Below are 56,926 nucleotides of genomic sequence, written 5' to 3' on the forward strand. Positions count from 1 at the left end.
CCGGCGGCGCGGCCTTCCTGGGCCACCTGTTTCCCGTCTGGCTCAAGTTCAAGGGCGGCAAGGGGGTGGCGACCTTCTATGGTCTGCTGCTGGCCGCCGCCTGGCCCCTGGGCCTGGTGGCCGGCGCCGTCTGGCTGATCAGCGCCTTCGTCTTCCGCTATTCGTCGCTGGCGGCGCTGATCTCCTCGGCGACCGCGCCCCTACTGGCCCTGCTGCCGCTCGCCGCCGTCGGCCTGCCGGTGGAAATGCCGATCCTGTGCCTGACCGTCTTCGCCGCCGTGCTGATCTGGGTGCGTCACCACCAGAACATCGCCCGGCTGCTGAAGGGCGAGGAACCGCGTATCGGGGCCAAGAAGACGTGACCCTGGCGGCGGACGAACGGTTCGCCCGGCTGCGGCTCGCCCGCACCGACCGCATCGGTCCCGTCGCCTTTTCCCAGTTGCTGGGCCGCTATGGTTCAGCCGTCCGCGTGCTGGAGGTTCTGCCCGATCTGGTCCGCAAATCGGGCGCGGCCTCCATTCCCCCGCCCGTCGCAAGCATCGAGCGCGAACTGGCCGATGGCGAGCGGATCGGCGCGCGCCTGCTGGTGCTGGGCGATCCCGACTATCCTGAGATGTTGGCGAACCTGGACCCGCCACCGCCGATTCTGTGGGCGCGGGGTCGGGTCGAACTGCTGAACACGCCCAGCGTCGCCATCGTCGGCGCCCGTATCGCCTCGGCGGGCGGCCAGAGAATCGCGCGCGGCCTGGCGCTGCAACTGGGTCAGGCCGGTCATGTCGTCGTCTCGGGCATGGCGCGCGGCATCGACGCCGCCGCCCATGAAGGCGCCCTGGCGAGCGGGACCGTCGCTGTGCTGGGCGGCGGGGTGGACGACATCTATCCGCCCGAACACGCGGATCTTTACGCGCGACTGATCGACCAGGGCTGCGTCGTGTCGGAAAGCCCCGTCGGCGCCCGCGCCCAGGCCAAGGACTTCCCCCGCCGCAACCGCATCATCTCCGGCCTGTCGCGCGGCGTCGTGGTGGTGGAGGCCGAGATCAAGTCGGGCTCGCTGATCACCGCCCGGCTGGCGGCCGAACAGGGGCGCGACGTCTTCGCCGTGCCAGGCTCGCCGCTGGACCCGCGCGCCAAGGGCCCGAACGAACTGCTGCGCCAGGGCGCCATCCTGTGCGAGGGGATCGAGGATATCGAGCGCGCCTTCCACACCTTGCGCACCCTGCGCGCGCCGCCGTCGGATCCCATGGACTATGGGGAGGTGAACGACGCCTTCCTCGACCGGGTCGCCGCCCTGCTCTCCCCCACCCCGACGCCGCGCGACGAGATCGCCCGCGCCCTGAACGCCCCCATGGGCCAGGTCGCCGCCGCCCTGCTGGAGCTGAGCCTGGCGGGCCGCGCCGAGTTGCTGCCCGGCGGCCTCGCGTCAATATAGTGAAGTCTCTTCCGGATTCGCGCGCAATCCGTGATAGTCAGCGCCTGATCCCACTCCCAGATTACGGGCTAGTTTACGGGCGTCCGGCGGCCGGTGCATTGACACATGGCTCCGCTCCAACCACGTTCGCGCCCCTTCCCGAGACCGAACACGCATGAACCTCGTTATCGTCGAGAGCCCCGCAAAGGCCAAGACCATCAATAAATACCTCGGCTCCGGCTATGAGGTTCTGGCGTCCTACGGCCACGTCCGCGACCTGCCGTCGAAGGACGGCTCGGTCCTGCCCGACGACGACTTCTCCATGCACTGGGAGGCCGACGCCAAGGGCGCCAAGCGGCTGTCCGAAATCGCCGAGGCCGCCAAGCGCGCCGACCGCGTCATCCTCGCGACCGACCCCGACCGCGAAGGAGAGGCCATCAGCTGGCACGTGCTGGAGGTGCTGAACAAGAAGAAGGCGCTGAAGGATACGCACGTCGAGCGCGTGACCTTCAACGCCATCACCAAGTCCGCCGTGCTCGAAGCCATGGCCAATCCGCGCCAGATCGACATGGAGCTGGTCGAGGCCTATCTGGCCCGCCGGGCGCTGGACTATCTGGTCGGTTTCACCCTGTCGCCGGTCCTGTGGCGCAAGCTGCCGGGCGCGCGCTCGGCCGGGCGGGTCCAATCCGTCGCCCTGCGCATCGTCGTCGATCGCGAGATGGAGATCGAGAAGTTCAAGGCGCAGGAATACTGGTCCATCGAGGCCGACCTGAACGCCGACAGCCCGCCCTTCACCGCCCGTCTGGTCAAGCACGCCGGCAAGCGAGTGCAGCGTCTGGACATCAAGGACGAGGCGACCGCCGCCGCTGCGCGTGCGGCCATCGACGCCGGCGACTTCACCATCCACTCGGTAGAGAAGAAGCCCGTCCGCCGCAATCCGGCCCCGCCCTTCACCACCTCGACCCTGCAACAGGAGGCGTCGCGCAAGCTGGGCTTCAGCGCCCAGCGCACCATGCAGGCGGCGCAGAAACTGTATGAAGGCGTCGACGAGACCGGCGGTCTGATCACCTATATGCGGACCGACGGCGTCCAGACCACGCCCGAGGGCATCGCCCAGGCGCGCGAGGTCATCGCCAAGGAGTTCGGCCCGGCCTTCGTTCCGCAAGAGCCGCGCTATTACAAGACCAAGGCCAAGAATGCTCAGGAAGCGCACGAAGCGATCCGGCCGACAAACATCGCACGCCATCCCGACAGCCTGCGCCTCGAATCCGATCTTCAGCGTCTGTACGAGCTGATCTGGAAGCGGATGGTCGCCTCGCAGATGGAGGCGGCCCGCATGGACCGCACCACGGTCGATATCGAAACCCCGGACGGTCTGACCGGCCTGCGCGCCACCGGCCAGGTGGTGACCTTCGACGGCTTCCTGGCCGTCTATGAAGAAGGCCGCGACGAGAAGCAGAAGGGCGCGGAAGACGATGAAGGCGACGACACCAGCCGCCTGCCCGCGCTGAAGGAAGGCGCCAAGGCCAAGGTCGACGCCATCCGGACCGACCAGCATTTCACCGAACCGCCCCCGCGCTATTCGGAAGCCACCCTGGTCAAGAAGCTGGAAGAGCTGGGCATTGGGCGGCCGTCGACCTACGCCTCGACCCTGTCGACCCTGCGCGACCGCGAATATGTGCGGGTGGACAAGAACCGCTTCTATCCCGAGGACAAGGGACGGCTGGTCACGGCCTTCCTGGAACAGTTCTTCGCCAAGTGGGTCGAATACGACTTCACCGCCGCGCTGGAGACCCGTCTGGACGAGGTGTCCGCCGGTCAACTGGACTGGAAGGTGCTGCTGCGCGAGTTCTGGTCGGACTTCCACGCCGCGACCCAGGCCGCCGGCGAACTGCGCACCACGGCCATTCTCGACGCCCTGAACGAGTCGCTGGGGGCCCATATCTTCCCGGCCAAGGAAGACGGGTCCGACCCGCGCGAATGCCCCCTGTGCCACCAGGGCCAGCTCAGCCTGAAGACCAGCCGGTTCGGCGCCTTCATCGGCTGCGAACGCTACCCGGACTGCAAATACACCCGCCCCGTCGCCAGCCCATCGGCTGAAGACGGTTCGGCCGAAAGCGGCGACCGCGAACTGGGCATGGATCCAGAGACCGGCCAGCCGGTGCAGCTGAAGATCGGCCGTTTCGGCCCCTATGTCGAAATCACGCCGCCCGAGGGTGACAAGCCCAAACGCTCGTCCCTGCCCAAGGGCTGGTCGCCGGCGTCCCTGACGCTGGACCAGGCCCTGCGCCTCTTGGCCCTGCCGCGCGAGGTCGGGGTTCACCCCGAGGACGGCAAGATGATCACGGCGGGCCTGGGCCGTTACGGACCCTTCGTCCTGCACGCCGGCACCTATGCCAATGTCTCGGACATCGACGAGGTGTTCGAGGTCGGTCTGAACCGCGCCGTCGCCCTGCTGGCCGAGAAGCGCGCCGGTCGCCCCGGTCGCGGCGCCGCCACCGCTCCGCTGAAGGACCTGGGCGCCCACCCGGAGACGGGCGAGCCGATCCACGTCATGGCCGGCCGCTTCGGTCCCTACGTCAAGTCGGGCAAGATCAACGCCACCCTGCCCAAGGGCACGGCGCCCGAAGACCTGACCCTGGAAGACGCCTTGCCGCTGCTGGCCGCCAAGGCCGGGGCGGCGCCGAAGAAGAAGGCCCCGGCCAAGAAGGCGGCTGCGCCGAAGAAGGCTGCCGCTGCGAAGAAGCCTGCGGCCAAGAAGGCGCCGGCGAAGAAGGCCAAGGCGGAAGACTGACCTCACCTCCCCGTTCGCGAAGGCGAACGGGGAGGACAGATCGCGTAGCGATCAGGAGGGGGCGACTCCGACGTCGGTGATGACCGCGCCAGCTTCTAACACCGTGTCGCCCCCGCCTGGCGTCCGCTGACGCTCCCGCCTGTCCTCCCCGCGCGCCTTCGCGCGCGTGGAGGTGAGATGTCAGCGCATCTCCACCCGCCGCGCGACTGCTGGGATCGCCAGCTCGTCGCCGGACCATTGCGCGGCCCGCCCGTCGATGCGGACCCGCTCAGGCCGCCCCTCCCCTGCCGGCCATTGCAGCACATAGCCGCCCGGCGGCGTCGCGCCGTCGCCCAGGGTCAGCACATAGGCCGCCCCCTGTTTGCGATAGGCGTAGGTCAGCGCCCCATAGGCCGTGCGCAGATCCTTCACCCCGACCCCCTCGGCCGTATCCAGCCAAACCTGAGGCACGCCCGCCGCCAGCACCAGCGCGTGATCGCGGTCCCGTTCGTAGGCGAACAGGTCCAGGGCCGAGCGGATATAGTCGGAGCTGATCCAGGCGTGCGGCATGTCGCCGATAAAGCGGGGCTCGCGCTTGTCGCGCCCCACCACCTCGGCCCAGCCGTTCCAGGCCTCGGGCCGGCGGTCGGCCATCAGGAAGTCCAGCACCGCCAGGGCCCGGTCCTTCTGCCCCAGCCGCACATAGGCGCCGACCAACCGCCATTCGTAGGGGGTATAGTCCTTCCACGCGGTGCGGTTGGTCAGGCGGTTCTGGAAATTTTCCCAATAGCGGTCGAAGGTTCGCCCCATAAGCTCTGGCGGGAGATCATCCTGCTCGCCCGACGGTGACAGGGCGATCGTGGTCGAGGTGGCGTCGAAATCGCCCCGATCGGCGGCGCCGGCGATCCAGTCGATGTCGTGATGTGCGGCCGTCGCGACGATGGAGGCGCGGATGTCGGCGGCGAACTGATCGCGCGCGGCGGCGTAGCGGACGGCGGCCTCGGCGTCGCCCAGGGTCTGGGCGATGAAGACCGCGTCCTTGTAGCCGAGCAGGCCCCAGAAATCGTCCCAGTAGGAATAGGCCGCCTTGTCCGAATAGCCCTCGTGGCTGATCGTCGGCGGCAGCAGGCCGTACAGGTGGCGCTGGTCGGGGGCCTGGAAGGCGGTGGTGCGGGTGGAGGCGCGCAGCTCGTCCATGTAGGCGATCGCCTTCTGTACCTGGGGCCAGACCTGGCGCAGAAGGGCCTCGTCGCCGGTGTAGCGATAGGTCTCGGCGGCGAGGAAGACGAACTCGCCGTGGCTGTCGTTCTCGGGCACCGGATCGGCGCCGCGCGCGTCGACGCAGCATGGAACCTTGCCGTTGTCGAACACATAGGGGGCGTACCAGCGCAGATAGTCGGCGGAGTGCTCGGCCATGCCCAGCCGGTTCAGCCCCTCGGCCATCATGGCCCCGTCGCGGATCCAGGAACGGTTGTAGCTGCGGGTGCCGGGCTGGAGAATCGGCCCCTGACGCGACATCAGCATATGGGCCAGGGACGACTTCAGCGCGTCCTCGATCCGCTGGGCGGCAGGCGGCAGGGTCAGGTCCACCCGGTCCAGCTTCTCGCGCCACTCCGCCGCCAGCGCCTGCTCGGCCTGATCCAGCGCGGCGACGCCCTGCCCCGCCTGCGGCTGCGGCGTCTCGCCCGCCAGCGGCGACAAGAAGCCAAAGGTGCGCGTCTCGCCGGGCTGGAGCGTCGCCTCATACAGCAGGGCCCCGGCCGGCAGGTTTGTGGCGTCGGCGACGGCGACCGGCTCGCCTGCGGGCCGTCGCGACGTCGGCAGAATCAATGATTGAGGATCAGCCCCTGCGTCGAAGCTCGAAACCGCCACGGCGTCCGGCACGGTCAGGGTGTGAACCCGGACATCGTCGTTCAGCGTCAGGCTCGCGCCGTCCCAGGCGATCCGCTCGACCGGCGCCACGCCGCCCGGAATGGCCAGGAACTGCACGGGTCCATTCACCTGGAAGGGTCGCGCCGTCAGGGCCAGGGTCAGGCGACGAGGCCGGTTGGAGGTGTTGGTCAGGTCATAGCGGCCCCACAGACGCGCCTGGTCCGGCGCGCCGTCGGCGAAGCTGGTGATCTTCAGCGTCCAGTCGTCGGCGGTCCAGGTCACGGACGGTATGGGCAGGTCGTCATCCCTCAGCCCCTGTTCGATATTGACGTCGGCCCAGGTGATCAGCCGCCCGTTGTCGACGACGAAAGGTTCGATGCTGGGGCCGGCGCGGCGCAGTTCGATGGCGCCGTCCTCGCCGATCAGGCCGCTCTCGCCGCCGCCGTCCACCCCGACCAGGGTCCAGTAGGGCTGTTCGCCGAAAAAGCCGCGCGGATAGAGGCCGCGCCGGTTCTCCCTGGCCACCGCCTCGACGAAGGCCGTGGCGTCCTTGCCGAAGGCCAGGGGTTCGACCTCGATCTCATTCAGCGCATAGGTCGTCGCCTGCCCCGCGCCCAGCCGCTGGCCCGCGCCGGACGAGCCGACAACGTCCGAGGCGGGAACCGGCTTCAGCGGCTCCAGCCGCAGCCACCGCGCCGTAGCCTCCGGCGTACGCAGCCAGTCGACGCCGCCGTTCCCGCCCTGAACTGTCGCCAGGTCGCGCCAGTCGCGCCCGTCGGTCGAGGCCGAAATCCGATAGTCCGCCGCCGCGCCGCGCTCGCTCCAGCGCAGGGTCAGGCCGCCGAATTCGCGCTCATAGCCCAGGTCCAGCGTCAGCGCCGACGGTTCGCCCACGGGCGTGGTCCAGGCGGTCTTCGGGTCCAGATCGACGGCGTTGGCGGCGGTCGTCTGGGGCCGGCCGTCGGCGGCGACAGGCTGGGGCGGCACAAGGGGCTCGACCGGCAGGGCGCGAAGGCTCAGTTGGTCGATCTCGACGGCGCCCTTGCCGCCCTCGGCCGCCACCACGACGAACTCGACCCGCTCGGCGCGGCGCAGCACCGTCTCGGGACTGGGGCCCCAGGCCTTGGACACCTGGCGACGCTTGATGACGAACTTCGTCCAGCCGTCGGGGAAGTCGTAGCGGGCCGTCTGTTTCCACCAGACGTTCTCGGCCGAGGCGTCGGTCAGCTTGACCTCGAAGGTGTTGACCGGCCCGGCGCCGCGCACCCAGAAGCTGATCTCGTAATTGTCCGGCAGGTCGAACGGCAGCGGACGACTGACCACCGCATAGCCCGCCTTGCCGTCGAAATCGTAGTCGAGCCGCACGGCGCGGCCGTCATGACCTGCGACGGCGGAGACGGCGGCGTGGACGTCGGTGGAGGCGCTGGCCTGCCACCGCGAGACGTCGTCCATGCTGTCGAGGACGCGCGTGTCCTGGGCGACGGCGGGGGCGGCCATGAGGGCGGCGCTGAGGGCGAGGGCGGAGGTCAGGATACGCATCGGATTACTCCAGTTTTCCCTCTCCCCGTCATCCTCGGGCTTGTCCCGAGGATCCATACGCCCGGTGTCGAAGGCGTGGGTCCCGTCCTCGACGGAGTCTATGGATCCTAGGCACAAGGCCTAGGATGACGGCGGTGGAGGGCTACAAGATTCACCCCTTCACGCTGCCCGCGAGCATGCCGCGGATGTAGTAGCGTTGCAGGGCGAGGAAGAGGATCAGGACGGGCGCGACCGTGACGACGGCGCCGGCCATCATCAGTTCGATGTCCTGCACATGTTCGCGCGACAGGGCCGCCAGGGCGACCGGCAGGGTGTAGTTCGACTGGTCCGACAAGACGATCAGCGGCCACAGGAAGTCGTTCCAGCTGCCCAGGAAGACGAACAGGCCCAGGGTGACGATGATCGGCTGCAGCGTCGGCAGGACGATGCGGCGGAAGATCTGGCCCTCGCTAGCGCCGTCGATCCGGGCCGCCTCCAGCATTTCGTCGGGAATGCTCAGCGCATACTGGCGCACCAGGAACAGGCCGAAGATCGAGGCCAGCCAGGGCACCAGGGCGCCGGCGTAGGTGTTCACCAGCCCCATCCCCTTCAGCATCAGGAACAGCGGCAGGGTGCCGATCTGGGCCGGCACCACCAGGGCGGCGACCAGCAGCTGGAACAGTCGCTCGCGCCCGGTGAACTTCAGCTTGGCGAAGGCGTAGCCGGCCGGGACGGTGAAGCTGAGCGCCAGGATCGTCGCCAGGGTCGCCAGGGCGAAACTGTTCCACAGATAGCGGCCCATGCCCTGGTTCAGGAACAGGTCCTGATAATGCTCCAGCGTCCAGCGCGACGGGACCAGGGGCGGCGGGAAGGTCGCGGCTTCGCCGGTGGGCATGAAGCTGACCGACGCCATCCAGACCAGCGGGAACAGGACGATGAGCGCGATCAGGGCGACGGCGAGGTTGAGGAGGATGGCGCGGATTTTCATTGGTACGCCCCCACCCGCTTGGCCACGGCCAACTGGACCAACGTAATCGCCAGGATGCACAGGAACAGCACGAAGGCGACCGCGCTGGCGGAGCCCAGGTTCCACCATTTGAAGCCTTCCTCGTACATGAAGTAGAGTACCGTCACCGTGCTCTGGGCCGGGCCGCCCTGGGTCATCACATAGGGTTCGGCGAACAGCTGGAAGAAGCTGGCGACCGAGATGATCGAGACCAGCAACATGGTCGGGGCGATGGCCGGCAGTGTGACATGGCGGAACTGTTTCCACGGCCCGGCGCCGTCGATGCGGGCGGCCTCGTACAGATCGTCCGGCACGGTCTGGAGCACCGCCAGGAAGATCAGCATATTGTAGCCGAAGATCTTCCAGACCACGAACATCAGGATGGCGGGGATGGAGGTCGAGGGCTGGCCCAGCCAGTCGACGGCCGGCAGGCCGATGCTCTCAAGCCCCCAGTTGATGACGCCGTAACGGGTGTGCAGCAGATAGCGCCACACCACGGCGGTGGCGACCAGGGTGGTGACATAGGGGGCGAAGAACATGACCCGCCAGATCGGCCGCCACTTCACCACCCGCGCATTCAGGATCACCGCCGCCGCCAGGGACGCGGCTATGGACAGGGGCACGCCCAGGACGGCGAAGGTCAGGGTGTTCTTCATCGCTCCCCAGAACAGCGGATTGGTCATCAGCCGCTGGTAGTTCTGCAGGCCGACGAAGCGAAGATTGTCGAGGTTCGCCAGGGCGTAGATGTCGAAGTCGGTCAGGCTGAGCAGCAGGGCCGCGATCACCGGAAGAGCGAAGAACAGGCCGATGGCGATCATCGCTGGGGCGACTAAGGCCCAGGCGGCGCGTTCGCGGGCTGCGGGGCCACGTGAACGTCGGACGGCAGGTATTGCGGGATCGGCGACGGTCATACGGCCCTGCCCTGCTCCATCATCCAGCGGCGCTTCTCCAGCAGCCGGTCGGCGCGGCGGTCGATCTCGGCGGCCGCGGTCTCGGGCCTGTATTCGCCGCGCACCATCCGTTCGGCGACGATCTGCATCTCGGTCACGATCCGCTCCCACTCCGGAACCTTGGGCACGGCCTTGGCGCGTTCCAGCTGGCCGCGGAAAGGCGCCAGCATCGGGTCGCGTTCGACCTGGGCGATGTCCCACGCGCTTTTCCGCGCCGGCAGGTCGCCGACGATGGTGTTGAACCGGGCCTGGACGGCCGGTTCGGACAGATAGCGGACCAGGGCCCAGGCCGCCTCCTGATGCGGCGAGGACTGGAAGACCGCCAGGCTGGAGCCGCCCGGCGCCGAGGCGCCCAGGCCGTTCGGCCCCGGCACCCCGGCCGTGGCCCAGTTCGGCTGGAACGACGCCGGCAGACGGCTGCGGAAATCGCCGACGCTCCACGGGCCGGAGAAGTAGAAGCTGAAATAGCCGCGCGCGAACTCGGTCCAGACATTTGAGATCTGCGCCGCAGAAGCCAGGGGCGCCAGCCCCTCGGCGAACAGGCTGCGATAAAAGGCCAGGGCCGAGATGAAGCCGGGGTTGGAGAAGTTGCCGCGCGTATTCCTGTCCCGCAGCAAGGGCTCCTCGGTCTGAAGGCCGAAGGTCAGAAGCTGCTCGAACTCGTTCAACGGCAGCAGAATGGCGTAGTTGTCTCCGCCCGCCGCCCGCTTGACCCCGTGCATGGCCCGCTTCCATTCGGCCCAGTTCTGGGGCGGCGCGTCGAAGCCGGCGCGCGCCAGCAGGTCCGTGCGGTAGAACAGCAGGCGCGTGTCCACATACCAGGGCGTGGTCATGGCCCGGCCGGCCACCTCGTTGGTCTCCAGCACCGCCTCGAACTGATCGGTCAGCAGGTCGGCGGCGGCCGCCGGGGTCGGCGACAGGGCGCCTATGGCGGTCAGTTCCGACACCCAGGTGTTGCCGATCTGGCTGACGTCCGGCAGCGAGGCGCCGGCGTAGGCGGTCAGCAGCTTCTCGTGCGCCGCCGTCCACGGCAGGGGCTGGACCGCGACGCGGACGCCGGGGTTGCGGCGCTCGAACTCGGGCATCAGCTGGCCCACCGTTCCGCCCTCATTGCCCATGGCCCAGAAGCGCAGCACCGTCTCGCCGTCACGACGCGGCGTGCAGGCCGCCGCCGCCCCGCCCGCCAGCAGCGCCAGGGCGCCCCGCCTGTGCGGGCCAGAGGTCATGCGTTCAGCCAGCCGCCGGTGAAGCCCGCCGTCTCCAGGGCCTTACGGATGTGCGGCTCGCCGCGCATGTAGCGCCAGATGAAGTCGGAGCGATGGTTCTCGGTCATGCCGACGATGGGGCCCTGGTCGATGCCCAGATAGTCGTCGGCGACCCAGCCCACGCCGTCAATGATCTTGCCGTGCTGCAAGGGCCCGTCGCGCTGGGTCAGGGTCGGGTTGAAGCTGTCGAGGAAGCCCCACTCGGTATAGATCCCCGCCCCGAACCGGCTCTTCATCGCCTTGATGCAGGGGATGACGATCTCGGGCGCGAAGGCGATGGAGCTGGCCGCCGCCGTGGGCGCGATGGTGCCGTCGTCGCGGTCGCCGGGGCCGCGCGCCGAATAGCTGAAGAACTCGCGCTCGACCCCGTTGATCGTCTGCTTGAAATCGCCCGGCCCGTCGCAGGCCGTCAGGCCCCAGGTCTCGGACGAATAGCCGACCCACTGCCCCGGATTGTCGTGGCCGTATTTCTGCTGGGCGTAGACGGCGCGACGGCTGTTTTCGAAATAGTCCAGATACTCGCCCAGCTGAGCCGTCTGACCGCGCATCCAGGCGTCCTGAATGCCGCGGAAGTCGACGTACATATGGCTGTACTGGTGGCCGAAGATCGGCGCGAAATTCAGGTGCCAGCTGCCCCAGCGGTCGGTCCAGCTCTCGTCATAGCTGGCGGCCCATTCGTGCCAGACATTGACCGAGACCGGATGGGTCGGGCTGCCGATGGCCAGCAGCAGCACCAGCATGCCCTCGTTATAGACGTGCCAGTCGGAGGGGATGAAGCCGCTCTCCGGATGCCAGCCCATGGTGATCCGGTTGTCGCGCACGACGGCCCAGTCCCATTCGATCCGCTCGTACAGGGCCTGGACCCGGCTGCGGATCTCGACCTCGTCCGGATGATCGCCGTCGAAATAGCGTGCGGCGAACAGCATGCCGGCCATCAACAGGGCCGTGTCCACGGTCGAAAGCTCGTTGGTCCGATAGCGGTGACCGGTCTCCATATCGAGGAAATGATAAAAGAAGCCCTTGTGCCCCGCCGTGCCGGTCGGCTCCGGCCCCTGGGGCAGGCTGTGGAAATAGCGGACGGTGATCAGGGTCCGCTCGCGCGCCTCGTCCCGGCTCATCCAGCGGCGTTCGACGCCGATCGGCCAGCAGGTCAGGGCGAAGCCGACCGCGGCGATGGAGCAGAAGGACGGACTGGGCCAGCGGTCGGGCGTCAGGCCGGTGCGCCGATCCGTGACCTTCTCGAACCAGCGGAAGGTGCGTTCCTGAAGCTCGTTGATTTCGCGGTCCAGCCGCAGGGGCCGCCGCTGCGTGCCGTTGACCGCACTCGCCACCGCCTGCGCCGCCGCCTGTCCCGCGACGACGCCGCTGACCGCCAGAGCGGCGGCTCCAGCCGTGGTTCGCATCAGGAAGTTCCGACGGTTCATGGGCACGCTCACTGGGTCTGTATCAAGAAGAAGGCCGCCTTCCGCGCAAGCGGAAGGCGGCCCAGGCTCAGGGGGAGTTAGAAGGAGTAACGGGCGCCGATCTGGAACGTCCGCGTCGGGAACAGCACGCTGCTCGGGTTGCCGAAGTTGGGCGTACCCGCATCGCCGTTGAAGCCGCTGTAGTTCTTGAAGTCGAAAATATTGATTGCATCGACGTAGAGCTGCAGCTCGCTTCCTTCTCCGACCGGGAAGTTTTTCGTCAGGCGAAGATCCAGATTCCGATAGGCGAAGGCATTCGGAATGAAGAAGTTCTCCTTATCAGGATAACCGCCGTAGGGACGGAAATAGAACCTCGAACCCGTTCCATCGAACACGTTGAACGGCGTGCCCGAGCCCAGCGTCAGAATGCCCGACAGTTGGAAGTCCAACGGCAAATCGACGATGCCATTGGCTACGATCCGGTGCCGTTCGTTGTCAGCAGAATTCCGCATAGGCGAACTCTCGACCGAGAAACAGTCGAAGCAGAAGTTGTCATTGCCGCCGTTCTGCTGCGAGTCCGATAAGGTGTAGGCGATGTTCACGCCCCAGCCGGAGTCCCGAGTATAGGGCTTGTCCAGCTTGACGTAGAGGGCGGTGAATTCGCGCTCCTTGTTATGATCCGACACCAGGTAGCTGCGGTACGGGTTGGCCGCGCCGGGTCCGCAGAAACCTCCGTTGTCGCCGAAACCGTCGCCGTCGTTGCCGTAGTTCGGCTCGCGGCAGCGATTCAGATATTGCCACGTGAACTCGTTCTCGGTCTTACCGTAGGCTAGGGTGAACTCGGTTTGCCAGTCGCCGACGCGTTGACGAACCCCGAGGTTAAACTGGTCGGTGCGCGGCGGCTCGTAATCGTTCTTCAACAGGAAGGCTTCGCCCTTGCCCGGCAGGCTGGCCAAAAGCGGATCCAGCCCCGCCGCCGTCATGTAGGAGGGGTTCCACAGGAACGGGTTGGCCGCCGTGCCGTCCTGGACTGCGCCGGGCGTGGTTGTGAAGAAAGCAGTCTTGGAGGTGTCAAACGGCTTCGCGATCTCGTCGAACGCGAAGTTGAAGTTCACCCGGTCGTAGTAGCGGCCCGCGCCGCCGAAGATCACAGTGCCGCGATCACCGAAGACATCATAGGAGAAGCCAATCCGCGGCTGGAAAGCCTTCGCGTACGGATCGCGGTTGTCGCCGGTCGAGATATAGTCGTCGATGTTGAACCAGCTAGGTGCATAGCCAGCCGGCTTGCCGCCGTCGGTCGAAGCAATCCACTGGTTCAGACCGTCGATCACCGACTGAGGCGTCACATAGTCCGGGTTGCTGGCGTTATCCTCGTAGTCCCAGCGGATGCCGAGGTTCAGTTCCAGCTTGTCAGTGATCTGCCAGTCATCCTGAATGTACAGGCCATAAACCTTGTTGGTCAGGTCGACGGTCGGGAAGGCGTTGCCCAGCTGAACGCGGTAAGGCACCGAAGCGTCGCCGCTGGCGGTTCCGTTCAGGTCGTAAAAGAACTGAGGATTGCGACCGAACTCCTTCTCAACATGATAGTCTTGGTTCGAGAACTTCACACCCAGCTTGATGGTGTGGAAGCCGTTGAACTCGACTTCGTTGAAGGTCAGATCGTTACGAATGGTGACTGCTTCATCCGTGATGTCCTGACGACTATTTGCACCGCCCACATTCAGGATCGTGGTTCCACCATTGGGATCATAGGCGTTGGTGAAAATGCGGTAGCTCGCGCCCGGCATATCGAAATTGGCCGCCGTCGGGTTGTAGTTATAATTGCGGTAGTCGACTGCGAACTCGTTCAGGAAGCCCTGAGCCTGCCACTGGTAGCGCAGATTGGCGCTCTTGGTGGTCTGCTGCAGGCCGCTGGCGCGCTCGAACGCATTCGATTCGCCCACGCCCGTGACGTCGCCTTCATCGCGATAGGTGACGCTCAGATCGATCAGATGTCCTTCGGCCGGTTGGAAGCTCAGCTTGCCGAAATACAGGTCTTCTTCGAACGGGGTGGCGAAGGTGCCGAGATATTCAGCAAACTGTTGCTGATACGGACTGCCCACCGGCCCCAAAGTCACGGTGGCGGCACGGTTTTCCTGCTTGTGCTCATAGCTGCCGAAGAAGTGCAGACGGTCCTGAATGATCGGACCGCCCAAGGCCGCGCCGTACTGCTTGACGCTCAGGTCCGGCTTTTCAGCGCCGCGACGCTCGGAGAAGACATCCTGCGTCACCATATCCTGGTTGCGGTAGGTGCCGAAGATTTCGCCGTGGAATTCGTTCGTGCCCGAACGGGTGACCGCAGTGATGATCGCCGAAGAAGCCTGTTCGTATTCCGCCTTGAAGTTCTGGCTGACGACCCGAAACTCCTGAATCGCCGCCTGCGGGAACGGGTTGCCGCGGCTGTCGTCCTGACCGACGATGCCGCCCGCGATGATGTTCGACTTCAGACTGGCGCCGTCGATGAAGGCGTTCACAGATTCCGCACGTTGCCCGCCGGCTGTGATCTGAACTTCCGCATCGTTCGTGCCGACCCGCACGCCCGGAGCCAGAGCGGCGAAGTTCAGGAAGTTGCGGTTGATCTGCGGCAGGGTCTGGATCTGCTGCGTCGTGACGTTGGTCGCGTTTTCCGGCGTGCGCACCTCGACCAAACGGCGGCCCACAACGACGATCTCGCCCACGTTGGTTGCGGCGCCGGCGTCCGCGATGACGAGATCCAGGTTGCCGACCTGGCCGACGCCGATGCTGACGGTGTCAGTGGCGGTTTCGCCGTCCGCCGTGGTCACCGTCACCTCATAGGTGCCCGGGCGAAGGCCCGACAGGGTGTAGCCGCCCTGGGCGTTCGCCGTGGTGCGGTTGGTGAAGCCCGAAGCGACGTTGCGGGCCACGACGGTGACGCCAGGCTCGACCTGGGCGCCGTCGGTGACACTGCCCCGGATCGTCGAGGTCGCGACCTGGGCGGACGCCGCGCCGGCGAAGCCTGCGGTGATGGCGAAGGCGGATACGGCGGCCAGGGCCGCGCTACGCGTATTGAACTTGATCATCCTTGAGTCCCCTCCTGATGGATCCGATTCACGACGGCGACGCCGCTGTACGATCGGGGTTTGACCCGGCGGTTGAGGCCGCCGCGGTGGATTGACGAACGACCAAGGCCGGTCGAACGATTTCACAAGCGGTGTCCGGATCGGCGCCGGCGCCGGCCTGGACCAGGCCGATGAGGCGTTCGACGCCCCGGCGGCCCATTTCCGCGATATTCACTCTCAGCGTGGTCAGCGTCGGCCGGACCAGGGCCGCCAGCGGCACGTCGTCGAAGCCGATGACCGCTACGTCCTCAGGGCAACGCACCCCCGCCTCCTGGAAGGCCAGCATGGCGCCCAGGGCCATCATGTCGTTGGCCGCGAACACCGCGTCGGGGCGCTGGTCCAGAGCCAGCAACCGGGTGGCGGCGCGATGCCCGGCCGCCTGGGTGAAGTCGCCCTCGACAATGATCGGTTCCTGGCCGCCCAGAGCGCTGGCGTAGCCTTGGGCGCGGATGTCGGCTTCCAGGTTGCCGGCTGCGCCCCGGATATGGGCGATGCGGCGCCGACCGGTGGCGATCAGGTGCTGGACGGCCGCCACGGCGCCGCCGTGGTTGTCCACCGCGATGGACGGGCGACCGCCCTCGTCCAGGCCGCCGTTCATCACCAGAACCGGGGTCCGGCCCGCCACGTCGGCGGCCAGATTGGCGGCGCGCAGATGGGGCGACAGCACGATCATCCCGTCGACCCGGCCCCGCATCGAGCGCAGCGCCGCCATCGTCTCTTCGGTGTCGCCGTGGGAGCTGGACACGATCAGATGCTTGCCGTGCGCCCGCGCGGCCAGATCCATGCCGCGTATCAGTTCGGAGAAGAACTCGCCGTACAGGTCCGGCAGGATGACGCCGATTGTGTCCGTCCGGCTGGTGGACAGGCTCCGCGCGCCGACATGGGGGACGTAGCGGAGATGTTCGACCGCATCGAGCACCCGGCGACGCGTGGTCTCGGTGATGGCGTCGGAGCCGTTCAGCACCCGCGACACCGAGGCCACGGACACCTGCGCCCGTTCCGCCACGTCACGGATGGTCGCGGCCTTGGCGGCCGGCGCATGTCCGTTCAGGCCTGACGGGGCGGAGATTTCCACGTGTTCCTCTCTGAGCGTCATCGTCCCAGCCCCCTTATCGAAGGTCTGTCGATAAATAATGTAATCGGTTACATGACACAGGAGCAATGTGGGCCGCAAGCGGCGCATTGTCGCTTTGTGTCGATTTGTGGCCCGGCCGCCGCATTGGAGCCGGGGCCGCCGGCGTGTTTCAGCGCCGTTTCCGCTGAGGACTGGCCCAACGACGAACAGACAATTCAGCCGTTGATAACTACCACATCTGGTAGCGCGCCCGGCAGGAAAGCCATAATGTAGTCCAACGCTTTCGGGGAGACGCTGGGCATGCGCTTTCAATCGGACTTCGCCGACCGTGCTCGGCGAGTCAGGATGGAGACCCGCGCCATTGAGCGCGCCGCCGTGGTCCAGGAAGTTCTGGCGCCCGCCGGATGGTCCGACGCGCGGATCGAATCCTGGCTCGACTGGTGTGAGACGCTTCCCTCCTCCTCCCTGCCGACCGGCGACGGATTGAAGGGGGGCGTAGACGCCTGGGTCGAAAGCCTGGCCGCGGTGGGACTGACCGACAAGGTCTTCGCCGATCCCCTGGAGGCCCAGGCCTTCGCGGCCGAACTCGCGGCGACGATATGGCTCGGTCTCGCTGCTCCGGCCACAGTCTTCACCGCCGCCCAGATTCTGGACCTGTCCGACCCTGCCGCGCCGAAACGCCTGGCCGAGCACAGGGCCGAACGCACCACCGCGCGGCTGGCGCTCCAGTCAGCCGAGGCCCTGGCCGACGCCCTACGCGCGGTCGCCGACGCTGTGGACCGCTGCGAAGGCCCCCACGGCGACTGCAGCGATCCCTCCCGCAACCCCGCCCTTGGCCGGGCGGCCGCCACCGCACGGCGTCGCGGCGCCACGGACGCCGACATCCTGCGCGCTGTCGACGGCGAACGTCCGGCCCTGGCCCTGCGTCCGTCTGGCGAAAGCGCGCCCCTGGCGGCCTTGGCGTCCAGAACCCAAATCGCCGCCGGCGCGCCCGAAGCGCTGCTCGCCGCCGAAGCGGCGCTGGACGGCGGCCTGGTCCTGACCTTCGATCCGCGCGAGGCCGACATTCTGACCGAGCCCGCCGTGAAGGGCGCTGCCCTGGATCTCTCGGCCATCGTCGCCCTGGAGGAAGACGAGGGGGCCGCGGGGTCATTCAGGCTTCTGCCCGACCTGGTGCGGCTGTGGACGGTCGCCCTGGATTTGCAGGGATCCGGATTCGCCGTCGCGCTGGGTCTCGAAGGTCTGGCGCCGGCTCTTGCTCCGTCTGGCGGCGATCTGGTCGCCCGCGCCGAGGGTGTCGCCGCCCTCGCCGCCGGCGCCGCGGCCCAAGCCTCGGTCGACCTGGCCCGACTGCGCGGCCCCTGCGCCGATTGGGAGGGGCTTAAAAGCCAGATCGCCGATGTGGACAAGGCCCGTCGGACCCGGCTGAAGGTCAATACCGATCCCCTCGCCGCCGTCGCGGCCAAGGCCTTCAACAAGACCGCCGCTCCCCGCCGCCACGCCGCGATCGGCCTGTTTGTCGATGATTCCGAGGCGCGGCTGCGCCTGGGTCTGGGGGCCTGTTCGGTGGTGGACGTCTTCCAGACCGCCGACGGCGAGATTGGCCGCCGCCTCGCTCCCTGGCTGGCGCGCGTGCTCGTCCGCGTGGGCGGAGACATCCAAGCGGCCGAACGCCGGCTGTTCGGCCGCAGGACCCTGGTCGAAGCGCCCGGCGTCGACCATGCGACCCTGCGCGCCTTCGGCTTCACCGACATCGAACTGGCGGCGATCGAGCAGGCCCTGGCCGGGGCCGACAATTTCGACGCCGTCTTCGCCGCCCCCGTGCTTGATCCCGGCTTCATCCGCGACGTGCTGGGGCTTGAGGACGGCGACGGCCCCCTGTTGAATCTGCTCGGCGTGCCCGAGGAGGCTGAGGCCGAGGCGGCGCGCTGGGTTTTCGGCCATGGCGACCTGAAGGACTGGCCCGAGGCGCCGCCTTCCGTCGCCGCCCTGCTGGCGGACCCCGCCCTGCTCGAAGCCGACCTGCGCCGCGCGGTGGAGCCATACAGCGACGCACCAGACGCGGGCGTCGAAATCCTGGACTGGAGAGCGACCGCCGCCCAGGCCGCCCGCCGATTCAGCCAGGCCGCCGGCGAAGGCCGGCGCGCGATACGCCTATGCCGCGCGGCCCCGCCGCCCGGTCCCCTGCTGACCCTGCCCAAAACCGATTCGACGCCTCGCTTCGACCCGGCCCGTTCGCAGGCCGCGAGCGCACCGCCCCCGCCCGGCGCGGCGCCGCCGGAACGGATCATCGAGCGCGTCGTCGAACGCGGACCGGCGCGGCGCAAGCTGCCGGACCGTCGCAAGGGCTACATCCAGAAGGCGGCCGTCGGCGGCCACAAGGTCTATATCCACACCGGCGAATACGAGGACGGCGAACTCGGCGAAATCTTTATCGACATGCACAAGGAGGGTGCCGCCTTCCGCAGCCTGATGAACAATTTCGCCATCGCCATCTCGATCGGCCTTCAGTACGGCGTGCCGCTGGACGAATTCGTGGACGCCTTCGTCTTCACCCGGTTCGAGCCCGCCGGACGCGTCACCGGCAATGATTCCATCCGTTCGGCGACCTCGATCCTCGACTATATTTTCCGCGAACTGGGCGTTTCCTATCTAGACCGAGACGAACTGGCCAACGCCGGCCCGGAACCGCTCGGGGACGGACTCGGGGGCGGAAAGCCGGACGAGAGCGAGGCCGTGCCGGCCGCCCGCTTCATCTCCAAGGGGTTCGCCCGCGGCTCTGCGCCCGACAATCTGGTCGTTCTGCCCTTCGGCAAGAAGGCCGAGCCGGACGCCAAGGTCGTGGCGGCCACGGAAGCGGTCGCCTGCCCCGCCTGCGGCGATTTCAGCCTGCAGCAGCGGGGCCACGCCTGGATCTGCGACACCTGCGGCGCCGCGCCCGCGCTTCAGGGCGGCGATCAGGGCTAAGTTAACGGCTGACGCCTAAACTGCCGCGATGCGACGCCTTCGCTGGAGCGACCCGATGTCCCGCCTGACCCTTCTTTCCCTCGCGCTCGCCGTCCTTGCGGCGGCCGCGACACCTGTCCTGGCCCAGAATGCGAACCAGATCGCAAGCGTGAAACGCGGCGCCTCCTGCTCGGGCTGCAACCTGTTCCAGGGCGACTTCTCGGGACTTGAGGCGCGCGGGCTGAATCTTTCCGGCGCCCGGCTGCGTCAGGCCGACCTCAGCCTCAGCGTCATGAACCGCACCCGCTTCGCCAACGCGGATCTGCGCGACGTCGACGCCTACGGCGGGGTCTTTTCCGGCTCGAACTTCTCGCGCGCCGACCTGACCAACGCCGGCTTCGTGGGGGCCTATCTGCAGGGCACCGCTTTTTCGGGCGCGAACCTCTCGGGGACCAATCTGTCCGGCGCTGACCTGTCCCGCGCGACCGGCCTAACCCAGGCTCAGGTAAACCGGGCGTGCGGCGACGCCTCGACGGTTCTGCCCGCAAACCTCCGCATTCCCGCCTGCTGACCGCCCGTCTCCTTGCCCGGTTTTAATGAAATTACCTCGATTTAAGTAGGTATGAACGGGGTTTCGGGGCATTCAGGCTGCGTGAAACAGATCGCTCGCCATACACGGTTCTCTCTCAAAGCCCCCCTGATCGCGGCAGCCGGGCTGCTGCTCGCCGGCCCCGCCTTCGCCAGGGTCGAGATGACGGTTCAGGATCGCGATGTGGCCCGGTCTGTGTCGTTGGGCGGATCGTGCAACCGGTGTGAACTGTCGGGCCGCAATCTGTCGGGCGCGACCTTCAGCGGCGCCAGCTTCATCAACGCGACCCTGATCGGGGCCAATCTGCGAGGCGCCGAAATGGTCGGCTCCAACTTCACCGGCAGCGACTTCAGCCGCGCCAACCTGACCGGCGTGGAGATCGTCGGCGCCAATCTGACCTCGACCAATTTCACCTCAGCGATTCTGACCGGCGCCGAGGCGCAGGGCTCGTCGTTCGTCCGCGCCAATCTGACCCGGGCCGACCTGTCCAGCGCCGAGCTGCACGGGGTGAATTTCAACGGCGCGACCCTGGCGAACGCTGACTTCTCGTCCAGCGAGCTGTTCGGGGCCACCCTAGCCAATGTCCATGCCGTCGGCGCCGATTTCAGTGATGCGGAGATCACCGCGTCCAACCTGTCAGGCGGCGATTTCTCCGGCGCCTCCTTCCGGGACGCCAGTCTGGACGGCGCGCGCCTGACGGGCGGCACTTTCGCCCGCGCCGACTTCAACGACGCCTCGCTGCGCCGGACCGACATTCGGGGCGCGGATCTGTCCGGCGCGCGCAACCTGACCCAGGATCAAATTCGGGAGGCCTGCGGCGACGGCTCGACCCGCCTGCCCGGCCGCCTGACGGCCCAGGCCTGTCGGGGAACCATCCGGGTGATCCGCACCCCGCCCGCGCCACCGGCCCCGCCGGCTCCCCCGGCTGTGCGCCGCCTGGTGTCCGGCGAACACTGAACAGAAAAAAGGGGACGCCGCAGCGTCCCCTTCTTCGTTTCAGCGGTCAGGCGTGGCCGATCAGACCTTGATCGGCACGGCCGTGCGGATGTGGACATCCTTCAGCTGACGCTCTTCCGCCTCGGTCGGGGCGTTCATCAGCAGATCCTCGCCCTGCTGGTTCAGCGGGAAGGCGATGACCTCGCGGATGGCCGTCTCGCCCGCCAGCAGCATGACGATGCGGTCAATGCCGGGGGCCAGGCCGCCGTGCGGCGGCGCGCCATAGCGGAAGGCGTTCAGCATGCCGCCGAACTGTTCCTCGACCACAGACGCGTCGTAGCCAGCGATCTCGAAGGCCTTCAGCATGATCTCGGCCTTGTGGTTCCGGATCGCGCCCGAGCACAGCTCATAGCCGTTGCAGACGATGTCGTACTGGAAGGCGCGGATGGTCAGCGGATCCTGGGTCTCCAGGGCCTCCAGCCCGCCCTGCGGCATCGAGAAGGGGTTGTGGCTGAAGTCGACCTTCTTCTCTTCTTCCGACCATTCGAACATGGGGAAGTCGACGATCCAGCAGAATTTGAACTGGTTTTCGTCGACCAGTTTCAGTTCCGTGCCCACGCGGGTGCGGGCCAGGCCGGCGAACTTGGCGAAGACCGACGGCAGGCCGGCGGTGAAGAAGGCGGCGTCGCCCTTGCCCAGGCCCAGCGAGGACATCAGGGTCTCGGTCGGCTCCTGGCCCAGGTTCTTGGCGATGGGACCGCCCCAGGCGCCCTGATCGTCCGACCAGAAGATATAGCCCAGACCCGGCTGGCCCTCGCCCTGCGCCCAGGAGTTCATGCGGTCGCAGAAGGCGCGCGAGCCGCCGGTCGGGGCAGGAATGGCCCAGACGGCGTTCTTCTCGTCCGCGCCCAGGATCTTGGCGAACAGGCCGAAACCGCCGTCGCGGAAGTGGTCGGAGACGACCTGCATCTTGATCGGATTGCGCAGGTCCGGCTTGTCCGAACCATACCAGGCCATCGACTGGGCGTAGGTCAGGCGTTCGAAGCCCTTGTGCTCGAAGGTCTCGCCGAAGTCGTTGGTGAAGGTGTGGACGCCGTCGATGGGCGATACCGGCTTGCCCTCGCCGAACTCCTCGAACACGCCGTGCATCAGCGGTTCGATGGCGGCGAAGACGTCTTCCTGGGTCACGAAGCTCATCTCGACGTCGAGCTGGTAGAATTCCAGCGACCGGTCGGCGCGCAGATCCTCGTCCCGGAAGCAGGGGGCGATCTGGAAATAGCGGTCGAAGCCCGAGACCATCAGCAGCTGCTTGAACTGCTGCGGCGCCTGCGGCAGCGCATAGAACTTGCCGGGGTGCAGACGCGACGGCACCAGGAAGTCGCGCGCGCCTTCCGGCGACGAGGCCGTCAGGATCGGGGTCTGGTACTCCAGGAAGCCCTGGGCGACCATCCGCTGGCGGATCGAGGAGATGACCCTGGAGCGCAGCACGATGTTCTTGTGCAGCCGCTCGCGACGCAGGTCGAGGAAGCGGTTGGCCAGGCGGATATCCTCGGGATACTCCTGATCGCCGAAGACCGGCATCGGCAGTTCGGCGGCTTCCGACAGGACCTCGACGCCCTGGACGCGGACCTCGACCTCGCCGGTCGGCAGGTTCGGGTTCACCACCCCGGCCTCGCGCGCGACGACTTCGCCGTCGATCTTGATCACGCTCTCGGCGCGCAGGCGTTCGACCGCCGCAAAGCCCGGCGTCTCCGGGTGCAGCACCAGCTGGGTCAGGCCGTAATGGTCGCGCAGATCGATGAACAGCAGGCCGCCGTGATCGCGCTTCCGATGCACCCAGCCGGACAGGCGGACGGCGGAACCGGCGTCGGAGGCGCGCAGGGCGCCGCAGGTGTGAGAGCGGTAGGCGTGCATGGATGGACCGTCTGGAATTCTGCGGTGGAATCTGACGCCGGAGCGCCTGAAATCGAAGCGGCGTAGGGCGCATTATCGCCCCAGAAAGTCAAGGTCGGGGCGGCTTTCGGTCATGCTTGCACAGCCTATCAAATCCACCTGAGTGTCTTGTGAAGCGGCGTGGCCGTCCACAAACTGCGTCGCCCTCAAAAGGAAGCGTCCAATGCTCCATCGCCTTATCCTCGCTGTCCTCGCGATTTCAGCCGCCACATTCATGACGGCCCTTCCGACTTGGGCGCAGATGTCGCCGGACCTGTCCGGACGATGGGTTTGGGCTGTTGAGGGCCGCACGGTCTTCATCATCGACATCCCGGATACAAACGCGCCCATCGCGAGCCTGACCCGTCCTTCCAACCTGACGCTGCTACAGGACGGCGCATTGAGCGGCGTCAACGGCCCTGTCTTCACTGAAGACCTGAAGATCAATGCGTCGACTGCTGATCACATCACTCTCACGCGGCCGAACGGCGAGGTTTACGAAGTACGTCTGGCTGCGAAGGATTGGGCGACCTTCGCCTTCGTCGAAGGCCCGCCCATGCCGCCTCTATCCCTATATCGGCCGCGTGATCCGGCGATAGTCGAGACGGACTGGGGTGGAGACCGCGCCTATGGTCGCCGCGAACCTGATACCGATGTCTCGGACGACCCGGCCGTCAAGGCGCTGTTCGACGCCGACCAGGCGGATCGCGAAGACATGCTGAAGATCGGGCCGCAAGTTGCCGTGAAAGACGCCGCACGACGCGCCGAACTTACCCAACTGATGCAAGCCGGGGCGTTGAAGAGCGGTCGTGACTATTATCGGGCGGCCTTCATCTATCAGCATGGCGACCAGCCTGACGATTACCTTCTGGCGCATGCTTTAGCCGTGACGGCTTTGGCCAAGGGTTTCTCCGATGCGGGTTGGATCGCGGCGGCGACCCTGGATCGCTATCTGCAGGAAAGCGGCAGGGCCCAGATTTACGGCACACAGTTTCAGATACCGTCCAACGGCGACCCCGTGACCCAGAGAAGCTACAATCGCGACCTGCTTCCCGACAACGCACGAGTCGCGGTCGGCGTCCCGACACTTGCCGGACAGGAAGAACAACGTCAGTCATTTGAGCGCGAAAGAGCCCGCCGCTCGCCGAGTGGCCGGAATTAGAGATATCTCATGTTCATCGTCACCATCACCTACACCCAGCCGATCGAAGCCATCGAGGCCAAGACGGTCGAGCATCGCGAATGGCTGGACATCCATGTCGCCAGCGGCCTGATCATCGCCGCCGGGCCCATGGTTCCGCGCACCGGCGGCATCCTGGTTGTCCGCAGCGGCGGCACGAAAGAAGAGCTGGAGACCCTGCTGAAAGACGATCCGTTCCAGATCCACGGCCTCGCCGACTACACGGTCACCGAGTTCAAGGCCGGCAAGTTCAACCCCGCCCTGGCCGAATTCGCCTGATTTCGTCCACAGGGCGGACCTTCCCTCCCCGCTACCAACAGGCCCGGCGTGGCGCGGTCGGCTCCGGCCTCTGCTATGACAGGCCCATGCCCGCGCAGAGCGCCCTGATCCCAAGCCCCGCCGAACAGCTGCGCCTGCCGCTGGAACGCCCGCTCGTGGGCGAGGCCCTGGTGACGGCCGAAAGCAACGCCGAGGCCGTGCGCGTCCTGTCCCGTTGGCCCGACGGCGCCGGTTCGGTTCTGGCCCTGTATGGCCCAGCGGGCTCGGGCAAGAGCCGGATCGCCGCCGATTGGGCCGAGCGGGTCGGCGCCGTGCCGCTGAACGGCGTCGAAGCCGCCCTGGTCGATCCGCTGGAACTGGAGGGTCGCCCCATCCTGCTGGACTGCGCCCGCGACGCCGACGACGAGAGCCTGTTTCACCTGATCAACCTGGCCCAGGCGGGCGGCGGCGCCCTGCTGCTGGTGGATCGCGCCTCTCCCAGGACCTGGGAGACCGACCTGCCCGACCTGCGCTCACGCCTCGACGCCGTCCGCACCGTCGCGGTCGAGGCCCCGGACGACCGAGTCCTTTCCGCCATTCTGCGCGCCCGGTTCGCCGAGCGCAGCATCACCCCGGCCGAGGAGGTGATCGACTATCTGGTGCGACGCCTCGACCGGTCGGCCGACATGGCCGCGACGGTGGTCGCCCATCTGGACGCCCTGCACCGCCCCGTCACCCGTATCCTCGCCCGCCAGGCCCTGGAGCAGATGGCCGTTTCCGCCGACGCCGCAGACGACGACTGATCCGCCCTGGAGCTTGCATGGGCCCGGCGGGCCTGGCGGCGATCTGTCGCCCCATCGCGTCCAGCGATGAAAATATCAAACCTCGCTTGCGACTGTCACCGTCGCGGGCGAGAACCGGGCCATGACTGACGCCGCCATCCACGACGCCACCCGGGGCGAGGAAGTTCCCGCCTCTCGCGCCCCTCAACTCGCGCTGAACGAGGAGTTGATCGCTTCGCCCGCGCGCTTCTTCAACCGCGAGATCTCCTGGCTGGCCTTTAACGAGCGCGTGCTGGAGGAAGCCGCCAATCCGAACCATCCGCTGCTGGAGCGGCTGCGGTTCGTGTCGATCTCGGCCAACAATCTCGATGAGTTCTTCATGACCCGCGTCGCGGGCCTGAAGGGCCAGTTGCGCGAACGGGTTCGCGTCCTTTCGGCCGACGGCCTGACCCCCGCCGAACAGCTTGAGCGGATCAATATCGCGGCCGGCGAACTGATGGCCGAGCAACAGGTGCGCTGGCGCCAGCTGAAGAAGGAACTGGTCACCGCGGGCATCGAGGTTGTCGACCGTAATCGCCTGACCAAGACCGAGAAGGATCGGCTGGAGCCCGAGTTCCTGAACCAGCTGTTCGCCGTCCTGACGCCCCTGGCCATCGATCCGGCCCACCCCTTCCCCTTCTTGCCCAATCTGGGTTTCTCCCTGGCGTTGAAGCTCAAACGCAAGGGCGAGACCAAGACCTTCTACGCCCTCGTGCCGGTGCCGACCCAGGTGCGGCGATTCTGGGAGCTGCCGACCGATGGCCGCTCGGCGCCGGGTCGCAAGCGGTTCATCACGCTGGAAAACGTGCTGCTGCTGTTCATCGACCATCTGTTCCCCGGCTGCGAGGTTCTGGAGAAGGGCCTGCTGCGGCTGATCCGCGACAGCGACATCGAGATCGAGGAAGAGGCCGAGGACCTGGTGCTGGAGTTCGAGGAGGCGTTGAAACAGCGCCGCCTGGGCTCGGTCGTTCGCGTCAAGATCGAGGCCTCGATGCCCACCGACCTGCGCGACTTCATCGTCGGCGAACTGGAGGCGGCGCCGCAGGACGTGGTGCTGGTCGACGGGATGCTGGGCCTGGCCCAGCTGTCGGATCTGATTCCGGGCGGCCATCCTGACCTGAAGTTCAAGGGCTATGAGCCGCGCTATCCCGAGCGGGTCCGCGACAATGGCGGCGACATCTTCGCCGCCATCCGCGAGAAGGACATGCTGATCCACCACCCGTTCGAGAGCTTCGACGTGGTGGTGCAGTTCCTGCGTCAGGCGGCGCGGGATCCGAACGTCATCGCCATCAAACAGACCCTGTATCGCACCTCCAAGGACAGCCCCATCGTCGCCGCCCTGATCGAGGCGGCCGAGAACGGCAAGAACGTCACCGCCCTGGTCGAGCTGAAGGCCCGGTTCGACGAGGAGGCCAACCTGCGCTGGGCCCGGGCCATGGAGCGGGCGGGGGTCCACGTCGTCTTCGGCTTCGTCGAATACAAGACCCACGCCAAGCTGAGCGTCGTGGTGCGGCGCGAGGGCGAGGCCCTGCGCACCTACTGCCACTTCGGCACCGGCAACTATCATCCGGTGACGGCCAAGATTTACACCGACCTGTCGCTGTTCTCGTGCGACCCGGTCCTGGGCCGCGACGCCAGCCGGGTGTTCAACTACATCACCGGCTACGCCACCCCGGACGAGTTGGAGGCCCTGGTGGTCTCGCCGCTGAACATGAAGTCCACCCTGATCGAACTGATCGGCAAGGAGATGTCGGCCGCCGCCATGGGCAAGCCGGCCGCCATCTGGGTCAAGCTGAACTCGCTGGTCGATCCCGAGATCATCGACGCCCTGTACCGGGCCAGCCAGTGGGGCGTGCGCATCGACCTGGTCGTGCGCGGCATCTGTTGCCTGCGGCCGGGCGTCACGGGCCTGTCCGAGAACATCCGCGTCAAATCCATTGTCGGCCGTTTCCTGGAACACAGCCGCATCGTCTGTTTCGCCAACGGCAAGGACCTGCCGCACGACAAGGCCAAGCTCTTCATCTCCTCGGCCGACTGGATGACGCGCAACCTGGATCGCCGGGTCGAGCTGATGACCCCGATCCGCAACGCCACCGTCCACGACCAGGTGCTGGACCAGATCATGGTCGCCAATCTGAAGGACGACGCACAAAGCTGGGTTCTGGACGCCGAAGGGCGCTATACGCGGGTCCAGGCCGCCGATCCCGAACGGCCCTTCTCGGCCCATAAATACTTCATGACCAATCCCAGCCTGTCGGGCCGCGGACGCAAGGTGAAGACCTTGCCCGAGGCCCTGCGTTACGAACGTCCCGGCCGCTGATGGCCGATCTGGCGCTTATCGGCCGCGACGTCGCGGCCATCGACATCGGCTCCAATTCGGTCCGTCTGGTGCTCTACCGACTGGAAGGCCGCGCCGTCTGGACCGTGTTCAACGAAAAGGTCCTGGCCGGCCTGGGTCGTGACCTGCCGACAACCGGCAAACTGTCGCCCGAAGGCGTGGTCATGGCCATGACCGCCCTGCGCCGGTTCGCCGCCGTGCTGGAAGGCGTGCGCCCCGACGCCACCCTGATCGCCGCCACCGCCGCCGTGCGCGAGGCCGAGGACGGGCCTGAGTTCTGCCAGCGCGTCGCGGCCGAGACCGGCCTGCAGATCCGCGTCCTCTCGGGCGAGGAAGAGGCGAAATACGCGGCCATGGGCGTGCTCGCCGGCGCGCCTGACGCCCACGGCGTCTCGGCCGACATGGGCGGGGCCAGTCTGGAGCTGACGCGGCTGAATGGCGACGGCGTCGAACACGGCCTGACCCTGCCCCTGGGCCCCTTCGCCCTGGCCGAGGGCAAGGGTTTCGACGCCGACCGGATCAAGGCCCGCATCGACGAGCGGCTGAAACCCGTGGCGGTCAGGTTCCAGAGCGACCGCCTCTACGCCGTCGGCGGCGCCTGGCGCACCCTGGCCCAGGTCCATATGGGGCTGAAGTCCTATCCGCTGAAAGTCGTCCACCAGTACGAGATGACGGCGGACGAAGCGCTTGAGACCGCGCGGCTGGTTGCGCAGCAGTCGGCCGCGAGCCTGATCAAACTGCCGGGCGTATCCAAGAAGCGCGCCGAGACCCTGCCCTATGCCGGCCTGGTGCTGGAAGGTCTGATCAAGCATCTGAACCTGAAGCGGATCGAGATGTCGGCCTGGGGCGTGCGCGAAGGTCTGTTGTTCGACACCCTGGACGACGAAACCCGCGCCGCCGACCCCCTGTTGGCGGGCTGCACCGCCCTGGGCGGACGACAAGGCATTGATCCGGCGTTGCCCGGGGCGTTGACCGGCTGGATGTCGGACATCATCGCCGCCCTGCCCCAGGCTTTCGGAGAACCACGGGACTCCATCCTGACCGCCGCCGCCTGCCGTCTGTCCGACCTGGGCGCCCGGCTGCACCCTGATCACCGGCTTGAACTGGCGTTCGACCAGGTGCTGCGCGCGCCGGTCGCCGGCGTCAGCCATGCCGAACGGGCCTTCCTGGCCGCCGTCATGAACGCCCGCTACGGCGGCGGCCCGGCTACGCCCCAGCCGGACATCATCACCCGGCTGTTGAACGAGGACGCGGCCAAACGCGCCCGCGCCCTGGGCCTGGCCATCCGCCTGGCCTGCGACCTGTCGGGCCGTTCGTCCCAGCTCCTGGCCAATGCGACGGCGACGGTGAAGGGCGGCGATCTGAACCTGACCGCTACGGACGGCTATGCCGACCTCCTGCTGGGCGACCAGACGAAGAAACGCGCCAAGGCTCTGGCCGAGGCGATGGGGCTGGGCCTGTCGATCTAGACAGTCCGCCCGGCAGGGTTCAGCCTCTCGCAGAACGAGAGGAACACTCCATGCCCGTAACCGGAATCGGCGGCTTCTTTTTCCGCGCCCAGGACCCGCAGGCGCTTTCGGCCTGGTATTTGAAACACCTGGGCGTCGGCGCGCCAGAGGGCCAGTTCCTTTGGGATCAGCAGGCGGGACCGACCGTCTTTTCGCCGTTCAAGGAAACGACCGACTATTTCGCCCAGGACAAACGCTGGATGCTGAACCTGCGCGTCGAAGGCCTGGACGCCCTGCTCGCCTCTCTCAAGGCCGCGGGCGTAGAGGTCGTCACCAAGGATGAGTGGGACGCCAGCCCCGAGGTCGGACGCTTCGCCCGCATCCACGACCCCGAGGGCAATCCTATCGAACTGTGGGAGCCGCCGGCCGGCGCCTAGCCTTCGATCTCGACGACCTCGACCCGCGCCCCGCTCAGCACCAGGGCGATCTCGCCGCGCTTCAGCTTCAGCGCATCCTCGCCGAAGATCTGGCGCCGCCAGCCCTTCAACGCATCCACATCGGCGTCGTCGCTGACGGCGATCTTCTCCAGATCGGCGACAGTGGCGATCAGCTTGGACGCCACGCCCGCATTGTCGCTCTTGGCCTTCAGAAGCACCTTCAGCAGTTCCACCACCGACGGCGGCGCCGGCTGACGGTGCGCAGGCCGCTCCATGTCAGGGGCGTGTGATTCGGGATCGGCCAGGACGCGCTTCAGCTCCTCGGCCAGTTCCAGACCCAGGCGCGACCCGCCGAAGCCCTTGGGCACCGAGCGCAGACGGTTGAAGGCCTCGGGGTCGGTCGGGGTCTGTTGCGCGACCTCGTCGATGCCCTCGTCCTTCAGGATGCGGCCGCGCGGCTGGTCACGCTCTTGGGCGGCGCGCTCGCGCCAGACGGCCACAGCCTTGAAGGCGGCCAGATATTTGGCCGAAAATTTCTTGGGCTTCAGCCGCTTCCAGGCGTTCTCGGGGTTGGTGTCGTACAGGGCCGGATCGACTTGGCTCTCCATCTCCGACATCACCCAGTCCAGCCGTCCCTCCTTCTGCAGCCGGTCGCGCAGCTTGGGATACAGGGCCGCCAGATGGGTCACGTCGCCCAGGGCATAGACCAGCTGGCTGTCCGACAGCGGGCGTCGAGCCCAGTCGGTGAAGCGGCTGCCCTTGTCCAGTTCGACGCGCAGCATCTGCCGCACCAGCGAATCATAGGCGACCTGTTCGCCGAATCCGGCGGCCATGGCCGCGACCTGGGTGTCGAACATCGGCTTGGGCATGGCGCCCAGACGCACGAAGATCTCCACGTCCTGTCGGCAGGCGTGGAAGACCTTGATGATCTTCGGATCGCGCAACAGGGCCAGGAAGGGCTCCAGGTCCAGGCCGTCGGCCATGGGGTCGATGATCCCGGCATGGTCGGCGGATGCGGCCTGGATCAGGCACAGCCTGGGCCAGTAGGTCGTCTCCCGCATGAACTCGGTATCGACCGTGATGAACGGGGCGGTGGCGAGGCGGGCGCAAAAATCGGCCAGCGCCTCATTGGTGGTGATCGGCGTCATTCCGATGCTATAGCCCCCCGCAACCCACCTGTGGCAAGAGCCGCGCTGCATTTCCGCCCCGATTCCAGGCCCGAACACCATGAGCGACACCCAAAAGCCTCTCGAAAATGGCCTGACCTACGCCGATGCGGGCGTGGACATCGACGCAGGCGAGATGCTGGTCGAACACATCAAGCCCCTGGCCAAGTCCACGGCGCGCCCCGGTTCGGAGCCCTCGCTGGGCGGATTCGGCGCCCTGTTCGACCTCAAGGCCGCCGGATTTGAAGACCCGCTGATCGTCACCACCACCGACGGCGTGGGCACCAAGCTGAAGATCGCCATCGAGACCGGCCGTCATGACGGCGTCGGCATCGATCTGGTCGCCATGTGCGTCAACGACCTGTTGGCCCAGGGCGCTGAGCCCCTGCTGTTCCTCGACTATTACGCCACGGGCCGTCTGGAGATCGACGCCGCCCGCCGCGTCGTCGCCGGCATCGCCGAGGGCTGCCGCCAGGCCGGCTGCGCCCTGGTCGGCGGCGAGACCGCCGAAATGCCGGGCATGTATACCGACGGCGACTACGACCTGGCCGGCTTCAGCCTGGGCGCGGTCGAGCGCGGCCACGCCCTGCCCTATCTGGATCGCCAGGCGGCCGGCGACATCATCATCGGCCTGGGCTCGACCGGTCCGCACTCGAACGGCTATTCGCTGGTCCGCAAGGTGGTCGAGAAGTCCGGCCTGGCCTGGGGCGACGACGCCCCGTTCGCCAAGGACCGCTCGCTGGCCCAGGCCCTGATGGAGCCGACCCGCATCTATGTGAAGCCGGTCCTGCCGCTGATGAAGGCGGGCCTGGTCAAGGGCGCGGCCCACATCACCGGCGGCGGCCTGATCGAAAATCCGCCGCGCTGTATCGCCGAAGGGCTGAAGGCTTCGTTCGACTGGAACAGCTGGCCCATGCCCCACGTCTTCCAGTGGCTGGCCGAAACCGGCGGCATCAGCGACCACGAGATGCGCCGCACCTTCAACTGCGGCGTCGGCTTCATGCTGATCGTCTCTCCCGAGAACGCCGAGCCGGTGCTGGCGGCCCTGCTGAACGCGGGCGAAGTCGCCTTCGTCTGCGGACAGCTGGAAGCGGCCTGATCCTTCGACGCTCCGATTTCGAATGAAACAAGGGCCGGAGGCGGCGACGCCTCCGGCCCTTTTGCGTATCAGCGCGCCCCGCCGTTCGCCGTTTCGCCGTAAAAGCGCGACAGGTCGGCGTGCAGTTTCGCCAGGGCGTCATGGCTCAGATACATCATGTGCCCGCCCTCGTAGTAGGTGAACTCCAGGTTCGGACGCAGGCTGGGCTCCAGCATCATCTGGGCCAGATCGAATTCGGTCGAAAAGAAGGGCGTGGCGGCGTCGTAATAGCCGTTCAGCGCCATCACCTTCAGATACGGATTGCGCCGCATCGCCGTGGCCAGATCGACCGCCGTATTCGGCGTCGTCTGCGGTCCGCCCACCGGCGGACGATGGTTCCAGTTCCAGTTGAAGCCCGGCAGGCCCCGCGCCGACATCCGGTATTCGACGTCGGTCTCGTATTTCAGCTCATTGGCCACATAGTCGCGGAAGATGCCGAAATAGGCCCCCGTCACGGCCGAGCTGGACGGATCGTCCTCGGGCGAATCCCCAGAGGCGTCGTCGTCCAGGCCCAGATAGCGGGTGTCCAGCCGCCCGATGGTCTGGCGCCGGTCGCGCAGCAGTTCCTTGCGGAAGCTGCTCAGCTCGACCCGCATATTGGCGTTGTCGATGAAGGTGGGCGACAGGCCGGTCAATTCGCTCATCTGACGCACGATGTCGGCGCGTTCGGCGTCCGTGATCATATGTCCCTTGGCCAGGGCCGAGGCGTAGGGACCAAGCGCGAAGTCGCGCGCCCGCTGAACTTGTTCCTCCACCGTCGCCGCCGGATGGGCCAGCTTGCGGTGATACCAGGCCGTCGCCGCATAGGTCGGAAGCAGGGTCACGAAATTCTGCGGATAGCCCGGCTGGCGCACGCCGTAGTTCATGATCGACGACAGCAGCACCACCCCGTTCAGCGACATGCCCCGGTCTTCCAGCTGGAAGGCCACGGCGCCGGTGCGCAGGGTGCCGTAGGATTCGCCGATGATGTATTTCGGGCTGGACCAGCGGCTGAACTTGGTCGTGTAGCGCATGATGGCGCGGGCGAAGGCGTCTGCGTCCTGGTCCACGCCCCAGAAGGCCGAACCCGGCGTCTCGCCCAGCGGCCGCGAGAAGCCCGCCCCCACCATGTCGATGAAGACCAGATCCGTCTGGTCCAGCAAGGTCATGTCGTTGGGGCCGAAGGCGAAGGGCGCGGGCCGCACCACCGTCGGCTCATCGGTCTGGACCCGCATCGGCCCGAATGACCCCATGTGCAGCCACACCGTCGGCGAGCCCGGCCCGCCGTTGTAGAGATAGGTCACAGGCCGCGTCCCCAGCGGCTGACCGTCCAGCGTATAGGCGGTGTAGAACAGGCTGGCAGTCGGCATGCCCGCGTCGTCGCGGACCGTCAGGGTGCCCGCCGTCGCGTGATACCTCAGGGTCTTGCCATGGGCGTTGACCGAATGGGCTGTCGTGACCTCGGCCTCCTCGACCGGCGCGCGCGCCCAATCTTTCTCGATGGCGTCGGCGTTGGCGTTGCGGAACCGGTCGGTGGCCGAGCGCATCGCTCCGCTGCCGCTGGCGCCGCTGTTCGAGCCGCTCTCCTGAGCAAAGGACGCCACGGGCGCGCCCAGCATCGCAGCCATGGCCGCGAGGCAGATCAGTTTCTTCATGCTATAGTCCCCTGTACGCGCCGGCCCTCAGGACCCCTCGTCGGATGGGCGGCGTTATACGGTAACGTCCGAACACGGCGGACAACAAGAGCGGATCGTGTTTGATCCTTGCCAAGCGTCGCCCGCCCCGCCATGGGGGCGGCCATGTCGTCCCCAGCCGCTTCTCCCGTCCGCGTCGCCGTCCTGATCTCCGGGACCGGCTCCAACATGGCCGCCCTGATCGACGCCGGTCAGGTCGCCGACAGCGGCTATGAGGTCGCCCTGGTCCTGTCCAACATCGAAGACGCGGGCGGTCTGGCCATCGCCTCGGCCAAGGGCGTCGCGACCGCCTCCATCCCCCACAAGCCGTTCGGCAAAGACCGCGAGGCCCATGAGCGGGCGGTTGACGGGGCCCTGCGCGCGGCCGGCGTCGAGGTGGTCGCCCTGGCCGGCTATATGCGGATCCTGACGCCCTGGCTGGTGCGCGCATGGGACGGCCGGATGTTGAACATCCACCCCAGCCTCCTGCCCCTCTATCCCGGCCTCGACACCCACGCCCGCGCCATCGCCGCCGGCGACGCCGAGGCCGGCTGCACCGTCCACCTGGTCACCGAGGGCGTGGACGAGGGCCCGATCCTGGGCCAGGCCCGAGTCCCCATCCTGACCGACGACACGCCCGACAGCCTGGCCGAAAGGGTCAAGACGGCGGAGCACGCGCTGTATCCGCAGATGCTGGGGGATTTCTGCCGGGGTCTGGAGAGGGGCTGAGCCCTCCCGCTGTAAATCCTCCGTCACCAGATTACGAAATCTTCATGCGACAGCGCGCCGCACCGGCGCAAAGGTGCCGCCGATCAAAATCGGGACCTTATCCTTCATGCAACGTATTCGCCTCATGGCCGCCTGCTCGGCCTGTATCGTCGTCGCCCTGACCGGCGGCGCCTCGGCTCAGGACCATTCGCACGGCGCGCACGGCGCTCCGGCCCCATTCGGCGCCTGGGGCTTCGACCTTGCCGGCCGCAACACGGCGGTGAAGCCGGGCGACGACTTCAACGAATACGCCAACGGCACCTACCTCAGCACCACCGAGATCCCGGCCGACAAGGCGCGGTTCGGTCCCTTCGACGTCCTCTATGAGAACGCCCAGTCCCAGCTGAAGTCGATCATCGAGACCAGCGCCGCCAACCCGACCAACGCCAACGCCCAGAAGGTCGGCGCCCTCTACGCCAGCTTCATGGACGAGGCCCGCGTCGAACAGCTGGGCGCCGCGCCCATGGCCGCCGACCTCGCCGCCGTGAAGGCTGTGACCGACCACGCCGCCATGGCCCGCCTGATGGGCGCCAGCCATTCGGGCTTCGGCGGTTCGCTGTTCGGCGTCGCCGTGTTCGAGGACCTGCAGAACCCGAACATCAACTCGGCCTATCTGGCCCAGGGCGGCCTCGGCCTGCCCGACCGCGACTATTATCTGAAGCCGGACTTCGCCGCCCAGCGCGAGGCCTATCTGGCCTATCTGACCCAGACGCTCACCGCCATCGGCTGGACCAACCCGGCCCAGAGCGCCGCCGACATCCTGGCCTTCGAGACCAAGGTCGCCGAGAAACACTGGACCACGGTCGAGCGTCGCCAGATCGACAAGCTCTACAACCCGTCCAAGGTCGCCGACCTGGCCACCCTGGCGCCGGGCTTCGACTGGGCCGCCTTCCTCGACGGCGCCCAGGTCGGAAACCTCGACACCCTGGTCCTGATGGAGAACACCGCCTTCCCGGGCATCGCCCAGGTCTTCGCCGACACCCCGATCGAGACCCTGAAGGCGTGGGAAGCCACCCAGATCGTCGATCAGGCCAGCCCCTATCTGTCCAAGGCCTTCGTCGACGCCCGCTTCGCGTTCCGCGGCAAGACACTGCGCGGCCAGCCCGAGAACCGTCCGCGCTGGAACCGGGGGGTCGCCCTGGTCGACGGCCAGCTGGGCGAGGTCCTGGCCCAGGAATATGTCCGCCTTCACTTCCCCGCCTCGTCCAAGGCCCAGATGGAGACCCTGGTCGACAACATCCGCGCGGCCATGACCGAGCGGCTGAAGACCCTGGACTGGATGAGCGAGGCGACTCGCGAACAGGCCCTCTACAAGATGTCCAAGTTTGGGGTGAAGATCGGCTATCCCGACAAATGGCGGTCCTATGACGGCCTCGAACTGTCCGCCCACGATCTGTACGGCAATGTCGAACGCTCCTCGGCGTTCGAATGGGCGTATCAGCGCGGCAAGATCGGCAAGCCGGTCGATCCGCTGGAATGGGGCATGACGCCCCAGACGGTGAACGCCTACTACAACCCGCCGCGCAACGAGATCGTCTTCCCGGCCGCCATCCTGCAGGCGCCCTTCTTCGATCCGAACGCGGACCCGGCGGTCAACTACGGCGGCATCGGCGCGGTCATCGGCCACGAGATCACCCACGGCTTCGACGACCAGGGCCGCAAGTCCGACGGCGACGGCGTGCTGCGCGACTGGTGGACGCCGGAAGACGCCGCGCGCTTCGAGGCGCGCGCCAAGGTTCTGGGCGACATCTACAATAGCCTGGAGCCCCTGCCCGGCGTCCACGTCAACGGCGATCTGACCATGGGCGAGAACATCGCCGACCTGGGCGGCCTGCTGCTGGCGCTCGACGCCTACCACAAGTCGCTGAACGGCCAGCCGGCCCCGGTGATCGACGGCCTATCGGGCGACCAACGCGTCTTCCTGGGCTGGGCCCAGGTCTGGCGCGAAAAGTCGCGCGAGGCGGCCCTCAAGGAACAGCTGACCACCGATCCACACTCGCCAGGCTCGGTCCGCGCCGCCACCTCGCCGCGCAACATCGACGCCTGGTACGCGGCCTTCGGCGTCTCGCCGGACCAGAAGGCGTACATCGCCCCCGAGGCCCGCGCCCGCATCTGGTAAGCGGTCACGCAGCCCGAACGAAAAAGGCCCGGAGCATCGCTCCGGGCCTTTCTTTTTCAGCTCAGGCTGAAGGTCTTACTTCGGCGTGGTCGCCGCGCCGGCGACAGCGCCGATTGCAGCGCCGGCGACGGTCGAGCCGGTGTTGCCGCCGACCACCTGGCCGGCGACGGCGCCGCCCAGGGCGCCGGTGGCGGCGCGTTGTTCCATGGTCTGTCCGCACGCGGCCAGCAGGGCCACGGCGCCGATGACGGGGGTCAGTTTCAGCAGGGTTTTCATAAGGCTACTCCGGGGGGACTCAGACGAGACTGACCCAACGAAAAGGCCCGCGTCCGGTTCCGGGCGCGGGCCTTAATGTCTCAGTCGCTGTTGCGAACTGTGGAACGCGACGTGAGCGCTGACTTTGCGCTACGCTCGGGACGCGGTCCCTCGCGACTTGAGCTGACTTTGCGCTACGCTCGGGACGCGGTCCCTCGCGACTTGAGCTGACTTTGCGCTACGCTCGGGACGCGGTCCCTCGCGACTTGAGCGCTTAGCCGACGATCTGGTCGTCGGTGAAGAACTGAGCGATCTCGAGCTTGGCGTTGTCCAGGCTGTCCGAACCGTGGACCGAGTTCTCGCCGATCGACAAGGCGAACTGCTTGCGGATCGTGCCTTCAGCGGCCTGTTCCGGGTTGGTGGCGCCCATGACTTCACGATAGGCGGCGACGGCGTTGTCGCCTTCCAGCACCTGCACGACCACCGGCTCGGCGGTCATTTGCTCGACCAGTTCGCCGTAGAACGGACGCTCGGCGTGAACCTCGTAGAACTTCTGAGCTTGCTCGGTCGACAGCTTGACGCGACGCTGGGCCACGATGCGCAGGCCGGCGCCTTCGATCACGGCGTTGATCGCGCCGGTCAGGTTACGGCGGGTCGCGTCGGGCTTGATGATCGAGAAGGTGCGTTCGGTCATGGGAGTTGACTTCTTGTTAGGGAGAATAAGGTCGCGGGCTTATAGCGACGCCCCGCCCCCGCGCCAAGCCGTCTTTCAGCAGGCGATGGCCCGCACGTGACCGGCGGCGGCGTAGTCCAGAATAGCGCGGTCGCGGGTGACGACGACGAGATCGTCTACCCGAGCCTGCGACACCAGCAATCTGTCAGCAGGATCCTTGTGAAACGGTGCAGGCAGCCTTGCGGCGTTGACCGCCGCCGCCGTCGAAAGAGGCAAAGCTTGCGCACTTGCGCTGGACATCGCCGCTTCGAACCAGACGACAGGATCTCCGGTAATCTGCAGCACGCGCCCCGTTCGGGTCGCGGTCGCCAGCATGCCGATTTCCCAGGCTGAGACCGAAGAAATCCAGAGATCGTCGGCTTGCGCCGCCTTGGCGATGACGTCGCGCGCCTCTTGACGGATCGAAGCTCCAAGAACCATGCGGATGAAGGCGTTCGTGTCCAGAAGGACGCCGCTCATTCTTCATCCCACAGACCACGCTCCGGGTCGCACACCCCGTGGATGGCGGGGTCGTAGATTGGACCATCGATGTCCAACCCCTCAGGTATGATCACTGTGCCCTTCATACCGCCGAAGATGCTGTTGGGGTCCCAAGGCTTCTCTGTTGGGTGATCGGGAGACCTTAAGACCGCCACCTCCTTGCCGCGCTTGGTGATGCGAACCCTGCGGATCTCGCCCGAGTTCACGCGATCCAGCAGGTCCAGGCACTTGGCCTTGAACTCCGTGGCCGTTATGACGACCTCGCCGCTTACAAGATCATACGTCATGACTGGTCATATAGAGATGACCGGTCAGAAAGTCCATTGCGCCTCCCATGCTCCAGATCACCGACCTGACCTTCAACGCCTGGGGCCGCAAATTCCTCGTGGACGCCTCTGTCAGCCTGCCGCCGGGCGCCAAGGTCGGGCTGGTGGGCCGCAACGGCATCGGCAAGTCCACCCTGTTCAAACTGATCCTGGGCGAGCTTCACGCCGCCGGCGATGAGATCAGCCTGCCCAAGACCGCCCGCATCGGCTCGGTCGATCAGGAACACCCGGCCACCCCCGTCAGCGTCATCGACACCATTCTTGAGGCCGACGTCGAACGCCACACCCTGCTGGGCCGGCTGGAGACCGCCGAGCCGGAAGAGATGGGCGAGATCTGGGCCCGCCTGATCGAGATCGACGCCGACGCCGCCCCGGCGCGCGCCGCCGAAATCCTGGTCGGCCTGGGCTTCGACCAGGAGAACCAGGCCCGGCCCATGTCCGAGTTCTCGGGCGGCTGGCGCATGCGCGTCGCCCTGGCCGCCGCCCTGTTCGCCGAGCCGGACATGCTGCTGCTCGACGAACCGACCAACTACCTCGACCTGGAAGGCGCCCTGTGGCTTGAGGCGCGGCTGAAGAAATATCCGCACACGGCCCTGATCATCTCCCACGACCGCGAGATGCTGAACGAGGTCTGCACCCATATCCTGCACCTCGCGAACCACACCCTGACCCTCTACACCGGCAACTACGACGCCTTCGAAAAGGCCCGCGCCGAGAAGGCCCGGCTGCAGCTGTCGGCCAAGGCCAAGCAGGACGCCGAACGCGCCCACCTCCAGGCCTTCGTCGACCGGTTCAAGGCCAAGGCCTCCAAGGCCGCCCAGGCCCAGTCGCGCATGAAACGGCTGGAGAAGATGCAGCCTGTCGCCACCACGATCGAGGAACGGGTCGCCCCCTTCACCTTGCCCTCGCCGCCGCGTCCGCTCGCGCCCCCGCTGATCCGGCTGGAGCGGGCCAATGTCGGCTATGATGTCGGCAAGCCGATCCTGCGCAATCTGAACCTGCGGATGGATCTGGACGACCGCATCGGCCTGCTGGGCGTCAACGGCGCCGGCAAGTCCACCTTCGCCAAGATGATCGCCGGCGCTTTGAACGTGTCCGAGGGCGAACTGCACCGCGACCGCAAGATGCGCGTGGGCTGGTTCCACCAGCACCAGATCGAGGCCATGGACCCCACCGACACGCCGCTGGAGATCATCCGCCGCGCCATGCCGGACGCCCCTGAAAGCGCCCGCCGCTCCAAACTGGCCCAGTTCGGCCTGGGCTATGAAAAGCAGGAGACCACGGTCGACAGCCTGTCGGGCGGCGAACGCGCCCGACTGCTGCTGAACATGGTGGCCATGGATGCGCCCCACGTCCTGATCCTCGACGAACCGACCAACCACCTGGACATCGACAGCCGCCGCGCCCTGCTCGACGCCCTGAACGACTATTCCGGCGCCGTCATCCTGATCACCCACGACCGGTCGCTGATGGAGATGGTGGCCGACCGGCTGTGGTTGGCCGCCGACGGCACGGTCAAGCCGTTCGACGGCGACATGGACGACTACGCCAAGTTCGTGCTGGACCGCGCCAAACAGGCCATCGCCAAACCCAGCCAGATCAAGAAGGAAGAGGCCGCCGCCGCGCCGGCCGCCCAGAACAACAAGGGCAAGAAGAACGACCGCAAATCCGGCCCCTCCCCTTCGACCCTGCGTCACGCCGTCAAGAAGGCCGAAGAAACCATGGCCCGCCTGACCGCCGAGATCGCGCGCATCGACGACGACATGGCCAATGCCTCCATGAACAATCCCAAGGCCCTGGAAGGCCTGACCCGCGCCCGCGCCAAGACGCAAGCCGACCTGGACGCCGCCGAGGTGGCCTGGGTCGCCGCGGAAGAGGCGCTCGCCGAGGTGGCGTAGCGATTGACCTCCACTTGAGGCCATGCCCAAATCCCTTACGACACCCAGGGGGAACGCTCATGCTCGCCACACTTCTCGCCATTCTCAGCACCGCCGCCGCGTCCGGCGACGCCGCACCGTCGACCGCTCGTTACGCGATCGAGGTCTCGGTCGTCAGCGAAGGCGTCGAGACGGTCGCCGCCCGCACCCTGATCCGCGAAGAAGGAATGACTGAGATTTCCATTTCTGACGGGATGGAGAGCTTCACCCTCAACGCCGAACTTGTGGTTCTGAACGAGATCGGCCCTGACTCGGACCTCGACCTGGTGATCGCCATCGCCGACGGCGATCATCCGCCCGCCAACCCGCGGCTGACCTTTAAGCGCGGCGCCCGCGCCGCGATGGAGATGCGGTCGGATGGCTACGGCATCAAACTGAACATATCGCCTGTCGCGCCGTGATCCTCGCCGCCAGGTGACGAAAGAGAAAGCGCGACGCCCCACCAATTGCTCTTGCAAATCGTTCTCATATAAATAGTCTTCCGCTCGAAAGCGGAGGACGCCCCATGACTCGCCCCACCATCCCCGCCGGCCTGCTGGCCTCCATCCTGGCGGTCTGGAGCGCCGGGGCGGCCCAGGCCCACTCCCCCTATCTGCGGCCGAACCTGTTCGACGCCGGGCGGCGCGACCATGTCACGGTCGAGGCCGCCTTCACCGAGGACGTCTTCAACGCCGAGGTGGTCATGCGCTCTGACAGCTTCCACGTGGTGGGCCCCAATGGCGACACGCCGATCAGCGCCGTCACCTATCTGCGCGACCTGGCGGTGTTCGAGGCGCCGACGCCGGTGGACGGCCTTTACCGCCTGTCGTCCGGACCGCGCGCCGGCCGCGCGGCCAAGATGTACAACACCCCCTCCGGCTGGAAGATGGTCGGCGAGGAAGACACGCCACCCCCGCCCGGCGCCGAACTGGTCGATGTCCAGAGCATCACCGTCGCCGAGGTCTATGTGGTGCGCGGCGCCCCCGACGACGCGGCGCTCAAGCCCAACGGCCAGGGCCTGGAGCTCCAGCCCCTGATCCAGCCGAACCAGATCGTCGCCGGCGAGGACGCGAGCTTCCGACTGCTGTTCGACGGCCAGCCCCTGGCCAACGCCCCCGTCACCGTCTTCCGCGAAGCCGGCCAGTACGACGGCAGGAAGATCGAGGCCGAAACCGCCACCGACGCCTCGGGCGTCCTGACCCTGCGCGTCTCGACCCCCGGCGCCTATATGACCCAGGTCCGCCACCGCACCGCCGCCCCGGCGGGCGCCCCCACCCCCTATCGCAGCTACACCCACACCCTGACCTTCATCGCCGACGCGGGATAAGACGGCGGGGTTCGGCGTTCGGAATTTTCGATTCTCGCCGAAAGTTTACTTCACCCTCTTGATCACCGGCTTCAGACGAAAGCTTGGCCATTGCTGGTCGCATCAGCCCATTGCCATGGGTCGAGCGACTATCTACGGTCATGCGCCCGTCGGAAGCAGATTTGGTCATGAATAAATCTATCGGTGTGACCAGCGAGCGCCTCGGACGCATCGTCGAAGAAGCTGCGAGCGAGGTCTATATATTCGGCGAGCCCGACTTCTACTTTCGACTCGTCAACAGGGGCGCCCGCGACAATCTCGGCTATAATTCCGAAGAACTCTCACGGCTGACACCTTGGGATCTGAAGCCGAATATCAGTCGTGCCGATTTCCTGAGACTGATCAAACCCCTCCAATCTGGCGAGGTCGACAGACTTGACTTCGACACCCTCCACCAACGCAAGGACGGCAGCACATACAATGTGTCCGTCAAGCTTCAACTCTTTGACGACGGCGATGACGCGGTCTTCTATGCCGCCATCAAGGATACGACGGATTATCGACGTGTTGAGGCCGCGCTGCGAGAAACAGCCACCCGACTTGATGTCATATTGAGCAACACGACCATGGCCGTCTTCCTCATGGATGAACGACAGTACTGTGTATTCATGAACAGGGCGGCGGAGAAACTCACGGGCTATGCTTTCGCGGAAACGACCGGACGTCCCCTCCACGACGTGATTCATCACACCTATCCGGACGGCTCGCCCTTCCCTCTCTCGGAGTGCGCCATCGACCGCGCCTTTCCGGAACAGGCCGGGACGCAGGGCGAGGAGGTTTTTGTTCATAAGGACGGCTCCTTCTACCCTGTCGCCTTCACGGCCAGCCCGATCTACGACAGCGAGGCGAAGGTCATCGGCACCGTCATCGAAGCGCGCGACATCAGTGAGGAGAAGCGCAACGAGGAGGCCCGCCAGCTGCTGATGAACGAGGTCGATCACAGGGCGCGCAATGTTCTCTCGATCGTCCAGTCGCTCACGCGGCTGACCCGCGCCGACGACGTCGAAAGCTACAAGGATGCCCTCGCCGGGCGGATCGGCGCCCTCGCGCGCGCGCAGACCTCACTGGCCAGTCGGCGTTGGGAGGGCGGCCGGCTGGAGGATGTGGTCAGGGAAGAGCTGGAAGCCCTTTGCCCCAGGGACACCGTGGACACCCACGGCCCCGAGATCGGGCTTTCGCCGCACCAGGTCCAGCCCCTCAGCATGCTGCTCCACGAACTGGCGACCAACGCCAACAAATACGGAGCCTGCAGCAATGGCGGCGGCCGCGTCTCGGTGACCTGGACGCTGAAGGAGGGTCAGGTGACGCTCCAGTGGCGCGAAACCGGCGGCCCCACGGTTGTTCCGCCGACCCGAGAAGGCTTCGGATCCTCCCTGAAGGCCAGCGTGGTCCGTCAGCTGGGCGGCGCCCTGACCCGCCAATGGGCGACCGACGGGCTGATCGTCGAAGTCGCCTTCCCGCTCGACCCGCTGCAAACGCCGGCCTGAACGCGAGCCTTCCGGTCGAGAGCGGAGGCGGTCCGACAGCCCCCTCGACGAATACAGGCCTGTGGAACCCTGTCCGCTTTCCGGACCACACCCCGGGTCACCGTTCGACCGAGGCTGTGTGAAAACGCGACGGATCAGCTAGACTCCTGACGCGCAGCGGGAGGTGAGCATGAGCCGCTTCCGGCTTGCTGCGTGCCGGTAGCTCGATAGGTTGACGGCGCAGAGCGCGAGACGGAACGATGAGGCGCAGGTTGGTGATCGTGTCTGGAGCGCCAGGCGCCGGTAAAACGACCCTTGCGGTCCCGCTTGCGGCTTATCTCCACTATCCGCTGTTCTCCAAGGATTTTATCAAGGAGACCTTGGTGGATGTTCTGGGCGACGACGCCGGATCGTTGGACGCTTCCAGGCGATTGGGCGGCGCGGCCATGGAGCTTTTATGGTCGCTGGCGACGAGGACGCCGTTCGCAGTTTTGGAGGCGAATTTCCGTCCTCATAGCGACTATGAATTGGGGAAACTTCGGTCCCTTAAAGCCGACATTGTGGAAATCCATTGTGATTGCGGGCCGGCTGAAACGGCCAGGAGGTTTGCTGCACGGGCTGCGACTTCCACCCATCACGCTGGCGCTCACCCCCTACGCGCTCTGCCGCCGGCTATGTTGGCCGAATATGACCGGCCCATGGGTGTGGGGGCCACCATAGCCGTGGACACGACCAGACCGATCGATATTCCCGCCCTCGCTTTGGACGTATGCGACCGCTGGGCTTTGTAACGACCGCTTTCCATCTGTGGACGCCCCCTTCAGCGCAAGAGTGAATCCGAGAGTTTCTGACACGTAGTCGGATGCTGCCATCTGTCCGGCCTGTACTGCGGCGGCGTACCGTCGCTGGCCTGTATGGGAGTTCGCGGATCCGGTCCAAATCACCCTGAGCGTGCTCGAAGCACGGTGGAAAGCCCTGGTTTTCCTGATCCCGTCTCGCCGACTGTTGCGCCATACGCTCCTTCGCTCATCCTACGCCTCGACGTCTCGCGTTCGTACTGGCTAGGCCAGCGCGCCCGGAGCCCGGTAGACATCGCCCTTGGCCAACAGCGCCCAGACGATGCGGGCGTTCTTGTTGGCCAAGGCGACGATGACCAGCATCTTCGGCTTTCGCGCCAGCATCTGGTCGAGCCACGACCCTGCTGGTGCGCTTCGGATGGCGGCCTGTTTGATGACGGCGCTGGCCCCGATGGTCAGAAGCCGTCGAAGCGTTCGCTCGCCCATCTTGGTGATCGAACCCAGCTTCTGCTGACCGCCGGTGGATCGCTGTCGTGGCGTGAGGCCCAGCCAGGCGGCGAAGTGACGTCCGCTCTTGAAGGCTTCGTGAGAGGGCGCGAGCGCGATCAGGGCCGTCGCCGTGATCGGTCCGATGCCTGGGATGGTCATCAGTCGACGCGCGACGGGATCATGCCGGGCGCGAGAAGCGATCTCTGCGTCGAGCACAGCGATCTGCTGGTCGAGCGTTCGCAAGCTCGAAACCAGGACCAGAAGAATGGTTCGGGCTGCGGGTGGAAGCCCCTCGGCCGGGTCCTCGACGCGCGCGATCAGCCGATCGACGTGCGGCACGCCCTTGGGAACGATCCAGCCGTACTCGGCGAGATGGCCGCGCAGGGCGTTGATGGTCTGGGTACGCTGACGCACCAGCAGGTCCCGGGCTCGGAAGACCACGCTGCTGGCCTGCTGCTCCTCCTGCTTCAGCGGCACGAACCTCATGCTGGGTCGCTGCGCCGCCTCGCAGATCGCCTCTGCGTCGGCCATGTCGTTCTTCTGACGCTTCACGAACGGCTTCACATAGATCGGTGGGATCAGCCGGACCGTGTGGCCCTGTCGGGTCAGCTCGCGACCCCAGTGATGGGCTCCAGCGCAGGCCTCCATCGCCACCACACAAGGTGGAAGGCCTGCGAAGAACGCCAGCAAACGCCCTCGCCCCAACTTCTTGCGAAACACCACATCGCCCGAAGCATCCGCGCCATGCGCTTGAAAGATGCTCTTGGCGAGATCCAGACCAACAGTGCTAACCTGTCCCATGGACGCCTCCTTCGAGTGTTGTTCAACACCCTCACTCTGGCACATCGATGCCGTCGGGGGGCGTCCACCCCATCACCCTAAGCGGAAGCTTAGCGCTTCCGCTTAGGGAGTTCACAGCCGCTCACCCCGGACAGCGCGTCTCCGTCTGGCTGGCGTCCAGCCGGATTTCCGACACTGACACCGTCATCTTGCCCGACGTCGCCATGTGGAACGGCACCTCGACCTTCGACAGATCCCCGCCGTCGGTGCGGAAACAGGTCAGGGGGATACGGGCCTCGCGCCACTGGCCCACCGGGGCCGAGCGCAGCAGGCCGGTCAGGTCGATGGCTCCGCCGCCCAGCTTGAAGGCCACAGGCGCGCTTGGCGCGGCGTCCACGCGGTAGCGGAAGCCCAGGGCCACGGCCCCATTGGCCTGACGCGTCAGATCGACGGGCGTGCCCCAGATTTCGACGCTGGCGGCGCCGGTTCCGGCGAAGACGAACTGCTGGCCGCTTTCCTGGGCCAGGTCGTCAACCGGGCGCGAGGCGACGCCGGCGCGCGGGCTGGAGGCCGTCTTGGCCGTGCCGGGCCGGGTCTGTCCCCCGGCGTCGTTCAGCAGCAGGCTCCACGGCGATACGAACCGGCCGTCGACGAAATAACGGTCCAGATTGGTCGCCTGGGCCGAGACCCCGCTCTCCTCCGACAGCATCCCCACCGTCGCCGGCGCGGCGTAGCTGAGGCCATAGCCATAGGCGAACTGCGGGTCATAGCCGGGCTGGCCGTGGTTCAGCGGCGTCCCCGTCGCATCCTTGGGCCAGCTGAAGGACAGCTTGCCGTGGAAGTCGTTGCGCGGCTTGCCGTCGGCGCCGCCCACCAGAATGTCGGCGACCCCGCCGCCCTCGGTGCCCGGCAGCCAGGCGGCCACGAAGGCGTCCGACGCGTTGATCTCGGGGTTGGTCCACATCGGCCGCCCCGACAGGAAGACCGACACGGTCGGAATCCCCGCCGCCTTCAGCCGCTTCAGCGTCTCCAGCGGCGCGCTGGGCACATAGTCCAGATTGTCCACGTCGCCCTGGAACTCGGCATAGGGGGTCTCGCCGAAGACGACGATCGCCACATCCGGCTTGGTGGTGAAGCTCCCGTCCGCGCTCAGGGTTGCGGTCCCGCCGCCGGCCTTGACGGCCTCCTCGATCCCGCCCCAGATGGACTGCCCCTGGGGGAAGTCGGCGTTGGAATTGCCCGTGCCCTGCCAGCTCAGGGTCCAGCCGCCCGAGGCCTGGCCGATGTCGTCGGCCGCCGTCCCCGCCACCAGAACCCGCGCATTGGCCCGAACCGGCAGGACGCCGTCGTTCTTCAATAGCACCAGCGACTTGCGCACCGCCTCGCGCGCCAGGGCCCGGTGCGCGGGCGAGGCCAGTTCCTCGAACCGGCCCTCCATCGGCCGCGTCGGCTCGAACAGGCCGGTCTTGACCTTGGCGATCAGGATGCGGCGCACCGCCTCATCTACCCGCGTCATCGGGATCTCGCCCGACTTGGCCTGGGCCAGGGTCGAGGCGTACAGCGGCTTCCAGCTGTCGGGCGCCATCAGCATGTCGATGCCCGCGTTCACCGCCAGGGCGCAGCTCTCATTGGTGCAGCCCGGCAGTTGCCCATGGGCGTTCCAGTCGGACACCACGAACCCCTTGAACCCCAGCGGCCCGCGCAGCACGTCGGTCAGCAGGGTCGGATTGCCCGAGTGCTTATAGCCGTTCCAGCCCGAGAAACTGGCCATGATCGACAGCACGCCCGCGTCGATGGCCTGGACATAGCCGCCCAGGTGGACGTCGATCAGCTCCTGCTCGGTGCCCCGGAAATCCCCCTGGTCCTCGCCCTCGAAGGTGCCGCCGTCGGCCAGGAAGTGTTTCGCCGATCCGGCGATATGGCCGGGCGCCAGCGGCCGCCCCGGCTGCAGTTCGCCCTGAAGCCCCAGGGTCATCGGCCCGGCGTAGGACCGCTGGACCTCCGGATCCTCGGCATAGCCCTCATAGGCCCGGCCCCACCGGTCGTCGCGCGGCACGGCCAGGGTCGGGCCGAAGGTCCACTCCGCCCCCGTCACCGCCACCTCCAGCGCCGTCGCGGCCCCGATGCGCCGGATCAGATCCGGATCGCGCGCCGCGCCCAGGCCGATGTTGTGCGGGAAGATGGTCGCGCCGGGGACGTTGTTGTGTCCGTGCACCGCATCGATGCCGTAGATCAGCGGGATGGTCGTGCCGCCGCGCGCTTCGTTGGCGGCGCGGAAGGCGCGGGCCAGGTCCAGCCATTTCTGCGCCGTCGCCTTGTCGTCGCCCCAAGGCCCCGAACTGCCGCCGGCCAGAATCGAGCCCAGCGGATAGGTCTTCAGATCGTCCGGGGTGATCGATGAGATGTCGGCCTGAATCAGCTGCCCGACCTTCTCCTCCAGCGTCATCTTGGCCATCAGTTCGGTGACAAAGGCCTCAGTGCGCGCGTCCGAGATCGCCGACGGCGTCGCCGCCTGGGGCCATAGCGCGGGATTGGCCCGCGCCGCCTCGGGAACCGCGGCCGTCTGCGCCAGGGCGGGGGCGCCGCCGCTCATGGCCAGGGCCAGCACCATCAGGGACACAGTCGCGCGCATGGGATTTCCTCGCAGGATGAACCAGGAGGCGTGCGTCTGACGGATCGGAAGTCAAGCGGACAGGCGTGGCGGAATGGCGACATTCCGACCCCTCACCCTGTGCGCCTCTCCCGAGCGATCGATACGCCGCCCTTCGCCGCGGATTAAGGAACGGGACGCGACAGACCGTCAAGCCATTTTTGAGAACGTTCTCAGGTTCGCCCCCATGCAAGTTGCCGCAGGACGACCGCCAACCCCTGTCACCGCGCGGACTTCGCCAGCACGCGCCCGTCGCCGTAGGCCCCGCCCAGCCGCCCCGTCCGCGCCCAATCCAGCACGGCCTGATAATAGCCGGACGCATAGCCGATCGCGGTGCGCTTGCCGTCCGCCGCCGTCTCGAACCGGACGATGCCGTGGTCGGTGTCGGGGTATTCCAGCAGGGTGACCGGTCGCCCCTGGGCCGCCAGGTCGATCAGCCGCTGGCGTGTGGCCTCTGGCGGCGCGCCGGTGTCGTCCTCCGCCTGGATCCACAGCATGGGCGCGTCCAGCCGGCTCAGCACCGGCAGCGGGTCGTAGTCCCACGAGGTGCCGACATCGAGCACCGGCGCCATGGCGACGATCTGGTCGTTCGGCGTATTCAGCAACAGGCCGGTGAACTCGCCTCTGATATCGGCGAACCAGGGCTGGGCGCGATACCTGGCCCGAACGGCCTCGATACCGTCGAAACCGACCGCCCCGCGCGAGGCGATGAAGGCCCCGGTCACATCGGTGATCTCGCGCGCCTGATCCAGCACATCGGCGCCCCAGCCCTTGGCCTTCAGGTCCTGCATCACCTGGTCGCTGTCCTCGGCCAGCGCCCCATAGGCCAGGCCGAAGCCCACAGTGACGAAGTCCACCGGCGTCAGGCTGGCGGCCAGTGGCGCGACCCAGCCGCCCTGGCTTGCGCCGTGCAGGCCGACCCGGCCCGCCCGATCTCCGGCCAGCCGACGGGCTTCGATCACAGCAGCGGCGGCGTCCTCGGCCAGGACATGGAAGTCCTGGGTGTAGCGCCCCTCCGAGCCGCCCGAACCCCGCTTGGCGTAGACAAAGACGCCCACGCCCTCGGCCGGGGCGAACCGCTGGAAGGCGTTGAAGTCCAGCGCATTGGCGCCTTCCGATCCGTGAACCTCGACCATGATGGGGACCGGCCCGTCGCCCGGCGGCAGGATCAGCCGCCCCACTAGGCGCGTCCCGCCTTGCCCGACAAAGGTCGTCTCCCGCACGTCCTGATCTAGACGGCGCCCGGTCTGTCCCCCGAAGACGATCCGCCCCTCTTCGCAGGGTCCGAGCTGCGGTTGCGGACCTTCGACGCGGGTGGTGGATCCCAGGGTGCTGACCCAACGACCCTGGGCGTCCAGCATCATCCTGGCCGTGGCCCCGTCCAGCCGACGCCACCGCAGCCCCTTGTCCGCCAGCGGTGCGACATCCACCCAACTGCCGTCGTCCAGCCGATAGACGCCGACATGACAGACCACGGCCGGATCGGGCCGCGCATCGACGTCTGCCCCCGGCGCCTGGGCCAGAGCGGGAATGGCGACGGCGACGGCGACGGCGGAAACGATGAGGGTCAGGGCGGCGGCGAGCCAGGATTGCGACATGGGTGTTCCGATCAGGGTTGGGTTCTCGCCCAACGCCATTGCCGCGCCGCCGCCGGCTCGCTAGGCCCGACTTCGCGAACGGCGCCGTGGGTGCGCGAACGGGACAGCATGGGCCACAGGGCGAAGACCATCATCGGAGCGAAGTCCGCGCGACGCTGGGCCGTCGACGCCGTCATGCTCGCCGCCATGGGGCTGTTGCTGGGTTTCCTCGGCCCCTTCGACTCGGACGATACGCCCCTCGCGCCCCGCTACGCCTATTGGCTGACCTGTATGCTGGGCGGCGGGCTGATCGCGGTCGCGGTGGACGAGAGCCTGGGCCGGCGCCTGCCCGTCCTGTGGAGACGGGTTGTCGTCACCTCGGCGCTCGCCACCCCGCTGGTGACCCTGTTCGTCGTCGTGACCCAGCACCTGATGTTCGCAGAGCAGCGCTGGTCGATCTATCTGCCGCTGCTCTGGCAGGTCTGGCCCATCATGCTGGCGGCCATGGCGGTCCGCGCCCTGGTCTGGCGCAAGCTTCCCGCGCGGGTCGAGACCCGCACCCTCGTCCTCCCGCCCCTGCCCGAGACCGAGGCCGCGTTCCGGCGCAGACTATCCGCCAGACGCCGCGGCGCACGGCTGATCGCCATCGAGGCGCACGACCATTATCTGCGGGTCCATACCGACGCAGGCGCGGAGTTGATCACCCTGCGGTTCGCCGACGCCCTGGACGAACTGGCGCGGGCGCACGGATGGCGGGTCCATCGCTCGTGGTGGGTGGCGGCCGAGGCTGTGGAAGAGGTGCGCTGGCGGCGTGGGACGGGCGAAATACGCCTCGTCGGCGGCCTGACGGCGCCGGTCAGCCGGACCCATGGCCCCGTGCTGAAAGCGGCAGGCTGGCTCTAGAGGCCCCGCCCGCGGTCGTGCGTGATCGCCCGGTCTGCGCCGGACGATCACGAAGGGGACGACAGCCTATTCCGGCAGGTCTTCGGCCAGGATCGCCATCTCGAACATGAACGAGCCTTCCTCGTCCTCGTCCTCGAAGACGATGCCGATGAACTCGTCGCCGACATAGACCTCGGCCGAGTCGTTCTGCTTGGGACGGGCCTTCACGATGATGCCGCCGGTGTTGAAGGTGCGCTTGAGGTGGGCCTCGATGCGCTTCAGGTCGGTGTCTTTCACGGGGGGCCTCATGGTCTTAGGTTGGCGGCGGACCCTAGAGAAGTCGGGCGTTGAGGGAAACCCGTCAGATCACGAAGTCGTACACCACGTCCGCCAGCGTATGGTCCATGGTCCGCGCCGGCTCGGCGCCAGTGGGGCAGTTGACCAGCCGCGCCGGCACCCCGGCCACGGTGCAGCCCGAGGGCACGGCCTTCAGCACCACCGAGCCCGAGGCCACCTTGGCGTAGTCGCCGACGTGGATATTGCCCAGCACCTTGGCCCCGGCGCCCAGCAAGACGCCCTTGCCGATCTTGGGATGGCGGTCGCCGCGTTCGGCGCCCGTGCCGCCCAGGGTGACGTTGTGCAGCATCGACACGTCGTCGCCGACCACCGCCGTCTCGCCGATGACGATGCCGGTGCCATGGTCCAGGAACAGCCCCTGGCCCAGCCGCGCCGCCGGATGGATGTCCAGCTGGAACAGTTCGGAAATCCGGCTCTGGAAGTGGAAGGCCAGGGTCTCGCGCCCCTGCCCCCACAGCCAGTGGGCCACGCGCCAGGCCTGCAGCGCCTGGAAGCCTTTGAAATACAGGAAGGGTTGCAACAGGTTGCGGATCGCCGGGTCGCGCTCGGCCACGGCCTGCAGATCGGCCTCTGCCGCCGCGACCATGGCCGGATCGGCGATGAAGGCGGACAGGCAGACCTCGCGCACCGACATGGCGCTCATCTCCCCGTCGGCCAGTTTGCGCGCGATCTGGAAGCTGAGGGCGCCGGCCAAATCGTCATGCGACAGGATCACCGCATTCATCTGCGACCCCAGCTGGGGCTCTTCCTGCGACGCGGCCTCGGCCGAGGCGCGCAGCTGGCGCCAGACGCTGTCGGTTTCCGCAACGATTTCAAGCTTGGCCATGATCGGCTCCTTCGGCGACATCATACCCGCCCCAGCATGGCCCGCGCCAGCGCCGGAGGCAGTTCTCCGTTCAACGCCATATGATAGGCCTTGTAGGCCGTCGCCACCGTCATCGCATCCTTCACCGTCCCGCAGCCAATCTCGTCCAGCAGATCGAGGAACGGAACCCGCACCACGGCGATGATCTCCGTCGGGTCCGGCGCGGTTGGCGCAGCGCTCAGCCCCCAGGCGATCCAGGTCTTGCCGATCTCGTCGGTGATGGAGTTTGACATCTCGACCGACAGTGCCGGCGCCCAGTGCGCGGCCTCCAGCCCCGCCTCCTCCGCCAGTTCGCGGCGGACCCCGTCGAACGGGTCCTCGTCCAGCGGCGCCCCGCCCTCGGGCATTTCCCAGGAATAGTTGGCCAGAGCGAACCTCTGCTGCCCCACCAGCACAACCGTGCCGTCTTCATACACCGGCAGAACGCCGGTCCCGACATTTTTTAACCGCACGACGGCGTAGTCGGCCGCATGCCCCGTCGGCGCCGTCGCCGGATGTCGGGTCACGGCCATCCACGGATTATCGAACACCGTCTCGGTCCCGTCGCTGCGCCAGGCCGGCGGTTTCGCCAGACCTGCGGCCCATTTTGGTTCGTCGGAATTGCGCATGACACACCTATGGCGAAGGCCGGGACGAAAGCCTAGCTACAGGCCATGACCGACCTGCCTCATTTCGCGCTGAACCAAGCCGTCCCACTGCCCGTCCCGTCCCCGGCGGTTCTGTACGCGCTGGCCACCCGGCGCTCGGCCCCCGCCCAGGCTCTGGTCGCCCCCGGTCCGTCTGACAGCCAGCTGGACGCCATTCTGCAACTCGGCGCCCGCACCCCGGACCACGGCAAGCTCTTTCCCTGGCGTTTCGTCGTCCTGGGCCCGCGCAGCCGCGCCGAGATCGCCGAGAAGCTCGCCGTCCTGGCCGAGCTCCGCGACAAGCCGGCCAAGGACCAGGCGGTCCTGGCCAAGCTGACCGCCGCCCCCGTCACCATCCTGGTCGTCTCGGCCCCCATCCCCGACGCCAAGCCGATCTGGGAACAGCAGCTGTCGGCCGGCGCCGTCTGCATGAACCTGGAACACGCGGCCGGCGCCTTCGGCTTCTCCTCCAGCTGGATCACAGACTGGTACAGCTACGATCCGCAGGCCGTCGCCCTGTTCGGGCTGACCGAGGGCGAAACCGTCGCCGGCTTCATTCACATCGGAACCCTGACCGAGCCCGCCCTGGAACGCCCCCGCCCGAACATGGCCGCCAAGGTCACGCGCCTGCCCTAAGCGGAGCATTGGCCTCTGTTAATCTTTTCTCCCTAACATCAGCGCCTTAACCAGAGACGTTACGGCCGATGTCCTGTGCGGGTTGCAAAGACGGAACGGGTTTCGACCTGCCGATCACCATGGCGTTCCAGCCGATCGTCGATGTCTCGACCCAGACCGTCTTCGCCTACGAGGCCCTTGTGCGCGGACAGGACGGCGCCGGCGCGGGGCAGGTTCTGGCGCAGATCTCGGCCGACAACCGCTACGCCTTCGACCAGTTGTGCCGCACCACCGCCATCGAACTGGCGGCCGGCCTCGACATGGCGGCCGAGGGCGCCAACCTGTCGATCAACTTCCTGCCCAATGCGGTCTATGAGCCGCGCGCCTGTATCCGCGCCACTCTGGCGGCGGCGATGCGCACCGGCTTTCCCGTGAACCGGATCATCTTCGAGTTCACCGAGAGTGAGGCGATGGACGCCGACCACATCCTGAACATCCTGCGGTCCTATCGCGCCATGGGGTTCAAGACGGCCATCGACGACTTCGGCGCCGGCTATGCAGGCCTGGGCCTGCTGGCCCTGTTCCAGCCCGACATCGTCAAGCTGGACATGGCCCTGATCCGCGACATCGACGCCGACCCGGTCAAGCGCACCATCGTGCGCAACACCCTGAACATGCTGCGCGACCTGGGCGTCGAGCCGGTGTGCGAGGGGGTCGAGACCCTGGCCGAACACGACGTCCTGCGCGATCTGGGCGTCGATCTGATGCAGGGCTATCTTCTGGCCAAGCCGGCGCTTGAGGCCCTGGCGCCGGTCGCCTGGCCCCGCGCCGCATCACTGGCCCACATCGCCTGACGGTTCCTGCTCCGGCCGGTGCACGATCGACACCAGCACCACGGAAATGATCATCAGCAGGAACCAGGCGCCCAGCTTGCCCAGGGACACCGGCTCCCAGCCGCCGTCCTGCCCCGGATAGGTCCAGGCTCGCGCGAAGGTGCCCAGGTTCTCGGCGAACCAGATGAACAGGGCCACCAGCCCATAGCCCAGCAGCAGCGGCATCGACCGCCTGCGCCGATCCGCCGTGAAATAGAACCAGCCCCGCCCGAACAGCACCGCCGTCGCCGCGAACAAAACGATCCGCACGTCCGGCAGCCAGTGATGGGCGAAGAAGTTGACGTATATGGTCGCCGCCAGCGCCCAGGTCGTCCACAGCGGCGGATAGGCCCGCACCCGGATATGGAAGATCCGCTGCACCCGCGCGATATAGCTGCCGACCGCTGCATACATGAAGCCCGAGAACAGCGGCACCGCGCCGATGCGCAACAGACTGTCCTCGGGATAGACCCACGACCCGTGCGCCGTCTTGAACAGCTCCATGATCGTCCCCGCCACATGGAACAGGAAGATCACCCGCGCCTCCTCCCAGCTCTCCAGCTTGAACGCCAGCATGGCCGCCTGGATCACCACCGCCCCGACCGCCAGAAAATCATATCGCGAGATCGACGCCGTCTCGGGCCACCACAGGAAGGTGCCGACGATCAGCACCAACATCAGCCCCCCGAACAGACACGCCCACCCCTGTTTCAGCCCGAACCAGAGGAATTCGTAGGCGTAGCGATGCGGACGAGACCGGTCGGCCCAAGTCTCCGCGCGTGTGAGGAGGCGGCGGCCCCAGGCTTCGAGCGGAAGGCGATGACTCATTCCTTCTCCCCTTGCGGGAGAAGGACGCAAGTTCGCAGATCGAGGAACAACCGCCTATCGCCGTCTGGCCATCGTCGGAAGCGAAGCCTCAACAGTCGCTATCAGTTCGGACGCCTCCTCGTATCCCTCCCACGCCGACTCTAGCGAGGCGGCGCAGTAATCCTCGGACATCGGTGGTGCGCTGTCCCCATATTTGGCGCGGCCAAAGGCGCCGAACAGAACCTGATCAAACAGGGGCAACTTCTTTTGATCGGCTTTAAACCGCGCGTACCCCGCCTCGAGCCGTCCCCTTTCGCCTGCACTCAGGAACGTCGCACACAGACCCTGGACATAACCCAAATGATCGACCGGCCTTATCGCCCTATCCATCTCTGGGGGCGCCCGGACGGCTCCTTCTCGCCTTGGTCCCGTCTCGCCTGAGACTCTGAAGCGAACATTGAAGCTGATCTCATCTTCAACGGGCAAACCGGCTGCGGTCGCAGGCTGAAAACGGAAATCCGTACTCGCCGCTAGAGTGGCCTGGCCCAGCCCGAGATCCTCGGGCGTTTCCGAGACGACGCTGCAATCGCGCGCACGGCCTTCCGTCGTGACCAAACAGGTCAGTCTAACAACCCCTTCGCCTTCCAGATCCATGAAATCCGCTGGCGGCTGGATGAAGGGCGATGCCTCAAGAACAGGCGGCGTCCGCTCCGCGACATCCGGGGGCGTATTCTGACCGGCGTCCTGGCCTGTAAGAATGGCGAAAATGAACAGCAGCATTGCACCCCTCTGTACCCCTCAATGAGCCACCTTCGCTCGCAGAGGGAGAAGGACGCAAGGCCTCACCCCCGCCCGCGATAAGTCGGCACGCCCTGATCCGGCAGCCACAGCCCCTCGGGCGCCACGCCCGTCTGCCAGAAGACGTCGATCGGAATCCCGCCGCGCGGATACCAATACCCCCCGATCCTCAGCCATTTCGGCGCCAGCAGGTCCGCCAGCCGCCGGCCGATGGCGACGGTGCAGTCCTCGTGGAAGGCGCCGTGGTTGCGGAAACTGGTCAGGTACAGTTTCAGGCTCTTGGACTCGACCAGCCAGTCGCCCGGCGCATAGTCGATGACGATATGGGCGAAGTCCGGCTGGCCCGTCACCGGGCACAGGCTGGTGAACTCGGGCGCCGTGAACCGGGCCAGATACAGCGTATCCCCATGCGGGTTCGGCACCCGCTCCAGCACGGCCGTCTCGGGGCTGGTCGGGGCGGCGGTCTGGGCGCCGAGCTGGCTGAGGTTGTCGGTGTAGTGGGTCATGGGGCGCATTTAGGCGCTCGCGGCGCGTATGAAAATCCTCCCCGCACACAGCTTCCCCTCCCATGGAAGAAGGGAAGACGTCGGGCCGCCACCCCAATTTCACTCTTTTGCAGACTGCACCCTCCCGATTGCCTTCCCCCGCGACACCCCGCTAAGCGTAGCGAAACAAAACCCAGGAGACGCCCGTGGCCATTCCCGCTTCGCTCGCAAAAGGCCTGACCCTGCCGATCATCTCGGCCCCCATGTTCCTGGTCTCGGGCCCGGATCTGGTGGTCGAGGCCTGCAACGCCGGGGTCATCGGCACCTTCCCGTCGCTGAACCAGCGCACGACCGAGGGCTATCGCGACTGGATTCACGAGATCAAGGGTCGGCTGAAGCCCGAGGCGGCCGCCTTCGGCGTCAATCACATCGTCCACCCGACCAATCCCCGGCTGATGGCCGACATGATGGTGTCGGTCGATGAGAAGGTGCCGCTGATCATCACCTCGCTGGGGGCGGTGCGCGACGTCGTGGACGCGGTCCACGGCTACGGCGGTCAGGTCTTCCACGACATCGCCAACATCCGCCACGCCCGAAAGGCGGCCGAGGCGGGCGTCGACGGCCTGATCCTGGTCGCCAACGGCGCCGGCGGCCATGCGGGGATCATCAACCCCTTCGCCCTGGTCAACGAGGTCCGCAGCTTCTTCGACGGGACCATCATCCTGTCCGGCGCCCTCTCCACCGGTCAGGACGTGGCGGCGGCCCTGATGCTGGGCGCCGACTTCGCCTATATGGGCACCCGTTTCATCAACACGACCGAGGCCATGGCGGTCGAGGCCTATAAGCAGATGATCATCGACAGCGGCTCGACCGACATCGTCCACACCCCCGCCGTATCCGGCATCCCGGCCAACTTCATGATCAAGTCCCTGGTCGAGAACGGGATCGACCCCAAACACCTGCCCGAGCACAAGCTGGACATGGGCGACGAGGCCAAGGCCTGGAAGACCGTCTGGTCCGCCGGCCAGGGCGCGGGCGCCATCCACGACGTCTTGCCGACCGCCGAACTGGTCGCCCGCCTGCGACAAGAGTTCGCTCAGGCCACGGAACAGTTTTCAGCCAAGACCGCGACCCTGTAAGGCTCCTTCGCGCATTCCGCGCGTTGGAGCCCGCATGATCCGTATCCCGTCGCTCGTCGCCTCCGTCCTGCTGGCTCCCATTCTGGTCCTGACTGCGGTCATCCCCGCCCAGGCCCAGACGTCTCCCGGCGGCGGCGTCTGGGGCTTTGAGGTCGAAGCGGGGACGGACAACCGCTCCAAGGCCGCCTCCAAGTCCGGCAATGACGCCTATGTCTCCGCCTATGCCGCCTGGGAGAGCGCCGACGGCCTGATCTATGTCTCCCCCGGCTTCCAGACCATCCAGGCGGGCGGCTCGAACATCGAGACGGACTGGATCGTCGGCTACCGGCCTGAGGCTTTCGGTTACGCCTTGGATCTCAACGTCGCCTACAAGCGCCGCCTCGATGTCGAGGCCGGCTATGACGCCGACGGCGTGGAGCTGAGCGCGGAGGTCAGCCGCGCCGTCGGTCCCGCCCAGGCCGCCCTGCTGGTCCAGTACGCCCCCGACGCCCCCGGTTCGACCCGGTCCTATGTCTGGGTCGAGGCCGA

The 56,926-nt window shown here is 66.9% G+C and carries 48 protein-coding genes (2 of these 48 cut by a window edge); 25 read left to right on the forward strand and 23 right to left on the reverse strand.

What is annotated here, in order from left to right; translation table 11 throughout:
- The 3 genes from plsY to topA form a co-directional block, all read left to right on the forward strand.
- Window positions 1-362, forward strand: partial view of a glycerol-3-phosphate 1-O-acyltransferase PlsY gene (plsY, locus tag ACVPT3_RS10115; RefSeq protein ID WP_492040777.1) — the 3' portion only. It extends 277 nt beyond the left edge of the window; only the last 362 of its 639 coding nucleotides appear in the window; the start codon falls outside the window, past its left edge; its stop codon occupies window positions 360-362.
- Entirely contained in the window at window positions 359-1,429 is a 1,071-nt protein-coding gene (dprA, locus tag ACVPT3_RS10120) for a DNA-processing protein DprA (protein WP_492040778.1), read from the forward strand. The genes plsY and dprA overlap by 4 nt, the downstream gene beginning before the upstream one ends.
- A gap of 154 nt (window positions 1,430-1,583) precedes the next feature.
- On the forward strand, window positions 1,584-4,202 hold the full coding sequence (gene topA, locus ACVPT3_RS10125) for a type I DNA topoisomerase (RefSeq protein WP_492040779.1): 2,619 nt from the start codon (window positions 1,584-1,586) through the stop codon (window positions 4,200-4,202).
- A 180-nt stretch (window positions 4,203-4,382) separates the two neighbouring features.
- Here topA and ACVPT3_RS10130 read toward each other — a convergent pair whose 3' ends face one another.
- The 7 genes from ACVPT3_RS10130 to ACVPT3_RS10160 form a co-directional block, all read right to left on the reverse strand.
- A complete protein-coding gene (locus tag ACVPT3_RS10130) occupies window positions 4,383-7,592 on the reverse strand; it encodes a discoidin domain-containing protein (RefSeq protein ID WP_492040780.1) in 3,210 nt (1,069 codons plus the stop codon).
- Window positions 7,593-7,743: 151 nt separating this feature from the next.
- Window positions 7,744-8,559 carry a carbohydrate ABC transporter permease gene (locus ACVPT3_RS10135; protein WP_492040781.1) on the reverse strand — a complete coding sequence of 272 codons (816 nt, stop codon included), beginning with the start codon at window positions 8,557-8,559 and terminating at the stop codon, window positions 7,744-7,746.
- Window positions 8,556-9,395 carry a carbohydrate ABC transporter permease gene (locus tag ACVPT3_RS10140; RefSeq protein ID WP_492040782.1) on the reverse strand — a complete coding sequence of 280 codons (840 nt, stop codon included), beginning with the start codon at window positions 9,393-9,395 and terminating at the stop codon, window positions 8,556-8,558. The genes ACVPT3_RS10135 and ACVPT3_RS10140 overlap by 4 nt, the downstream gene beginning before the upstream one ends.
- 89 nt (window positions 9,396-9,484) lie before the next feature.
- Window positions 9,485-10,753: a sugar ABC transporter substrate-binding protein gene (locus tag ACVPT3_RS10145; RefSeq protein WP_492040783.1), complete on the reverse strand. Its 1,269-nt coding sequence runs from the start codon at window positions 10,751-10,753 to the stop codon at window positions 9,485-9,487.
- Window positions 10,750-12,216, reverse strand: a complete 1,467-nt coding sequence (locus ACVPT3_RS10150) for a glucoamylase family protein (RefSeq protein WP_492040784.1) — start codon at window positions 12,214-12,216, stop codon at window positions 10,750-10,752. Before ACVPT3_RS10150 ends, ACVPT3_RS10145 begins: the two co-directional genes overlap by 4 nt.
- Before the next feature lie 77 nt (window positions 12,217-12,293).
- Window positions 12,294-15,401: a TonB-dependent receptor gene (locus tag ACVPT3_RS10155; protein WP_492040785.1), complete on the reverse strand. Its 3,108-nt coding sequence runs from the start codon at window positions 15,399-15,401 to the stop codon at window positions 12,294-12,296.
- Window positions 15,304-16,389 carry a LacI family DNA-binding transcriptional regulator gene (locus tag ACVPT3_RS10160; RefSeq protein WP_492040786.1) on the reverse strand — a complete coding sequence of 362 codons (1,086 nt, stop codon included), beginning with the start codon at window positions 16,387-16,389 and terminating at the stop codon, window positions 15,304-15,306. The genes ACVPT3_RS10155 and ACVPT3_RS10160 overlap by 98 nt, the downstream gene beginning before the upstream one ends.
- A gap of 300 nt (window positions 16,390-16,689) precedes the next feature.
- Between ACVPT3_RS10160 and ACVPT3_RS10165 the strand changes: the two genes are divergently transcribed.
- The 3 genes from ACVPT3_RS10165 to ACVPT3_RS10175 all read left to right on the forward strand — a co-directional run bounded on the left by ACVPT3_RS10165 (window position 16,690) and on the right by ACVPT3_RS10175 (window position 20,881).
- Window positions 16,690-19,356 carry a TSCPD domain-containing protein gene (locus ACVPT3_RS10165; protein ID WP_492040787.1) on the forward strand — a complete coding sequence of 889 codons (2,667 nt, stop codon included), beginning with the start codon at window positions 16,690-16,692 and terminating at the stop codon, window positions 19,354-19,356.
- A 55-nt stretch (window positions 19,357-19,411) separates the two neighbouring features.
- Window positions 19,412-19,906 (forward strand): pentapeptide repeat-containing protein, encoded by a 495-nt coding sequence (locus ACVPT3_RS10170; RefSeq protein WP_492040788.1) that lies wholly within the window; start codon window positions 19,412-19,414, stop codon window positions 19,904-19,906.
- A gap of 81 nt (window positions 19,907-19,987) precedes the next feature.
- Window positions 19,988-20,881, forward strand: a complete 894-nt coding sequence (locus ACVPT3_RS10175) for a pentapeptide repeat-containing protein (RefSeq protein ID WP_492040789.1) — start codon at window positions 19,988-19,990, stop codon at window positions 20,879-20,881.
- A 60-nt stretch (window positions 20,882-20,941) separates the two neighbouring features.
- On the opposite strand, the gene aspS is transcribed toward ACVPT3_RS10175, so the two are convergent.
- Window positions 20,942-22,774 carry an aspartate--tRNA ligase gene (gene aspS / locus ACVPT3_RS10180; protein ID WP_492040790.1) on the reverse strand — a complete coding sequence of 611 codons (1,833 nt, stop codon included), beginning with the start codon at window positions 22,772-22,774 and terminating at the stop codon, window positions 20,942-20,944.
- Between the two features lie 202 nt (window positions 22,775-22,976).
- Here aspS and ACVPT3_RS10185 point away from each other — a divergent pair, with 202 nt between their 5' ends.
- The 6 genes from ACVPT3_RS10185 to ACVPT3_RS10210 all read left to right on the forward strand — a co-directional run bounded on the left by ACVPT3_RS10185 (window position 22,977) and on the right by ACVPT3_RS10210 (window position 29,274).
- Window positions 22,977-23,954 carry a hypothetical protein gene (locus ACVPT3_RS10185; protein WP_492040791.1) on the forward strand — a complete coding sequence of 326 codons (978 nt, stop codon included), beginning with the start codon at window positions 22,977-22,979 and terminating at the stop codon, window positions 23,952-23,954.
- A 9-nt stretch (window positions 23,955-23,963) separates the two neighbouring features.
- Window positions 23,964-24,251: a YciI family protein gene (locus ACVPT3_RS10190; protein ID WP_492040792.1), complete on the forward strand. Its 288-nt coding sequence runs from the start codon at window positions 23,964-23,966 to the stop codon at window positions 24,249-24,251.
- Between the two features lie 86 nt (window positions 24,252-24,337).
- Window positions 24,338-25,033 carry a P-loop NTPase family protein gene (locus ACVPT3_RS10195; RefSeq protein ID WP_492040793.1) on the forward strand — a complete coding sequence of 232 codons (696 nt, stop codon included), beginning with the start codon at window positions 24,338-24,340 and terminating at the stop codon, window positions 25,031-25,033.
- 121 nt (window positions 25,034-25,154) lie between these two features.
- On the forward strand, window positions 25,155-27,371 hold the full coding sequence (locus tag ACVPT3_RS10200; protein ID WP_492040794.1) for an RNA degradosome polyphosphate kinase: 2,217 nt from the start codon (window positions 25,155-25,157) through the stop codon (window positions 27,369-27,371).
- The gene (locus ACVPT3_RS10205; RefSeq protein WP_492040795.1) at window positions 27,371-28,858 is read left to right on the forward strand and encodes a Ppx/GppA phosphatase family protein; all 1,488 of its coding nucleotides are present in this window, start codon (window positions 27,371-27,373) and stop codon (window positions 28,856-28,858) included. The genes ACVPT3_RS10200 and ACVPT3_RS10205 overlap by 1 nt, the downstream gene beginning before the upstream one ends.
- A gap of 50 nt (window positions 28,859-28,908) precedes the next feature.
- The gene (locus ACVPT3_RS10210) at window positions 28,909-29,274 is read left to right on the forward strand and encodes a VOC family protein (RefSeq protein WP_492040796.1); all 366 of its coding nucleotides are present in this window, start codon (window positions 28,909-28,911) and stop codon (window positions 29,272-29,274) included.
- Here the strand turns inward: ACVPT3_RS10210 and rnd are convergent.
- Window positions 29,271-30,422 carry a ribonuclease D gene (gene rnd / locus ACVPT3_RS10215; RefSeq protein WP_492040797.1) on the reverse strand — a complete coding sequence of 384 codons (1,152 nt, stop codon included), beginning with the start codon at window positions 30,420-30,422 and terminating at the stop codon, window positions 29,271-29,273. The two genes, ACVPT3_RS10210 and rnd, sit on opposite strands and share 4 nt — an antisense overlap.
- A gap of 79 nt (window positions 30,423-30,501) precedes the next feature.
- Here rnd and purM point away from each other — a divergent pair, with 79 nt between their 5' ends.
- Window positions 30,502-31,539, forward strand: a complete 1,038-nt coding sequence (purM, locus tag ACVPT3_RS10220) for a phosphoribosylformylglycinamidine cyclo-ligase (protein WP_183195695.1) — start codon at window positions 30,502-30,504, stop codon at window positions 31,537-31,539.
- Between the two features lie 68 nt (window positions 31,540-31,607).
- On the opposite strand, the gene ACVPT3_RS10225 is transcribed toward purM, so the two are convergent.
- Complete coding sequence (locus ACVPT3_RS10225; protein ID WP_492040798.1) at window positions 31,608-33,212, reverse strand: S10 family peptidase; 1,605 nt, start codon at window positions 33,210-33,212, stop codon at window positions 31,608-31,610.
- Window positions 33,213-33,356: 144 nt separating this feature from the next.
- Between ACVPT3_RS10225 and purN the strand changes: the two genes are divergently transcribed.
- Both purN and ACVPT3_RS10235 read left to right on the forward strand, forming a co-directional pair.
- On the forward strand, window positions 33,357-33,959 hold the full coding sequence (gene purN, locus ACVPT3_RS10230; protein ID WP_492040799.1) for a phosphoribosylglycinamide formyltransferase: 603 nt from the start codon (window positions 33,357-33,359) through the stop codon (window positions 33,957-33,959).
- Between the two features lie 106 nt (window positions 33,960-34,065).
- Window positions 34,066-36,117: a M13 family metallopeptidase gene (locus ACVPT3_RS10235; protein ID WP_492040800.1), complete on the forward strand. Its 2,052-nt coding sequence runs from the start codon at window positions 34,066-34,068 to the stop codon at window positions 36,115-36,117.
- A 75-nt stretch (window positions 36,118-36,192) separates the two neighbouring features.
- Here the strand turns inward: ACVPT3_RS10235 and ACVPT3_RS10240 are convergent, their stop codons facing one another.
- The 4 genes from ACVPT3_RS10240 to ACVPT3_RS10255 all read right to left on the reverse strand — a co-directional run bounded on the left by ACVPT3_RS10240 (window position 36,193) and on the right by ACVPT3_RS10255 (window position 37,872).
- The gene (locus ACVPT3_RS10240) at window positions 36,193-36,393 is read right to left on the reverse strand and encodes a YMGG-like glycine zipper-containing protein (RefSeq protein WP_008260739.1); all 201 of its coding nucleotides are present in this window, start codon (window positions 36,391-36,393) and stop codon (window positions 36,193-36,195) included.
- 253 nt (window positions 36,394-36,646) lie between these two features.
- Window positions 36,647-37,066, reverse strand: a complete 420-nt coding sequence (ndk, locus tag ACVPT3_RS10245) for a nucleoside-diphosphate kinase (RefSeq protein WP_492040801.1) — start codon at window positions 37,064-37,066, stop codon at window positions 36,647-36,649.
- 75 nt (window positions 37,067-37,141) lie between these two features.
- A complete protein-coding gene (locus ACVPT3_RS10250; RefSeq protein WP_492040802.1) occupies window positions 37,142-37,564 on the reverse strand; it encodes a type II toxin-antitoxin system VapC family toxin in 423 nt (140 codons plus the stop codon).
- Window positions 37,561-37,872, reverse strand: a complete 312-nt coding sequence (locus tag ACVPT3_RS10255) for a type II toxin-antitoxin system Phd/YefM family antitoxin (RefSeq protein ID WP_492040803.1) — start codon at window positions 37,870-37,872, stop codon at window positions 37,561-37,563. The genes ACVPT3_RS10250 and ACVPT3_RS10255 overlap by 4 nt, the downstream gene beginning before the upstream one ends.
- A gap of 47 nt (window positions 37,873-37,919) precedes the next feature.
- Here ACVPT3_RS10255 and ACVPT3_RS10260 point away from each other — a divergent pair, with 47 nt between their 5' ends.
- The 5 genes from ACVPT3_RS10260 to ACVPT3_RS10280 all read left to right on the forward strand — a co-directional run bounded on the left by ACVPT3_RS10260 (window position 37,920) and on the right by ACVPT3_RS10280 (window position 43,450).
- A complete protein-coding gene (locus ACVPT3_RS10260) occupies window positions 37,920-39,809 on the forward strand; it encodes an ABC-F family ATP-binding cassette domain-containing protein (RefSeq protein WP_492040804.1) in 1,890 nt (629 codons plus the stop codon).
- Between the two features lie 59 nt (window positions 39,810-39,868).
- Window positions 39,869-40,249, forward strand: coding sequence for a hypothetical protein (locus tag ACVPT3_RS10265; protein ID WP_492040805.1), 381 nt, complete (start codon window positions 39,869-39,871; stop codon window positions 40,247-40,249).
- Window positions 40,250-40,353: 104 nt separating this feature from the next.
- Complete coding sequence (locus ACVPT3_RS10270; protein WP_492040806.1) at window positions 40,354-41,154, forward strand: DUF4198 domain-containing protein; 801 nt, start codon at window positions 40,354-40,356, stop codon at window positions 41,152-41,154.
- A gap of 167 nt (window positions 41,155-41,321) precedes the next feature.
- Window positions 41,322-42,680 carry a PAS domain S-box protein gene (locus ACVPT3_RS10275; RefSeq protein ID WP_492040807.1) on the forward strand — a complete coding sequence of 453 codons (1,359 nt, stop codon included), beginning with the start codon at window positions 41,322-41,324 and terminating at the stop codon, window positions 42,678-42,680.
- A 254-nt stretch (window positions 42,681-42,934) separates the two neighbouring features.
- Window positions 42,935-43,450, forward strand: a complete 516-nt coding sequence (locus ACVPT3_RS10280; RefSeq protein ID WP_492043807.1) for a P-loop nucleotide/nucleoside kinase family protein — start codon at window positions 42,935-42,937, stop codon at window positions 43,448-43,450.
- 270 nt (window positions 43,451-43,720) lie between these two features.
- Here ACVPT3_RS10280 and ACVPT3_RS10285 read toward each other — a convergent pair whose 3' ends face one another.
- From ACVPT3_RS10285 to ACVPT3_RS10295, 3 genes are all read right to left on the reverse strand, one after another.
- On the reverse strand, window positions 43,721-44,746 hold the full coding sequence (locus ACVPT3_RS10285) for an IS110 family RNA-guided transposase (RefSeq protein ID WP_492040808.1): 1,026 nt from the start codon (window positions 44,744-44,746) through the stop codon (window positions 43,721-43,723).
- 121 nt (window positions 44,747-44,867) lie between these two features.
- Window positions 44,868-47,357, reverse strand: a complete 2,490-nt coding sequence (locus tag ACVPT3_RS10290) for a glycoside hydrolase family 3 protein (RefSeq protein ID WP_492040809.1) — start codon at window positions 47,355-47,357, stop codon at window positions 44,868-44,870.
- Window positions 47,358-47,596: 239 nt separating this feature from the next.
- Window positions 47,597-48,973: an alpha/beta hydrolase family protein gene (locus tag ACVPT3_RS10295; RefSeq protein WP_492040810.1), complete on the reverse strand. Its 1,377-nt coding sequence runs from the start codon at window positions 48,971-48,973 to the stop codon at window positions 47,597-47,599.
- 90 nt (window positions 48,974-49,063) lie between these two features.
- Here ACVPT3_RS10295 and ACVPT3_RS10300 point away from each other — a divergent pair, with 90 nt between their 5' ends.
- Window positions 49,064-49,855 carry a LytTR family DNA-binding domain-containing protein gene (locus ACVPT3_RS10300; protein WP_492040811.1) on the forward strand — a complete coding sequence of 264 codons (792 nt, stop codon included), beginning with the start codon at window positions 49,064-49,066 and terminating at the stop codon, window positions 49,853-49,855.
- A 66-nt stretch (window positions 49,856-49,921) separates the two neighbouring features.
- Here ACVPT3_RS10300 and ACVPT3_RS10305 read toward each other — a convergent pair whose 3' ends face one another.
- The 3 genes from ACVPT3_RS10305 to ACVPT3_RS10315 form a co-directional block, all read right to left on the reverse strand.
- A complete protein-coding gene (locus ACVPT3_RS10305; protein ID WP_008261149.1) occupies window positions 49,922-50,131 on the reverse strand; it encodes a DUF3126 family protein in 210 nt (69 codons plus the stop codon).
- A gap of 64 nt (window positions 50,132-50,195) precedes the next feature.
- A complete protein-coding gene (cysE, locus tag ACVPT3_RS10310) occupies window positions 50,196-51,017 on the reverse strand; it encodes a serine O-acetyltransferase (RefSeq protein ID WP_492040812.1) in 822 nt (273 codons plus the stop codon).
- A 20-nt stretch (window positions 51,018-51,037) separates the two neighbouring features.
- Entirely contained in the window at window positions 51,038-51,664 is a 627-nt protein-coding gene (locus ACVPT3_RS10315) for an NUDIX domain-containing protein (RefSeq protein WP_492040813.1), read from the reverse strand.
- A gap of 45 nt (window positions 51,665-51,709) precedes the next feature.
- Here ACVPT3_RS10315 and ACVPT3_RS10320 point away from each other — a divergent pair, with 45 nt between their 5' ends.
- Window positions 51,710-52,318, forward strand: a complete 609-nt coding sequence (locus tag ACVPT3_RS10320; protein WP_492040814.1) for a nitroreductase family protein — start codon at window positions 51,710-51,712, stop codon at window positions 52,316-52,318.
- Window positions 52,319-52,386: 68 nt separating this feature from the next.
- Window positions 52,387-53,151: an EAL domain-containing protein gene (locus ACVPT3_RS10325; RefSeq protein ID WP_492040815.1), complete on the forward strand. Its 765-nt coding sequence runs from the start codon at window positions 52,387-52,389 to the stop codon at window positions 53,149-53,151.
- Here the strand turns inward: ACVPT3_RS10325 and ACVPT3_RS10330 are convergent.
- From ACVPT3_RS10330 to queF, 3 genes are all read right to left on the reverse strand, one after another.
- Window positions 53,131-53,997, reverse strand: a complete 867-nt coding sequence (locus ACVPT3_RS10330) for a DUF817 domain-containing protein (protein ID WP_492040816.1) — start codon at window positions 53,995-53,997, stop codon at window positions 53,131-53,133. The genes ACVPT3_RS10325 and ACVPT3_RS10330 overlap by 21 nt on opposite strands.
- 54 nt (window positions 53,998-54,051) lie before the next feature.
- Window positions 54,052-54,756, reverse strand: coding sequence for a TonB family protein (locus ACVPT3_RS10335; protein WP_492040817.1), 705 nt, complete (start codon window positions 54,754-54,756; stop codon window positions 54,052-54,054).
- A gap of 62 nt (window positions 54,757-54,818) precedes the next feature.
- A complete protein-coding gene (gene queF, locus ACVPT3_RS10340) occupies window positions 54,819-55,280 on the reverse strand; it encodes a preQ(1) synthase (RefSeq protein WP_492040818.1) in 462 nt (153 codons plus the stop codon).
- Between the two features lie 185 nt (window positions 55,281-55,465).
- On the opposite strand from queF, the gene ACVPT3_RS10345 reads away from it, so the two are divergent.
- The gene (locus ACVPT3_RS10345; RefSeq protein ID WP_492040819.1) at window positions 55,466-56,398 is read left to right on the forward strand and encodes an NAD(P)H-dependent flavin oxidoreductase; all 933 of its coding nucleotides are present in this window, start codon (window positions 55,466-55,468) and stop codon (window positions 56,396-56,398) included.
- 34 nt (window positions 56,399-56,432) lie between these two features.
- Window positions 56,433-56,926: the 5' portion of a TorF family putative porin gene (locus ACVPT3_RS10350; RefSeq protein WP_492040820.1), read on the forward strand. The gene runs 217 nt beyond the window's last position; 494 of the gene's 711 nt are visible here — the first part of the coding sequence; it begins with the start codon at window positions 56,433-56,435; its stop codon lies beyond the right edge, outside the window.

It is taken from the genome of Brevundimonas sp. FV1ps31S (assembly GCF_058681265.1).

Bases quoted from the DNA above. Each gene is read 5' to 3' on its own strand.
- topA (WP_492040779.1), top strand. From the start codon at position 1,584: ATGAACCTCGTTATCGTCGAGAGCCCCGCAAAGGCCAAGACCATCAAT.
- ACVPT3_RS10130 (WP_492040780.1), bottom strand. From the start codon at position 7,592: ATGCGTATCCTGACCTCCGCCCTCGCCCTCAGCGCCGCCCTCATGGCC.
- ACVPT3_RS10135 (WP_492040781.1), bottom strand. From the start codon at position 8,559: ATGAAAATCCGCGCCATCCTCCTCAACCTCGCCGTCGCCCTGATCGCG.
- ACVPT3_RS10140 (WP_492040782.1), bottom strand. From the start codon at position 9,395: ATGATCGCCATCGGCCTGTTCTTCGCTCTTCCGGTGATCGCGGCCCTG.
- ACVPT3_RS10145 (WP_492040783.1), bottom strand. From the start codon at position 10,753: ATGACCTCTGGCCCGCACAGGCGGGGCGCCCTGGCGCTGCTGGCGGGC.
- ACVPT3_RS10150 (WP_492040784.1), bottom strand. From the start codon at position 12,216: ATGAACCGTCGGAACTTCCTGATGCGAACCACGGCTGGAGCCGCCGCT.
- ACVPT3_RS10165 (WP_492040787.1), top strand. From the start codon at position 16,690: ATGCGCTTTCAATCGGACTTCGCCGACCGTGCTCGGCGAGTCAGGATG.
- ACVPT3_RS10170 (WP_492040788.1), top strand. From the start codon at position 19,412: ATGTCCCGCCTGACCCTTCTTTCCCTCGCGCTCGCCGTCCTTGCGGCG.
- aspS (WP_492040790.1), bottom strand. From the start codon at position 22,774: ATGCACGCCTACCGCTCTCACACCTGCGGCGCCCTGCGCGCCTCCGAC.
- ACVPT3_RS10185 (WP_492040791.1), top strand. From the start codon at position 22,977: ATGCTCCATCGCCTTATCCTCGCTGTCCTCGCGATTTCAGCCGCCACA.
- ACVPT3_RS10190 (WP_492040792.1), top strand. From the start codon at position 23,964: ATGTTCATCGTCACCATCACCTACACCCAGCCGATCGAAGCCATCGAG.
- ACVPT3_RS10195 (WP_492040793.1), top strand. From the start codon at position 24,338: ATGCCCGCGCAGAGCGCCCTGATCCCAAGCCCCGCCGAACAGCTGCGC.
- ACVPT3_RS10200 (WP_492040794.1), top strand. From the start codon at position 25,155: ATGACTGACGCCGCCATCCACGACGCCACCCGGGGCGAGGAAGTTCCC.
- ACVPT3_RS10205 (WP_492040795.1), top strand. From the start codon at position 27,371: ATGGCCGATCTGGCGCTTATCGGCCGCGACGTCGCGGCCATCGACATC.
- ACVPT3_RS10210 (WP_492040796.1), top strand. From the start codon at position 28,909: ATGCCCGTAACCGGAATCGGCGGCTTCTTTTTCCGCGCCCAGGACCCG.
- rnd (WP_492040797.1), bottom strand. From the start codon at position 30,422: ATGACGCCGATCACCACCAATGAGGCGCTGGCCGATTTTTGCGCCCGC.
- purM (WP_183195695.1), top strand. From the start codon at position 30,502: ATGAGCGACACCCAAAAGCCTCTCGAAAATGGCCTGACCTACGCCGAT.
- ACVPT3_RS10225 (WP_492040798.1), bottom strand. From the start codon at position 33,212: ATGAAGAAACTGATCTGCCTCGCGGCCATGGCTGCGATGCTGGGCGCG.
- purN (WP_492040799.1), top strand. From the start codon at position 33,357: ATGTCGTCCCCAGCCGCTTCTCCCGTCCGCGTCGCCGTCCTGATCTCC.
- ACVPT3_RS10235 (WP_492040800.1), top strand. From the start codon at position 34,066: ATGCAACGTATTCGCCTCATGGCCGCCTGCTCGGCCTGTATCGTCGTC.
- ACVPT3_RS10240 (WP_008260739.1), bottom strand. From the start codon at position 36,393: ATGAAAACCCTGCTGAAACTGACCCCCGTCATCGGCGCCGTGGCCCTG.
- ndk (WP_492040801.1), bottom strand. From the start codon at position 37,066: ATGACCGAACGCACCTTCTCGATCATCAAGCCCGACGCGACCCGCCGT.
- ACVPT3_RS10250 (WP_492040802.1), bottom strand. From the start codon at position 37,564: ATGAGCGGCGTCCTTCTGGACACGAACGCCTTCATCCGCATGGTTCTT.
- ACVPT3_RS10255 (WP_492040803.1), bottom strand. From the start codon at position 37,872: ATGACGTATGATCTTGTAAGCGGCGAGGTCGTCATAACGGCCACGGAG.
- ACVPT3_RS10260 (WP_492040804.1), top strand. From the start codon at position 37,920: ATGCTCCAGATCACCGACCTGACCTTCAACGCCTGGGGCCGCAAATTC.
- ACVPT3_RS10265 (WP_492040805.1), top strand. From the start codon at position 39,869: ATGCTCGCCACACTTCTCGCCATTCTCAGCACCGCCGCCGCGTCCGGC.
- ACVPT3_RS10270 (WP_492040806.1), top strand. From the start codon at position 40,354: ATGACTCGCCCCACCATCCCCGCCGGCCTGCTGGCCTCCATCCTGGCG.
- ACVPT3_RS10275 (WP_492040807.1), top strand. From the start codon at position 41,322: ATGAATAAATCTATCGGTGTGACCAGCGAGCGCCTCGGACGCATCGTC.
- ACVPT3_RS10285 (WP_492040808.1), bottom strand. From the start codon at position 44,746: ATGGGACAGGTTAGCACTGTTGGTCTGGATCTCGCCAAGAGCATCTTT.
- ACVPT3_RS10290 (WP_492040809.1), bottom strand. From the start codon at position 47,357: ATGCGCGCGACTGTGTCCCTGATGGTGCTGGCCCTGGCCATGAGCGGC.
- ACVPT3_RS10295 (WP_492040810.1), bottom strand. From the start codon at position 48,973: ATGTCGCAATCCTGGCTCGCCGCCGCCCTGACCCTCATCGTTTCCGCC.
- cysE (WP_492040812.1), bottom strand. From the start codon at position 51,017: ATGGCCAAGCTTGAAATCGTTGCGGAAACCGACAGCGTCTGGCGCCAG.
- ACVPT3_RS10315 (WP_492040813.1), bottom strand. From the start codon at position 51,664: ATGCGCAATTCCGACGAACCAAAATGGGCCGCAGGTCTGGCGAAACCG.
- ACVPT3_RS10320 (WP_492040814.1), top strand. From the start codon at position 51,710: ATGACCGACCTGCCTCATTTCGCGCTGAACCAAGCCGTCCCACTGCCC.
- ACVPT3_RS10325 (WP_492040815.1), top strand. From the start codon at position 52,387: ATGTCCTGTGCGGGTTGCAAAGACGGAACGGGTTTCGACCTGCCGATC.
- ACVPT3_RS10330 (WP_492040816.1), bottom strand. From the start codon at position 53,997: ATGAGTCATCGCCTTCCGCTCGAAGCCTGGGGCCGCCGCCTCCTCACA.
- ACVPT3_RS10335 (WP_492040817.1), bottom strand. From the start codon at position 54,756: ATGCTGCTGTTCATTTTCGCCATTCTTACAGGCCAGGACGCCGGTCAG.
- queF (WP_492040818.1), bottom strand. From the start codon at position 55,280: ATGACCCACTACACCGACAACCTCAGCCAGCTCGGCGCCCAGACCGCC.